Consider the following 40742-nt stretch of genomic DNA (forward strand, 5'->3'; position numbering starts at 1 on the left):
GTCAGGAGCAGATCTACCTGCACGCCCAGCGCGACTGGGACGAGAACATCGAGCACGACCAGAAAATCCGCGTCGGCAACGAACGCCACGACACCGTCGAAAAGAACAGCTACACGGAATTCAAAGCAGAAGAACACCACACGGTTTATGCCGATCGTAAAGTTGAGGCGCGGGCCAACGATCACCTGACGGTTGGGGTGAATCAGCACATCAAGATTGGGACTGGGCAGTTCATTGATGCCGGCCAGGAAATCCACCTGAGCAGCGGCATGAAAGTCGTGCTTGAGGCAGGTGCGGAACTGACGCTGGTCGGCGGTGGGAGTTTCATCAAGATCGACGCTGGCGGCGTGACCATGAGCGGGCCAGTGATCAACATGAACTCCGGCGGTGGACCGGGTAGCGGCACGGGCGCTGCGCCTTTGTTGCCGGGGCCGTTGAAGCAGGCGGATGCGGATAAGGCTGGGCAGGTCGTGAAACCCGCCCTCGGCGCCTTCAAGGTTCAGTCAAAAGCTGGTGTGTTGCTACCGACCCCGTCATGTCATCTGGATGCGACAGGTTGCTGCCCTATTCACCAACCGGGTGCGTCTGCATGATTGTCTCCATCGCGTCACCCTTCGAACAGTGTGCCGCATCCGGTGTTATGTGCCTGATTCTGGATCGCAGTTTTGATACGGATCTATTGAACCACCTGTTTCAAGATGAAGCATATTTCCGGCCCGACTGCATTCCACTGTTTACTAACACACCATATGCCGATCTGCAGCCCGCGGGCCCCTATGTGGTTGTGTACCCGGAAAAACAATCAGCAGCGACCTATGCCAGTAAGTTGCTGAAACAGTTCGACGCTGGATGTGTCGCTTGGTTAAAAAGTCCCTCCTTGCTTGATCAGGCTATTGAACACTGGCGCAGCCTGCTGACAGTGCGAACCGATGAACACCCGCTGCAAATGATGCGTTTTTTTGATCCGCGCTGGATGGAGCCATTGCTGCTTTCGCTCAGTGAACCCGAAAAGGCACAGTTCCTCGGGCCATTCAGCGGTCTCGCATGGAGAAACGAGATCGGCTGGCGGTATTACGCCACGTCGCCTCAAAGCCAGAATAATGTGCCTCAGCCTCCCGCTTGGTTGTACTTGAGCCCGGAGCGTCAGGCGTTGATCGAACAGAACCGGTTGAACGTCATAGCGACCCGCTTTGCTAACGACTACCACGAGGTTTTACCCGCAGAAGGCAGCGTCGAGTTCGTTTACCGCCAATTACTGGCCGGAAAAGACCAGGGCTATGACCAAATGGCTGATCAAGAGCGATGGCTCCGTTTAGCCATCCAACGCGGGGACAGCTTCTGGGATAACACCCCCGCCGCCGAATTGCTGGCACGTGACGACATCGCACTGGGCGATAAGCTGACTCAACTGGAAAGTCTGTAAATCACAAGGACGACGAGCAATGAGCAACACCTACACCGTTAAGAGCGGCGACACTCTTGGCAGCATTGCCGCCGCCAACAAATGCTCTGTGGCTGATCTGCGGGCCCTGAATCCGATCATTACCGACCCCAACCACATCAAGACCGGCTGGGCGTTGAAGTTGCCCGCGGCCAAGAGCCTGCCACCGCCCAAGCACGCCGATAACCAGAGCACGACGGCCGTCAAAGGTGCCATCGAGTGCAAGGACGAACTGGTCGATATCATCCATATCACTGGTGAAAAGCACTTCTACATATTGACGGAAAAAGAGTCGAATGCGCTCAAGCAGCAAAGCGACATCGTCAAAAAGCTAATGGACGAATTGCACCAGAATCTGGCCAAGGCGACCGAGGCAAGCCAATGCGCAAAGATTCAAGACCCCAAGGCCGGCTGCTCTTGTACGCGCTGCGTGAAAGACGTATGGAACGCCAAGGCTGAAGAAGCCGGCCTGCTGCAGCGCTCCCCTCCCGTGGCGGCAAAACCGAAACCTGTCATCGAGCGCAAGGAAGATCTGCAGGGCCAACTGGCAACCGTGCAACAGGCTCGTGACTGGTATAGCCGTTACACGCCCCAGCCGGCCTTTGAAGGCAACTATCTGGAAACCAACTGGGAAGGCTTGCGAGACAAAAAAGTCGCCGAACTGAATGCGGAGATTCAATCTCTGCGTACCCGGATAGCTGCACAAGGCAAGGCCGAAGCCGGCGACAGCTCCACCAGTGCCAACAGTGCCGCACCGGACGTCAAGCATGGCAAGGGACAGGAGAAGGGCAAGCAGGTAAAGATCGGCATTACCACAGTCGAATACATTTCCTTCCGCGACCCGACCCGTCGTCACTACATTTCGTCACTCTCTCGAGAGCAGTTCAGTTGGAGCGTCAAGGTTCCTACTGAAGTGATGCAAGGCAAGCCGTTCGATAAAAATCTTGCCAAAACTCTGATCAAGGATATCCGGACGGCTGTTTCCGATGGCCGCAAAACCAGCCCGCTCGGAAGTCTAGAAGCCAAGCTCACCTCATGGACAAGCAAAGAGGACAACCTGCTCAATGCGCTGCACAAAGAGTGCTCCTGGACGTCCAACGAGGCGGACTCGGCCATATATGCAGTCTCCGCTGAAGCTCACGCCTTTCGTTTTGCTGCCACAGCCAGTGCCGGGATCAACAGTTGGGAGCCAGGTAAGGGCAATATCGAGGTCGGCGTAAAAGGCAGCGCAGCGATCTCATTGGCGGAAGGCTCCGTAGCGATGAAGGGCTACTTTCCCGACCAGGGTGGATACGTGGTGCGCATGCCGTACCGCAATGCCGAAGGCAAGGAAGTCGTCAGCGATATCGGCATCTTCCGCCTCGAAGGCAAAGTGGAGTTGTCATGCTTCGTCGGCGCCACCGCGCAAGGTCAGGCAGGCGTCAAAGCACAGTACAAACCGAAAGAGGCTGAAGCGTCTGGTGCCACCGCGTTGCTAAGCACGCCTGACATTGCTGTCGACAAAAAACGCGGTGGCAGCCTTGGCCTTAAAGGTAATGCCTTCGCCGGCGTGCAAGGCGGCGGCACTGTTACCGGCACGTTGAAGTGGCTTGACTCAACTAAACAAGGGGTCGGAAAAATCGTCGCAGGACAGGCAAACGACAGCGGCAGTACGGATTGGTCGAGTCTGGTGGAGATCAAGGCAGAAGGTAATGCGGCACTGGGTATTGGGGCGGGTTTTGATTTTGGGATTGAAATTACCGATAACCGTTTGGCAATAAACTGCAAAGCCAGCTTGGTTTTCGGGCCTGGTGCAGGTGGTGGTTTTGGTACAACGGTTGATATCGAGAAGATCGGTGATTTGATCTATGTGTTCTGCAATGCTCTATCGAAAGCCGACTTTCATTACCAGTTAGCTGTAACTGAAGAAGCATTCAAATATATGGCGAGAGGCCTTTTTCAGATTATGAGCCAGCCCGGAGACACCATAGGTAAAGCATTTACGGACAATGCCAACGACATGAGGCTCTGGTGGAAAAAACGGATCGCAACTAAGCAAGAAGCTCAGAATATCGCTGCTTACCTACTCAAAAACAAAACCATCAAGGTAAATACCAAAAGTATCCCTATCAGCCTTTTACCTCCAGAAACAGTCGGACCGATAATCTACCTTCTGACTGAAAGCTTTGTAGAGAGCTGGGCAGAAGAGCAAGAAGAAGCAGTAGTATTTTTACTTTCTCACATTCGCACTTGGCGACATTTCATTCATGTATTAGAACACTGTTCCAGCGACGGAAAGAAAGTTGACGCAATGCGTAGCCTGAATCGCATCAACGCCCTGCTCGACGGGCATGAGCAATTGCAATTCAACAAATTCACTAAATCACTTGCCGTCAACAATGATACAGCAACTGAAAAAACAGCATTGATTGCCTGGCAACCAAGTCAGACATGGAGAAAAGAAAAGACATTACTGGCAGCCCAAAGAAGTGGGCTATTTGACAGAATAGCTTAAAAATGAAGGCGCCGAAGACGCCTTCATCCTGAACTATTAAAGCGGCTTGCTGGACTGAATTGCACACCTAAAACTTGTGTCGCTTGAATGATATTTTTGAACTAGCTCTTCTGGCCAGCGACGGACGAGAGGGGCTGCGGATAAAGGGGCTTCCAACGTTGTAGACCCTCTTCTGACCTTTTTTTGGCCAGTTACCGGCCCTTGGGGATCTTCTATGGGAGAAATTTTGTAATAGTCTTCCGAGTACCAGTCATTTACCCAATCAGTGGAATTACCAGCCATACCATATAACCCCAAAGGATTTGGTGCAAAGCGATTCACTGGAAAATTCCCCTCTTCATTTTCAAAAGGGAAATTCTTACCGAAATCAAGACTTCCAGTATCGGTAGGAAACAGGATGTGCTGGCCACGATTGCGGGCCGCGAACTCCCACTGCGCCTCTGTCGGCAAGTCCACTTCGTAACCGCTTAAAGATCCAATCCACGTGCAATAATCTTTTGCCTCCTGCCAGCTTTGAGTTGGCGCTGGAAGATTAGGCAAGTAAAGCTCTTTTAGATCTTCACGTTTTCGATCTTCTCCATCATAAAGAGGTTTACCGTTAGCCACGAAAAAAAGGTCGAAATCCGCCAACGTAGCCTGATACTTTGAGAGATAGTAACTGCTCAACTTCACCGGATGAACAAAATCATCATTGCCTTTGCTACTAATATTACAGAGCTGCTCCGGCTCCTGCCCACAAGGCCAGGTACAAACATCTTTTTCATCGTACTCACAAATCCAGCCAAAGTCGCCCATATCAAACTGGCCACCTTCGACAAACACCATGTTATCGATCGACTGTACAACCGTACTGAGCACCTTATAGCGCAACTCGCTGGAAATGCCCGGGTATTTTGTCTTGATAGTCGTCGCAATCGACGCAACTTTCTCCGGAGTCAGACTCTTGCTGCTCGGCAACGGGCCGGACTCGGCTTCACAACCTACCAGCAGCATGATGAAAGGAAGGACGAGTAAAGACTGACGTAACACGAGCAATATCCTTATAAGATGCGTCAAAGAGTAACCTTACCATCCCGTGCCAAGACTACAAAACCCTCGACCATTCACCGCAGCGACTTCCAACTGGCCGAAGGCAAAAGCGATCAACCGTTGCTGGTCAGCGGCCATTTCCTCGCCCTGACGCAACACCCGAAAGCCAAATGGAACGACCTCTGGTTGCTGACTGAAGTGCTGCACGAAGGTAAACAGCCGCAAGTGCTGGAAGAGTCGGTGACCAGCGACACCACCGCGCTCAAAGACGATTTCCACCAGGGCTACCGCAACCGCTTCCAGGCCACCCCGTGGGACGTGCCCAACCGCCCGCCGCTGCGCCATCCAAAACCGCGCATCCTCGGCAGCCAGAGCGCCGTGGTCACCGGCCCGAAAGGCGAAGAGATCCACTGCGACCAGTACGGACGCGTCAAAGTCCAGTTCCACTGGGACCGCGAAGGCCAGGCCGACGACAAAACCAGTTGCTGGCTGCGCGTCTCATCCGCCTGGGCCGGCGCCCAGTACGGCGGCATCGCCATCCCGCGCATCGGCATGGAAGTGCTGGTCACCTTCCTTGAAGGTGACCCCGATCAACCGCTGATCAGCGGCTGCCTGTACCACAAGGAAAACACCGCCCCCTACGAACTGCCGGCGAACAAAACCCGCAGCACCTTCAAGACCCTGAGCTCGATGGGTGGCGGCGGTTACAACGAACTGCGCATCGAAGACAAGAAAGGTCAGGAGCAGATTTACCTGCACGCCCAGCGCGACTGGGATGAAAATATCGAGCACGACCAGAAGATCCGCGTCGGCAACGAACGCCACGACACCGTTGAAAAGAACAGCTACACGGAATTCAAAGCCGAAGAACACCACACGGTTTATGCCGATCGCAAAGTCGAAGCGCGGGCGAATGATCACCTGACCGTGGGCGTGAATCAGCACATCAAGATTGGGACTGGGCAGTTCATTGATGCGGGGCAGGAAATCCACCTCAGCAGCGGCATGAAAGTGGTGATGGAAGCCGGCGCTGAACTGACGCTCATTGGCGGTGGTAGTTTTATCAAGATCGACGCCGGCGGCGTGACCATGAGCGGGCCAGTGATCAACATGAACTCCGGCGGTGGACCGGGTAGCGGCACGGGCGCTGCGCCTTTGTTGCCGGGGCCGTTGAAGCAGGCGGATGCGGATAAGGCCGGGCTGTTGCTGGTGCCGGCGCAGCGGCAGGCGTTGATGCAGAAGAAGCCGATTTGTGCGGTGTGTGAAGCCGCCAAACTGGCCGCGCAAAAGGAGGCACAGTAAATGATCGAACTACCGCCGCTCCCGAGTGATCTGCCATGGAAAACCCCAGCCTATCTGCTGCTGGATGGCGTCAGTGTTCCCAACCTCGCGCAGCAATTGTTTCAGTGGGACAACCAAGCCTACAGCCTGTACCAGTCCACTCGCTGGCAGGAGCTGGCAGATATCTCGCCCTATTTGATTGCTCTCAAAGGCGCCAACGATCCGCTATTGGCGTACTTCACAGAGCATGCATCCGAGGAGTGGGGTTATCTGCTTTTCAGCGACGTCGATGCGCATGCGTTATGGGACCATTGGCGCCACTTGCTAAGCGTGGAACATCCGAGCGGCGTGGAAGTCATGCCACGCATTGCGGATTCGGCGGTCATGCATCAGCTATTTGGGCTGGCCGAAAAAAACAGCAGCGCGCGCTGGTTCGGCCCGGTCAGCCATGTCTGCCTGCCGGACGGAGTAGCAATCAACTGGCAGCAACACACGCGCCCGCAACCCGCCATTGCTGAACCCGAGACCTACCGTTTAACGGATCAAGAACTCACCGCGCTGGGCGAAGTCGAGTTTCGTAATTTCGTCTCAGGTCTCGCTGAACACTTGCACACCTACTTTGCGGACTTCATGGCAACTTTTGCACCTGAAGATCGACGCCCGTATGCGCAAGCACTCGCGGATGATGCTTATCAAAAGGGTTTCGCCTCCGAACAGGAAATCACCCTCTACGCGAACGTTTACGGTTACCTGGCCGGTGAGCCACTCACTGATCATCCCGACATCGTTCAGCTACTGACGCAATCGTCACTTGAAGCACCATTGAAACGCGTGGAACGCGCTGCAGAACTGGCCGAACGCCGTGCCGCCGATCGACAAGGAAGCCTATCGTGACCACTCATCAAACACCAAAACCCAGTGCCAACACTGCCGCGATGGCCAAGCCGTCCAAGGACACTCGCGTGCCGATGGGCGTATGCCCGCTGATGAACAAGAAGGTGCAGCTGCTGCCACTGCGCTACGGCCTGGTTCAGTACCTTGACCCGGCTTCCGAGCTGTCGATGCCGTACAAAACCAAGAGCCAGCCGCTGGGCATTCGCTTGCTGCGCGACGGTTATCTGTACATCGTCAATGGCACCACCGGTTACCTGCACGAATACCGCATCGAGAAAGGCCAGATCGCCAAACTGCTGTGGAACAGTCAGGAAGTGTCGGGCGACACCCGAACCAGTTCTGTCGGTGAACCGCATCTGGTATTCACGCGCCAACACACCTTGTACGCCAGCTATTCCGAGATTCAGTGGACGGCCTTCAAATGCTCGCAAGTGCTCAAGTCCAAGGATGAACGCAAGCGCTTGATGCAGCAGCTCGAACTGGCAAGCGCCTGCCCGGAAAAGGGTGGCGAGCATTTGTTGAGCAAGCAGCAGGCGGAGAGTTGGCTGGCGGAGGTGAAGGAAGATCAATCTCGATCCGACGCCAAACCAGAGGGTTCGAATCCACAGGAAAGCGTGGCCTATCACTGGGAGGATCAACCACTATTCAAGCAAACCGCCATCGAAAGTCTGACCAGCAACCTGCAAGGCCCGTACAAGGATGATTACCTGTTTCTGGTGCTGCGTGACGACATTGGTGTGATGCGTGATCTGGCCAGTGCGCAGTTGAAAGTGGCGGACTGGATTGAGCAATGGAGCTCAGATGACCAGTGCCAGGCGCAGTACCTCACCGGTTCATATATCCAGTCCTTGTACGACGTCAACAGTTCGCGCCTTGAGGCGCTGAGTCAATCCGACCCAGCGATCAAGGCCTTAAAGGATGAGACCAACGAAGAACAACAATCGAAGATCTACGAGTTTCTGAAAGTACGTCGCGATCACAAGTATCCGGGCCCGTTCGGTACAGAAGAACATTGGCGAAGAGCCGCGAAAGTCAACGTCTACGCCCGCGCCTACGTGGATATGACGGACTCTCTTGGGCAAGAGCTTCATCGCAAGCATTACGAAACGATCAACAAACTCAGCTTGCAGAGTTGGCAGACACTGCACGGTAAAGAACTTGGCCAGCGTGGCATTGACGACCTGATCAACAGGCCTGAAATGGAAGCCTTTGTCATAAAGCAGCAAATGCTGCTCAGTCACTGGCACACCCGCCTGCAGAATATCCGTGACGACCGCCTCGCGATGTTTACCAGTGGCTACTTCCACGGCGCCGCCTGGTATTACGATTTCAAACTAGATGCGCAAATCAAGCATCGTCTGGAAACCGAATTCGTCTGTGTCGCTGCCATGTGTGCAGATCCTGCCGCAGTCGCAAAACTTGCGGCCTACATGGAAGCCAATCTGCTGACCGTAGTGCCCGGGCTCGACACCCTGACCCTGGCCGCACAAGTCGACGTAGCCAAAAAACTTGCGGACTTGAGCAGTTTCTCGATCAACGTGATCTCCGCCAAGGAGAACCTGGCCAACGTCAACGTGCTGACCAATCAGTTCCACAGCCTGATGACCGAGCGCCTGCCCAACTTCGCCAAATTGAACACTCAGTTCATGGGCATGCAAAGCATGCTGGACGAAGCCTACAACCCGGCTCGGCAGATGAGAATTGCCGACCAGCTGGACAAGGCTCACGACGCCTTCGCGCGCGCGCAGACCATCGACCCCAACAGCTACATCCGCAAGATCGGCGCGCCGGCGCGATTGCAGTTGTTGCGCGAATTCTCCCGCCAAGGGCTGACCTTACGTGGGGCATCCGCCGCTGAAATCAAAGCGTTCAACGTAGCCCGAGATCAGGCGCTGGAACTGCGCAGTCAGTTGAAGGAAAACTACAAGCTGCGCAATCGCGAATTGTCTCTGCAATCCAGCGGATCGGGCAATCCGGACAGACTAGTGCACTACAACCAACGAATAACCCAAATCAAAAGCTCGCTTCTGCCATTGGAAGAAAGGCTCAGCGACGCCTTGACGGTAGGCGCCGACGGTCCGGCAAAAATCGGTACGGTGATCGACGGACTGGACCCGCAGTTGCGCGCCGAGATGGGCAGGACGGTACGAGACTTCCGCGCTACGGGGACTTTTAACAAGCCGCTCGCGGGGGCCATGAAGTCGAAGGGGGATGGGATTGCGTTTGCGTTGTTTGTGATTCAGGGGCAGAAGTTTATTGAGGCAATTCGTGATTTTGGCAAAAAACCTAATCAATCTTTAGCAGACTGGTTAGCTGCAGGGGAATCCCTAGTCGGCATGTCCGCTGCCGGATTTGCAATGGTGCAAGGTCTATCGGTAACAATATTTCAGGCTCACATCGAGCAAATGGAGAGTGCCGCAGGAAAATTGAATACGATGAGCCGCTTAGGCCGCTGGAGTGGTCTTGCCGGATTTGGGGCCTTTTTGTTTGGAGGAATAGCGGCTGCATTTGACTTGGGTAAACACTCTCTGCAATGGGGTAAAGCTCTAGCTGAAGGCGACTACAAAGGTTTGGGCGCCACCACACTACAAATAACTGGTGATGCCGTTCTGGTCGGCACCAACACATGGGCTGCTAAACATACGGGCTCAGTCGTTAAGAACATTATGCACACACCGACGGAGCTGCGGGCGTTGGCATGGGCCGAAGCGAGTCCCAGACTCTTAGCCATAGGCGTGCGCGCCAATCTGATAGGATTGATCGCGACCGCCCTGCAACTAGTGGGTGAAGGTCTTTACAACTATTTCAACATTGACGATCTGCAAAAATGGATGGAAAGCAGTGTCTGGGGTAATAAGAGTAAGCATCGCAACGTACAGGACGAATGGAACGAACTCGCCAAAGTCGTGCAAAAACCGACCTGCGAGTTGATTCGTGATGACAAGCACACCTATGTGAAAGTAGTAATGCCTGGAGTTAAAACCCTGGAAATGGACAGCCGGAAATTGCAGCTGCAGGCTTACCAGCAGTGTCGCGACACTCCTAAATACAGAGGAGGCTACAGTCCCGGCCCATTCCCGCTACGCTGGCAGGAATGCACCGCAACCTGGGCCACTCGCTTCATCGTTGCCAGTACACCCAAAGAGGCACTAACACTCCACCTGCCAATCAGTGATTCGTTGCAAACCACGGATTTCGCACTGGCGTTCAACATTGCTTACCAATTGGAAGCTGAACGCGATGTCCTGCACCAAACCTGCTTTGTAATACGTGATCTCCACATCATCAATACGCACGGTGTACGAATTATGACCAAGGGAGCCTACAAGGTCGAGCCAGTAGAAAAACTACCGATTGGAACAGGCAACGCCCAGTTCAAGCTTTTCAAAAAAGAAGACTTGGCGACTATCGATGTTTAATAAATTATTCAAACGTAAAAACAAATTGGTATCCACTGAAACGGTACCAGACATCCGCAGCCAGCGTCCCCGGGTAGGAGAGATCCGAACCACGGGACTCAATGAAACCTTGTTTCTTTCGCCTCTACCGGTTTACACAGGGCAAACACAATCATCACGGCGCAATTTTTCCGAGATGAATGAAGCCTTCCTCGAACTAGGAGGAAGTAATTGGGGAACGGTTGAGCAGGGAAAAATATTAGCGGCTGGAATTTGGATGCTTTTGTTTCTCGCTTTCATTGCTCCAGCAATTATCGTTTTGTATGGGATGCTCTCCTTCCCTGAAAATTTTCCGAATCCGTTGAGGGATTTGGTAATGGGTGTGCAGGTATTCTCAGGCTTTGCGCTCTTGGGAGTTCTTCCATTAGGCGCGTATATCTACGGAATGTTCTCCGGCGTCTTCAAAGCAGCAAAAACCTACCCCGTCCGCTTCAACCGTCAACGCCGTGAAGTCTGCTACGTCGACAGCAAAACCCAGCGCGTCCTGATCGTGCCTTGGGAAAGCGTCGTCGCCTGGGTCTCCAACACCCAAGGCGTCACCAGTTACGGCGCCACTCGCCAATACACGTTCGGCATGGGTCTGGAGGATGATGAACAGGACAAAGTGCAGTTCCTCCTGCTGCCACAGCCCAGTGACGCACACGCTCTGGGAATGTGGACGTCGATTCGCAATTACATGGAAGACGGTCAATTGGTCGATGTTCCAAACCCGATGCTCAAAGCACTGGGTTTGATTCCCACCGGGAATCGGCTAAAGCCGTACGAAGGGCTGCACACCTTTGATATCGAACGCGAAGACGCACGCGCGATGGGTTCGCTGGACGAGGGCGGCGACGAACTGACGCCCGAGCAACGCGAGCACTACGGTTACTCGAAAAAATCCTATTGGCCACTGCGTCGCTGGTACATGTGGCGCGTACTGAGCTTCTGGAAAATGCCTTACATGCTCGCCGAATGGGCGCATCGCAAGGGCCGACCGCGCCTTCCGGAACAAGTGCAAACATGGTCTCAGCCGTTGCCACCGGAGCAATGGGCCAAGCCCAGCGCTGCATTGGTAAAAGCCAATCAAATGGTCAAGACCGCCATGGACAAGAAAGGCGCAACGTTTGTCGAAGCCTGTAAAGCGGCGGGTTTGCATTGATGAAGTGTGAGCAAACAGGTTCGTCTGCTGCCGATGTTTAGGAGACTGTTCAAACGGAAAGGCGAGCCTGCAGAGGTAGTAGCCGAACCGGACATTCGCAACCAACGCCCTCGCACTGGTGAGATTCGCACGCGTGGCATGGATGAAACCCTGTTTCTCTCGCCTCTACCGGTTTACACAGGCCAGCCCCAATCATCGCGGCGCAATTTCTCAGAAATGAACGATAGTTTTCTAGAGCTAGGGGGTAACAATTGGGGAATGGTCGAGCAAGGAAAAATCTTGGCGGCTGGAATATGGATGATGATAAGCACGGCGTTCATAGCACCTGTACTTATATCCATCTGGCTCTGTACCTTTCAGCCGCCCGGTATTGATCGAGATTTTCTCGAGACGGTTACAGGCTTTCTGCAGGTCTTTGCCACAGGATCACTCCTACTGCTTATTCCACTGGGCGCTTACGCTTACGGAATGCTCTCCGGCGTCTTCAAAGCAGCAAAAACTTACCCCGTCCGCTTTAACCGTCAACGCCGCGAAGTCTGCTACGTCGACAGCAAAACCCATCGTGTATTGATCACTCCTTGGGAACGCGTCGTCGCCTGGGTCTCCAACACGCAAGGCATCACCAGCTACGGAGCCACCCGGCAGTACACTTTTGGTATGGGTCTGGAAGATGACGAACAGGACAAAGTGCAATTTCTGCTGCTGCAACAGGCCAGTGATGCACACGCCTTGGGAATGTGGGCATCCATTCGCAATTACATGGAAGACGGTCAACTCGTTGATGTCCCGAATCCAATGCTAAAAGCGCTGGGGCTGGTGCCGACCGGGGATCGACTAAGGCCGTATGAAGGGCTGCACAGCTTTGAAATAGAGCGTGAAGATGCGCGTGCGATGGGGTCTCTGGACGATGGCGGGGACGACCTGACGCCTGAACAGCGCGAGCAATATGGATACTCCAAACGATCCCGTTGGCCGCTTCGCCGCTGGTACGTCTGGCGCGTACTGAGCTTCTGGAAAATGCCTTACATACTCGCCGAATGGGCGCATCGCAAGGGCCGGCCTACGCTTCCGGAACAAGTGCAAAAATGGTCTCAGCCTTTACCGCCAGAGCAATGGGCAAAGCCCAGCGCTGCATTGGTGAAAGCCAATCAAATGGTCAAGACCGCCATGGACAAGAAAGGCGCTACGTTCGTCGAAGCCTGCAAGGCCGCTGGATTGCACTGAGGCATCCGCGCCAGCAGCGCTCGCAGGCAACAACGGAAATCAGACTGTAGCCTGCCGCACCTGCTTCTCCAGCTCCACCTTCAACCCCGGCTCCAGCTTCAACTGCCGCGCCAGTTCATCCAGATAGCTTTTCTCCATGAAATTCTCCTCATCCACCAACATCACACTGGCGATGTACATTTCTGCCGCCATCTCCGGCGTACTCGCGGCGCGGGCGACGTCGGTCGGGTCGAGGGGCTTGTTGAGTTCGGCGTGCAGCCAGTGCTGCAGTTCCTGGTCGTTGTCGAGTTTGGTGAATTCGCCTTCGATCAGTTCGCGTTCGCGGTCATCGATGTGGCCGTCGGCCTTCGCGGCAGCGACCAGCGCCTTGAGAATGGCCTGGCTGTGTTGCTCGGCTTGTGCCGGTGGCAAACGGTCGAGGGTCTGCGGTTCGCGTTGTGGGGCGGTGCCCTTTTGCGCGTTGTAGTTGCCGTAAGCCTTGTACGCCAGTACACCAAGCGCCGCGAGGCCGCCATAAATCGCGACTTTACCGCCGACCTTGCGCACTTTCTTGTTACCAAGAAGCAAGCCCATCGCGCCAGCCGCCAATGCACCGCCACCTGCACCTGACAGCAGACTGCCGAGGCCACCGGAGCCTGTAGCGCCGCCGAGCAAACCGCCCAAGCTACCACCAGCCGTTTTGTTCTGCGCTCCGCCAGCCTTGTTCTGCAACAGATCCTGGCCAGACTTGAGCAGTTGATCGAGCAATCCACGGGTGTTCATGTTCCGCCTCCAAAACAGGGGTTATCCGGATCTATAAGGCCTCCAGCCTAGTTCGAAAGTGCCCCTGTCGGACCTGCGAGTGTGCTTCCAGATGTTGCTCAGGACGCGCAGGCCCTTCGCAAAAACGGCCTGACATCAAACATTTGCTGGTCAGCGGCGAGATCGATGTCGGCATGTCGATCCTCTCCAATCTCGAAGACCGCCACGTCTTACAGACCGAAGAGCTGAGCCACTCGCCCCACCGTTTATGGCTGTCGGCCCAGCATCCACTGCTTCAGTACGACAGCATCAATCTCGCCAGCATCGCCCGTGAACCGTTGACTCAGCTCAACGTCGATGAAATGGATCGCAACGCTCGGCGTCTGTGGCGCGGCGCCGCGCCGCAACCGAAGTCATCAACAGGGCCTGGCCACGTAGGTCGGATGCGGCGTGGTACGTGAACTATGCGATGGTGTTGAGCACGGCTCATCGTGATTGGTTTGGGGCTGGTTTATACGCGGATTGGCAAGTCTTATGACCATGGTAAGGGCCGGCTGGGGATGCGTGGAAGGTGAGTCGCCAAGAGCCTGTGATCCCGGCACTGACAGGTGCAGGGCTTTAGGAAAGCCAAGAAAACGTCAAAAAGAAAGCTCTGCCTGATCGTGCTTCAACAAGGAAATACGATCGAACAGTTTGATTTTTTCGTTGGCTTTTTGCCTGGCGTGATCGGACATGAATGCAATCAATTCTTCGAGCTGACTGACGTCTCCGACCACTTTGAATTCCTTTTCCTTGTTGACGAAAACAAGCGACTTCTTCTTTCTCGACAACAGTTCTATGACGTTGCTGAGCGTACCGGTGCTCTTTGCATCCCAGATCATCAAGCCGTAGTCAGCTGCTTCGGCCATGACGACGTCTTTCTCGGTGAAGAAAGCTCTCGACCCTTTGGAATGTTTGGATTCCACTGTTCTGGCGGGCCACTGCCCAAGGTTATTGCGCGGCGTTGAACCACTGCAGAACACCGTGGTTCTGGATCGTTCGAGGCTCAACAGGTACTCCTGAATGGAGGTGTCGGCGCCACCTGCATCACCCACTACCACCTCAAAATCAGACGCAACAATATTATTGATACGCTCTTTGACCTTCGGATCAAGGTTCTTGATGTTGATAGAGCCGGCAATAAATACAGTTGTCATTGAGTTCACTTCCAAGTCAGCGCTGCTACGTAAATCTTCCCCACCTTCGGATATTTACGCAAAACAGCGCAAGCCGCGTCCATCGACGCCCCACTATCAAACAAATCATCTACAACCAAAACATTCCAGCGACCATCCGTGGTGATTTCATCATTGACGCTGAAACTGTCTCCAATCGCGGCAACCTTATCTGCTTTGGAATGCAAATCCTTGAGCGACTTTCCTGTCGCCGCTTTCCGAAGCAAATCCGAGAAAACCGGCAGCCCAGTAATTTTCCCCAACGCCAAGGCCACCTCAGTTACCGGTTGTCGCTGACGAATACTTGAAGCAGGCATAGGCACTACAAAACCTACCTGATCCAATTTCGGGAACACATTTGTTGCTACCGCTTGGGCGAGTGGGCCGACCTGAGTCCAATCCTTCTGGTATTTGAGCTGGTAGGTCGCCTCGCCTATCTCAGTGCGCTGATTATCGAAGCATGGATGACCGCGATCATCGTTGCCAAGAAAGGTACTACTTACCATATGTTTGTCCAGCACCCAGCCTTGATCCCAAGGGCCGTTGATCTGCTTGAGTGACACCTTCATTGAATTCTCCTTTATTCATAACAATCCTTTGAACCCTGAAAACAAGGGCCGAGCATCTGCAGCGATGCGCAAGATTTAGATAAATAACGGAAAAAACACTGGTTAGGAGCGGACTCGCTGGCATCCATGCAAAAACAGGCATTTCCTACAGAAACGACCCTCAGAGATAAATCCTCTTTCCTACAGAAGGTGTCGATAGAGCCGACTTGGCGTCGTAGGTTGCTAGCCGATAGGCTTTCTCTCGGCGGCGAAATCAGCGGCCCGGTGTCGGAGCCGGAATAAATATCAACACGGCGTGACCGCACTCATTTGAGTGGCGGCTCTATTCTCAAAATTGGAGTCGACAAATGCCTAACCACGTACAAATTCCTTCTGAAAGCTCCGCTTTCTTCACCCCCACCGTCTTCACCCGCCACAACCGCTTCCTCCACGCCTTCATGCAAGACCACGAAGCCTGGTTCTGTGTTCAGGATATCGGTCGCTTGATGGGCTATCCGCTAAACGAACGCCTCACCCTGAAACTCGATCCCGACCAGCGTCGCCATGTCCTCCTGCGTCGGGACGGCGAAATCATCGATTGCGCGATGGTCAGCGAGTCCGGCCTGTTCGCCCTGCTCGTCCATCACTTCGTCCCGGAAAACCGGCACCTGCGCCAATGGCTGAGCCATGAAGTCATCCCGATGCTGCGCGAAACCCATTCAAGCCCAATGGAAAACCATCCGAGCCTGAGTTCGATGCATTGGGCAGGCGTCACCGTGCCGCTGCTGCACTGGCAACAGCAGGCGTGGGTCAAATGGCGGGATGTGCCGGAGTTGATGCACGGCCAGCGGCCGTATCCAGTACTGGGAACGTGTAGCTGATCCAAATAAAAAATGGGCGGACTTCTCAGTCCGCCCCTTTTTATCTTCTCTTAAAACCGCGAAACACTCCGCATCGCATCCACCAGATAGCGCATCGCGATCCGGTCACTTTCCGAAAGCTCGCGATAGCGCTCCACCAGTTTCAGTTCCTCCGAGTTCAGCCGACGCCTTCTGCGCCCGCTACCCAAGCAAGGAAAGATGCCCAACATGTCGGTGATGCCTTGTATTTTTGCCATGGACGATGTCCTTCTCTAGTACCGCAAAGAATTGCCTAAACACCACATCGCCCTGCCCCTTACAGCAGCGCCTTGTGCCCTGCCGGCCAAATGGGTCGCGCCGGTCATGCCCATAGAATAGAAATAAATTCGGCGCTGAAAAGCAGTTTTTAGAGTAATTAGTCGAGAAAAGCAGATATGCCATGTAAATCAGACGGGCCTGTCAGATTTTTAACCGACATGTCTTGTTTCATTGACACCCTGTCGCACTGAATCAACGAATTTTGCATTGCGAGCGAACGGTTTAAGCTAGCGGGCATCTGTTAATAGTCCGTAGCGTTTGGCCGAAGGCTTGTCCGAACCGTAATTTCTGATCCAGCACGTGCCAGGAACGGCGCGGGATTGTCCACGACAGGTTGTATTTATGCACCGCAGGAATTTGCTCAAAGCGTCCATGGCCATTGCGGCTTACACCGGTCTTTCGGCCACTGGCCTGCTGGCCAGCCGTGCCTGGGCGGCCAGTGGCGGCGCCGCTGATGGCGAGGCGCAGGCCTTCGATTTCGAGGCGCTGAAGCGTCAGGCCAAGCAATTGGCCGGTAGTGGCTATCAGGACACCAAACAGGTGCTGCCGCCGACACTGGCGACCATGACCCCGCAAAACTTCAACGCTATTCGCTATGACGGCGAGCATTCGTTGTGGAAAGAAAATAAGGGTCAATTGGATGTGCAGTTCTTCCACGTCGGCATGGGTTTCCGTCAGCCGGTGCGCATGTACAGCGTCGATGCCAAGACCCGTACCGCCCGTGAGGTGCATTTCCGCCCGGCGCTGTTCAACTATGAGAACACTTCGGTCGATACCCAACAGCTCAAGGGCGATCTGGGTTTTGCCGGGTTCAAGTTGTTCAAGGCCCCGGAACTGGATCGTCACGACGTTTTGTCGTTCCTCGGCGCCAGCTATTTCCGTGCGGTAGACGCCACTGGCCAATATGGCCTCTCGGCGCGCGGTCTGGCGATCGACACTTACGCGAAGAAACGTGAAGAGTTCCCTGACTTCACCAAGTTCTGGTTCGAGACGCCGGACAAGAACGCCACGCGGTTTGTGGTATACGCCCTGCTCGACTCGCCGAGTGCCACCGGCGCGTATCGCTTCGACATCGATTGCCAGGCCGAGCGCGTGGTGATGGAAGTCGATGCGCACATCAATGCGCGCACGGCCATCGAACAACTGGGCATCTCGCCGATGACCAGCATGTTCAGCTGCGGCACCCACGAGCGCCGCATGTGCGACACCATTCACCCGCAGATCCACGACTCGGACCGTCTGGCGATGTGGCGCGGCAATGGCGAGTGGATCTGCCGTCCGCTGAACAATCCGGCGACCCTGCAATTCAACGCCTTCGCCGATACCGATCCGAAAGGCTTTGGTCTGGTGCAGACCGACCACGAATTCGCCAACTATCAGGACACCGTCGACTGGTACAGCAAACGCCCGAGCCTGTGGGTAGAACCTACAACCACGTGGGGCGAAGGCTCTATCGATCTGCTGGAAATTCCTACAACCGGCGAGACCCTCGACAACATCGTGGCGTTCTGGACACCGAAAAAACCGGTGGCTGCCGGGGATTCGCTGAATTACGGCTACAAGCTTTACTGGAGCGCCTTGCCACCAGTCGGCACACCACTGGCGCGCGTGCATGCAACACGCTCCGGCATGGGCGGCTTCACCGAAGGCTGGGCGCCGGGCGAGCATTACCCGCCGGTGTGGGCACGTCGCTTTGCCGTGGACTTCACCGGCGGCGGCCTGGATCGCCTGCCGCAGGGAACCGGCATCGAACCGGTGGTGACCTGCTCGAACGGCAAAGTGCAGGACTTCAGCGTGCTGGTGCTGGATGACATCAAGGGTTACCGGATCCTGTTCGATTGGTATCCGACCAGTGATAGCGTCGAACCGGTGGAGTTGCGGTTGTTCATTCGCACCAATGACCGCACGTTGAGTGAGACCTGGTTGTACCAGTACTTCCCGCCGGCGCCGGACAAGCGTAAGTATCCTTGAGACTTCTCTAGCGTTTGGGCGGGCCTCTTCGCGAGCAGGCTCGCTCCCACAGTTGATCTAGGTCGACCGCAAAAGTCATGACCGGCATTGAACCAATGTGGGAGCGAGCCTGCTCGCGAAGGCGGGCCAGGCAAAACAATATTCAGCAGACAAAAAAACCAAGCCCCGACCATCACTGGCCGGGGCTTTTTGTTTTCTGGCAGTTCACTCAGTCACGCAGATCAGACTCATGAATCGGCTGATCACGATGGGTCGCGCGCTGATATTGCGCCGGCCATACGGCTTTGCGCCCACCCAGATCATCGTCGGCGTGCAGCGGCCAGTACGGATCACGCAGCAGTTCACGGGCGAGGAAGATGATGTCGGCCTGACAAGTGCGCAGGATGTGCTCGGCCTGCGCCGGCTCGGTAATCATTCCCACAGTGCCGGTGGCGATGCCTGACTCCTTGCGTACGCGTTCGGCGAAGCGTGTCTGATAGCCCGGCCCAACGGGAATCTCCGCGTTGGCCGCGGTGCCGCCCGAGGAGACGTCGATCAGGTCCGCACCGAGTGTGTGCAGACGACGCGCCAGTTCGACGGTTTCATCCGGGTTCCAGCCGTCCTCAACCCAGTCGGTAGCCGAAACACGGACAAACACCGGTAACTCCTCCGGCCAGACAGCGCGGACGGCCTCAGTGACTTGCAGCACCAGACGAATACGATTTTCAAACGAACCACCGTACTGATCCCGCCGTTGATTGCTCAGCGGCGAGAGAAACTGATGCAGCAGATAACCATGCGCCGCATGCACCTCAACCACACTGAAGCCCGCCGTCAGCGCACGTTTCGCGGCATCGACAAAGGCCTGTATGACGTCGGCAATCTGCCCCTCATCAAGCGGTTTCGGCTGTGTGTGTTGCGGGTCAAAGGCAATCGGTGACGGCCCGACCGGTGTCCAGCCGCCATCATCCGGTTTGACGCTGCCATGCTTGCCGATCCACGGCCGATGGGTACTGGCCTTGCGCCCGGCGTGCGCCAGTTGAATACCGGCGACTGCGCCTTGGGCGGTGATGAAACGGGTGATGCGTTGCAACGGTTCGATCTGTTCGTCGTTCCACAAACCAAGGTCTTCGGCGGTGATCCGCCCGTCGGCCGTAACGGCCGTGGCTTCGGTGAATATCAGCCCCGCACCGCCCACCGCACGACTGCCGAGGTGAACCAGATGCCAGTCGTTGGCCAGGCCGTCGACGCTGGAGTACTGGCACATGGGCGATACGGCAATGCGGTTGGGCAGGGTCAGTTGGCGCAGAGTAAAGGGTTCAAGCAGCAGACTCATGGGGCACCTCTCGAATCAGTGGGCAGGCTCCAGGGTTCTGTTTGAAAAGTCGACGAGTGACAGGAAAAGGTACGGCACCCGCCCCCGCGGGCAAAAAAATCGACAAGACGTCACAAGGCCAATCAAGCAGTGCTTAGAGCCTAGTCGACAACCGGGGATGAGGGAGGGTTCAGAGTAATTCTGTGTGTGAAAGTCCGCCTTCGCGAGCAGGCTCGCTCCCACAAGGACAACACCGTACCTGCGGGAGTGAGCCTGCTCGCGAAGGGGTCAGCGCGGTTCGATGTGGGCAATCATCAGTTGCACGGTCTCGTTGCCACGAAACTCGTTGACGTCGAGCTTGTAAGCCAGCTCGACCCACTTGATGGTCGGATTCGGCCAGATATCACGGTCGATACCGAACGCAATGCCATCGAGCTTCACCGAACCGCATTCGCTTTTCAGCACGACTTTGAGGTGACGTTCACCGACCACCCGCTGCTCGACCAACTGGAACACACCATGGAACAGCGGCTCCGGGAAGTGCTGCCCCCACGGCCCGGCGTGACGCAGGGCGCGGGCCAGTTCGAGATGGAACTCTTCCACGGCGAGGGTGCCGTCCGACAGCATGCGCCCGGTGAGGTCTTCTTCGCGAAGTTGCCTACGCACTTCAGCGTCGAATGCTTCAGCGAAAAGAGGAAAATTCTCCTGCCGCAAGGTCAAACCGGCCGCCATCGCGTGGCCGCCGTACTTGCTGATCAGCTCCGGATGCTGCGCCGCCACCACGCTCAAAGCATCGCGAATATGGAAACCCTGCACCGAGCGTCCCGAACCTTTGAGCAGACCGTCGCCAGCGTCGGCGAAGGCGATGGTCGGACGGAAATAACGCTCTTTCATCCGCGAGGCGAGGATGCCGATGACGCCCTGGTGCCACTCCGGATCGAACAGGCACAACCCAAACGGCATCGACTCGACCGGCAAGTCCTTGAGCTGCGCCAGCGCTTCACGCTGCATGCCTTGCTCGATGGATTTGCGATCCTGGTTCATGCCGTCCAGTTGCGCGGCCATTTCCCGAGCCAGGTTGGCGTCGGCGGTGAGCAGGCATTCGATGCCCAGGCTCATGTCATCCAGACGCCCGGCGGCGTTCAGGCGTGGGCCGACGATAAACCCCAGATCCGTTGAAGTGATGCGAGCAGCGTCCCGCTTGGCCACTTCGAGGATCGCCTTGATTCCCGGCCGCGCACGCCCGGCACGAATTCGCTCAAGGCCTTGGTGCACCAGAATCCGGTTGTTGGCGTCCAGCGGCACCACGTCCGCGACGCTGCCCAGCGCCACCAGATCGAGCAGTTCACCGATGTTCGGCTGTGGGCTGTTCTCGTACCAGCCAAGGCTGCGCAGGCGCGCGCGCAAGGCCATCAACACATAGAAAATCACCCCGACCCCGGCCAGCGCCTTGCTCGGAAACTCACAGCCCGGCTGATTCGGGTTGACCAATGCGTCGGCCTGCGGCAATTCATCGCCAGGCAAGTGGTGGTCAGTGATCAGGACTTTGAGTCCATGACGTTTGGCGGCGGCCACCCCTTCGACACTGGAAATGCCATTGTCGACGGTGATCAGCAACTGCGGCTCGCGGGTCATGGCGACTTCGACGATTTCCGGGGTCAGGCCGTAGCCGTATTCGAAACGGTTCGGCACCAGATAATCGACATGCGCCGCGCCCAACAAGCGCAGACCGAGCATGCCGACCGTACTGGCGGTGGCACCGTCCGCGTCGAAGTCACCGACGATGAGGATGCGCTGGCGTTGTTCCAGCGCCGTCACCAGCAGATCCACCGCCGCCTCTATGCCCTTGAGCTGCTGGAACGGAATCAACCGAGCCAGGCTCTTGTCCAGTTCTGCCTCCGACTGCACGCCCCGCGCCGCGTACAAGCGGGTCAGTAGCGGCGGCAGATCGCCGAGGAATGGCAGAGTGGCAGGCAGTTGGCGAGGTTCGATGCGCATGAGGTGACGGAGACTTCTCTTGAATACGTAGGATTAATCAGCGGTGGCGCGAGATCAGCCGCGCTCGCCTTGCAGCCATTGCAACTGGACTTCGTGCTGACCACGGTCGTCGGTGACGAAGATCGTCCCTTCGCTGATCATCACGTCCCACTTGATGACGCGGGGCATGTCCTTGGCCAGGGTTTCCAGCACTTCTTGCGGGACAGCGGCGATGTTGACGTTTTTCAGGTTCTTGATCGCCGGGATCACTTTGGTTTCCCAAACACGCAGGCTGCCGTAGGCCAGCAGGCTGGTGCGCTCGGTGCGGCGCGAGCACCAGGTCAGGCGATCGGCGTCCGGCTGGCCGACTTCGATCCAGTGCAGAACACGGTCGTCCAGGCTCTTTTCCCACAGCGCAGGTTCGTCCACGTCCGACAGACCACGGCCAAACGACAACTGCTCGTTGTACCAGAGTGCGTAGGCCAGCAGCCGCACGGTCATGCGCTCTTCGGTCTCCGAAGGGTGACGGGCGATGGTCTGCTTGACGCTCTCGTAGACGCTGCGGTCGAGGTCGGTGAGGTTCAGTTCGAATTTATAGGTAGTGGACGGCTGGGCCATGAACGGGCTTCTTGATACGAGGAAAGTCGGCAAGTCTAACCGATGCGGTAGGCAATCATCGAATTGATGGCGATCAACTTCGGGCGCCTGACAGCCGGCTATGTTAAAACGCTGTATCCGCTCAACCTTGTCCTACAGGATTCAGTATGCCGTTCGCCAACAAACCGCTCAGCGGCGTGAAAGTCATTGAATTGGGTACGTTGATTGCCGGGCCGTTTGCCTCGCGTATTTGCGGCGAGTTCGGCGCTGAAGTGATCAAGATCGAATCGCCGGACGGCGGCGATCCCCTGCGCAAATGGCGCAAGTTATACGAAGGCACCTCGTTGTGGTGGTTCGTTCAGGCGCGCAACAAGAAGTCGCTGACGCTGAACCTCAAACATCCCGATGGCCTGGCGATCCTGAAAAAGCTCCTTGCCGAAGCCGACATCCTGATCGAGAACTTCCGCCCTGGTGTTCTGGAAAAACTCGGCCTGAGCTGGGAAACCCTGCACGCCTTGAACCCGAAACTGGTGATGGTGCGCCTGTCCGGTTTCGGCCAGACCGGGCCGATGAAGGATCAGCCAGGTTTTGGCGCCGTCGGCGAATCCATGGGCGGCTTGCGCTACATCACCGGTTTCGAGGATCGGCCGCCGGTGCGCACCGGGATTTCCATCGGCGATTCGATTGCCGCGCTGTGGGGCGTGATCGGCGCGTTGATGGCGCTGCGGCACCGCGAGGTCAACGGCGGCTTGGGCCAAGTGGTCGATGTGGCGCTGTATGAAGCGATCTTCGCCATGATGGAAAGCATGGTGCCGGAGTTCGACGTGTTCGGGTTTATCCGCGAACGCACCGGCAACATCATGCCCGGCATCACGCCCTCCTCGATCCATACCAGCGCCGACGGCAAGCATGTGCAGATCGGCGCCAATGGCGATGCCATTTTCAAACGTTTCATGTTGGTGATCGGCCGCGAGGATCTGGCCAATGACCCGACGCTGGCCAGCAACGACGGGCGCGACAGTCGCCGTGACGAGTTGTATGGCGTGATCGATCGCTGGGTCAATTCGCTGCCGTTGCAAAGCGTGCTCGACCTGCTCAATCAGGCCGACGTCCCGGTCAGCCGGATCTTCAGCGCCGAGGACATGTTCAGCGACCCGCAATACCTGGCGCGCGAGATGTTCCTGCACGCCAAGCTGCCGGACGGCAAGCCCTTCAAGATGCCAGGCATCGTGCCGAAACTCTCTGAGACACCCGGCACATCCGAATGGGTCGGACCGCAGTTGGGTGAACACAATGCGCAGGTACTCCACGATCTTGGCTACGACGAACAGCAGATCGCCCGCCTGCGCGAAGACGGAGCCATTTGAACTGAAAAGCCAGCAGACTTCGGCCGCCAACCGCGCCCGGGGCACACAGATGCTTCACGAAGCTTCGTTCACCTGCGACCCGTCGTTAATCTGGAGCAAGGAACGGGCGCAATGGATCGCGTTCTCCATCCCCGCCTTCCGGGCTGTCAGCAATGGTCTGGTAGTGCGCCAGCAAGACCGTGAGGTGCTGGCGCCGTTTCTGGTGGACGGTGAAGTCGATCTGGCAGCGTTTTTAGCCGATGGCAAGGACAAGGTCGGCGTCATCGCGAAGCGCAGTTACGGTGAGCTGGTCGACAATCTGCTGCGCCAGGCACCACAAGACGCGCTGACAGCGCATTACGGCAATGACGCCCTTAACAGCCTTTTGTCGATGCAACGCCTGGGACGCTTACAGGTGGTTTTGGGCTATTGGCCGGAAATCCGCTATCAGGCCCAACTGGCGCAAATTGCCGAAGACGAGCTGCTGTTTTATCCGATTCGCGGCAACGGTAAATACTTGTCGGGCTACATCGGATGCTCCGATACCACCCAGGGTCGCCAGGCGATCACCGAGATCAATCAACTGCTGCGTACCCTGCCCCACGATGAATTAAACCGGCGCTATGCCGACTGGCTGGACCCCGACAGACGTGCCGATTACCTCGAACAGGCCCGGGCGTTCTTCGAACAGCAGGCGGCGCAATGAGTAAATTGCGGACAAAAGAAACCCCGAGAAGTGGGGAGACGACTCGGGGTTAAACGTGGCCCGTAAAAAAGACCAGTAGCAGCAAGCGACAAGCACCGGAGCACAATGCATGATCCTGCTGTTACGGGGTCTGACTGACAGGGATGCAGGAAGGTTCCCACAAAAAATATTTCATTTTCAGAGCGCCGGACGCTTGTCCAGTCCTGCATTGCGCAAGGCCGCGAGGACACACGGCTGCAGCCGCCCTTCGGCAATCAGGACGTCGCGGTGCAAGCCATCGACCACATCGGTCAACTGACGATTGTCGGTCAACTGTGCCTGGTTGAACTCGCGCTCCACTACAATCGCGCCGATGCTGTTCTTCAAGGTCACCAGGCATTCGCCGTGGGCACCGCTTGGAGACAACGAAACCTGATACGGGCTCAGAGCCTCACCGAGCAATAGACTGATACTTTCCATCTCGATCTCCACTCAATAGTGCGAAAACATTGTGCCTGGGCGTGTTCACAATAAATGACCACCGGCCCGAGAAGAAAGTTCTGTATACCGGCCGCAGGCACCGCAGTGTCACCGGTCTGTCAGATCATGCCGGGCGAAGATGACAGAAAAACAATCAGCCTTTCTCATACACGAACGGGCTGCTGGGTGGCCGTCAGGTAAGTGTCGAGCAGGCCCCTCAGCAATACCGCCGAGACAGGGGAGTGCAAGCGCCCCAAGAGCTTCAGCCCATGCTCATGCAACTGCTCATCCAGATCCGTCAGCAGGCTGTGGGCCACCGCGCCGAGCAGGATGACCGCGCGCGCCTCGCTTCGAGACGTCAGGTGCCGAATCAACGCCAGACCATCACCGCCCTTGAGCTGCGGATCGCAGATCGCAATATCAACCGTACCGCGATGTTCCAGCGAACACACCGCCGAGGCCAGGGATGGCGCAGTCAATACATCGTAGATACCGATGGCGTTGAGCATCTGGTGCAACGCCATCAACTGGAACGGATTATGCTCAAGGATCAGGACTTTTAGCGAGCGCATGGGCGACCTCTGCAACGACAATCGCGGCCTCTGACCGCAGTGACTGTCCACTCTAGGTCAGTGATCCTCAGCCTCCCATCGGAAAAGTAGCCGCGTCTTATAGGACATTTCCGATCCTCACTGCAGACATCGACACCCGCCCTCCGTCCGTCGCTGAGTGATGTCCGTCCAGCCGCCCAGCAAGCCGCGCAATTTGCCATCGGCACTGTAGAACGGCACGGTCCATTGATAAATGTCCCTGGGGCCGTTCTTGAACAGCAGTTGCCGCTTGCTGAAACGTGTCTTGCGGGTCTGCAACTGCGCCAGAAACTCATCGTGCAGCATCATTGCCGTCGCCTCGGGCAGCGCATCAACCTCAACAATGCGCCGCCCCTGCACCTGATCCAGGCGTACCGAAAGCGCTTCTTCGTAGCTACGGTTACACGTAATCAAACGGCCTTCGAGATCGCGCACAAACATCGGGTCGGGCATGGCGTCGATCAGCGCATGCTGAAAGGCCAACTCATCGCTCAAGGACTGTTCGGCCTCACGACGCTGCTTGATGACCACCGTCAGGCGGCGATTCCACACCAGCGAAAGCAGGCCGAACACGCCCACAATGCCCATCACCCAGCAACCAGGTTCGGTCAATCGCTGCCAGATCGATGGTTCTGGGGCCAGCGCGACGCCGTCCAGCCATTTCAGGCGGATGGCCCGCAGATCTGCCGGGGAAAACGCGCTCAGCGCCTTGTTCAGAATGCTCAGCAGCTCCGGCTGGCCTTTACGCACGGCCAGATGATCGGCTTCCCACTTGCCTTCCAGCACCTCGCCGACCTTGAGCAGACCCGACGGATACAACTGCGCGCCGATCTCGTTTTCAATGGTCGCGTGGGCCTCGCCGCTTTCGACCAGTGCCCGGGCCTCGGCATACGTCTTGACCAGACGCAATTGGATGGCCGGATGATCGCGGCGAATCACCTCCTCCAACGCATGCCTGGCGGGCAGCACCAACACCCGTTTGGCCAACTGATCCAGCGAGTTCAATGCCGGATCGCCCGCACGACCGACGAACACCCAGCCGGCGCCACCAAAGGCATGACTGAAATCGAGGAACGTTTTGCGTTTTTCGGTCATGGCCAGCGTCGTACTCAGATCCGCTGCGCCGCTTTCCAGGCGTTCCAGCATCTGGTCAGTGGAAAACGACTCTTCATGGACAAAACGCAGACCGGTCATGGCGCTGATGCGTTGCAGCACATCATTGTTCAAACCGTTCCAGCGGCCATGCTCGTCCTGGAACAGGTACAACGGGTATTGCACCGACGCGACGATGACTCGCGGGTTGTCGCGGATCCACTGTCGTTCCCGGGCATCCAGTGCAACCGGATCGATGTTCGCTGGCCTGACGCTGTCATGCCGCGCCAGCTGCGCGGCGCCGCTGCTGGATACGCCTGCCAGAAGACCTAAAAAAAACATCCAGTTCAAGACTGGTTTAAATCCTTTCTCAAACAGCATTGCCACTTCCTTCGTGATCGGTTCACCCGTCCTTCATGGGTGAAAACCCGAGCAGTGTGGCAGCACAAACAAAAAAGCCCGTCAGGAGACGGGCTTCAAAATGTGACAGCTTTTACAGGCTTAAAGCGGCTTGCCGCGGTTGCCATGCTGACTGACAAAGGCCTGCACGGCTTTCAGCTCGTTTGGCAGAACGGTGCAGCGCTCGTTTCGCTCAAACAAATCAGAAAGATGTGTAGGCAGTTCGAGAGCTTTTCCTACACCGGCTTTTTCCACCGCGTCGGGGAATTTGACCGGATGAGCAGTCCCCAGGATCACCATCGGGATGTCCAGGCTGCGACGGCATTCACGCGCGGCCTTAACACCGATAGCGGTGTGCGGATCCAGTAACTCGCCGCACTGCTCGTAAACTTCGGCGATGGTTTCGCAAGTTTGCGCATCATCCACGGCCAGCGAGTCGAACAGTTTGCGTGCTTCGGTCCAGCGCTCTTGCTCGACGCTGAAGCCGCCGCCCTGCTTGAACGAGTCCATCAAGCCGGCAATGGCGGCACCGTTGCGACCGTGCAGGTCGAACAGCAGTCGTTCGAAGTTCGACGAAACCATGATGTCCATCGACGGCGACAGCGTCGCGTGCAGGGTTTCCTTGACGTACTGATTGCCGCTCATGAAGCGGTGCAGGATGTCGTTGCGGTTGGTGGCGACGATCAACTGGTTGATCGGCAGGCCCATGTTGCGCGCCAGGTAACCGGCGAAGATGTCGCCGAAGTTGCCGGTCGGCACCGAGAACGACACCGAACGCGCCGGGCCGCCCAATTGCAGGGCTGCGTGGAAGTAGTAAACGATCTGGGCCATGATCCGCGCCCAGTTGATCGAGTTCACCGCCACCAGACGGGTGCCTTTGAGGAAACTCTGGTCGGCGAAGCTCGCCTTGACCATTTCCTGGCAGTCATCGAAGTTGCCTTCGATGGCAATGTTGTGGATGTTCTCGCCGACAATCGTGGTCATCTGGCGACGCTGCACTTCCGACACACGGTTGTGCGGGTGCAGGATGAAGATGTCGACGTTTTCGCAGTGCTTGCAGCCTTCGATGGCCGCCGAACCGGTATCACCGGAAGTTGCACCGACGATCACCACGCGCTCGCCGCGTTTTTCCAGCACGTAGTCGAGCAGACGACCGAGCAGTTGCAAGGCAAAGTCCTTGAACGCCAGCGTCGGGCCGTGGAACAGCTCCAACACCCACTCGTTGCCGTTCAACTGACGCAACGGCGCCACGGCGCTGTGCGAGAACACGCCGTAGGTTTCCTCAAGGATCTTTTTGAAATCGGCATCGGGAATGCTGCCGGTGACGAACGGACGCATCACGCGGAAAGCCAGCTCGTGATACGGCAGGCCGGCCCAGGAAGCGATCTCTTCCTGAGTGAAACGTGGCAACACTTCCGGGACGTACAGACCGCCGTCGGTGGCAAGACCGGCCAGCAGGACGTCTTCGAAATTCAGGGCCGGTGCCTGGCCGCGGGTACTGATGTAACGCATGACTGACTCCAATGGAGAGTGTTCGCAATGCCGGGCCCGCGCACGGGCCCGGTAAACGATTGCTGCTTAGTTCAGGTGCTCGACGCGGATGCGCACAACCGGACCGTTCACACCTGCCAGCGCTTCGAGGGCGGCGATTGCGTCGTTGATGCGCTGTTCCACCACGCGGTGGGTCAGCAGGATCATCGGCACCAGACCGTCGTGTTCCTCGACTTCCTTCTGCATGATCGACTCGATGTTGATACCGCGCTCCGAGAGGATGCTCGCCACCTGAGCGAGTACGCCCGGATGGTCCTTGGCCTGGATGCGCAGATAGTAGGCGCTTTCGCAGGCTTCGATCGGCAGGATCGGATGGGCCGACAGCGAGTCCGGCTGGAAGGCCAGATGCGGCACGCGGTTTTCCGGGTCGGAGGTCATGGCGCGAACCACGTCCACCAGATCGGCGATCACCGACGAGGCGGTCGGCTCCATGCCGGCGCCAGCGCCATAGAACAGGGTCGAACCGGCAGCGTCGCCGTTGACCATCACCGCGTTCATCACGCCGTTGACGTTGGCGATCAGGCGATCGGCCGGGATCAGCGTCGGGTGTACGCGCAACTCGATGCCGGCGGCAGTGCTGCGCGCCACGCCGAGGTGCTTGATGCGATAGCCCAGCGCTTCGGCATAATTGACGTCAGCGGTGGTCAGCTTGGTGATGCCTTCGGTGTAAGCCTTGTCGAATTGCAGCGGAATGCCGAACGCGATGGAGGCCAGAATCGTCAGCTTGTGCGCCGCGTCGATGCCTTCGACGTCGAAGGTCGGATCGGCTTCGGCGTAGCCCAACGCTTGCGCTTCGGCCAGCACGTCTTCGAAGGTGCGACCCTTCTCGCGCATTTCGGTGAGGATGAAGTTGCCGGTGCCGTTGATGATCCCGGCGACCCAGTTGATGCGGTTGGCGGACAGGCCTTCACGGATCGCCTTGATCACCGGAATGCCACCGGCAACAGCTGCTTCAAACGCCACGATCACGCCTTTCTCGCGTGCCTTGGCGAAGATTTCATTACCGTGAACGGCAATCAGAGCCTTGTTCGCGGTGACCACATGCTTGCCATTCTCGATGGCCTTGAGTACCAGCTCGCGGGCAACGGTGTAGCCGCCCATCAGCTCTATGACGATGTCGATCTCAGGGTTCGTGGCCACTTCGAAGACATCGTTGGTAATCGCAATACCGGTCGTCTGGAACTGAGGCTTTGGCGTGCGCATGGCAATTTGTGCCACTTCGATCCCACGCCCGGCACGACGAGCAATTTCCTCGGCGTTGCGCTGAAGTACGTTGAAGGTACCGCCACCGACGGTCCCTAACCCACAGATGCCTACTTTGACCGGATTCACTGTGAACTCCCCATAAAACGGCCGACTCAGGGTCGGCCGGAAAACAACCGCGTGCTCGCGGCTCTCTATTAATGGCCCGGCGATGCTGCTGCCGGACCATGATCGTCAAAGGCTGACCGTGACGATGCGAATTACTTGGCGCCCAGCGCCAGTTTGGCGACTTGTGGCGCAGGCTGGTAGCCCGGAATGACTTGTCCGTCAGCCAAAACGATGGCCGGTGTACCATTTACACCAATCGACTGACCGAGGGCGAATTGTTTCGAAACCGGGTTCGCGCACTTGGCGGCCTTGATTTCCTTGCCATCGACCATTTTGTCCATGGCTGCTTTCTTGTCTTTCGAGCACCACACGGCTTGAAGCTGCTCGTCGCCCGGCGAGCCGAGGCCCTGGCGCGGGAACGCAACGTAGCGCACTTCGATGCCGCGCTTGTTCAGCTCAGGCACTTCGGCGTGCAGCTTGTGGCAGTACGGGCAGGTGGTGTCGGTAAACACGGTGATGTGCGATTTGGTTTCGCCGATGGCCGGGTAAACCACGGTTTCTGCAACCGGAATGGCATTGATCAGTTTTGAGATGCCCACGCGCTCGGCTTTCTCGGTCAGGTTGACCGGTTTGCCGTCCTTGAGCTGGAACAGATAGCCCTGAACGATGTACTGGCCATCGGCGCTGGCGTACAGCACACGGCTGCCCTTGAGCTTGACTTCGTACATGCCTGGCAGCGGGCTGGCATTGATGCTTTCTACCGGAACCTCGAGTTCGAGTTTTTCCAGGCTTTGACGAATCGCTTTGTCGGCCGCGTCATCGGCGACGGCAAAGGTACTGACCAACGCAATGGCTGCGGCGGCGAAAATCTGGGTCAGACGCATGAGAACTCCTGAAGGCGGACAAATGGATCGATCAGAACGCCCGTGCCGGAACACCGGGTCATAACCGTCCATCGTGCAAACCGGCAAAGCCTAACACATAAGGCCACGGTGGCCGAATGCGCCTGTCGACACACTTTCAGGACTGCACAGATCCTTGTGGGAGCGCGCCTGCTCGCGAAAGTGGTGTGTCAGCTAAATGAACGCTGACTGACACTCCCTCTTCGCGAGCAGGCTCGCTCCCACAGGAATTTTTGTTCAACCTCTTGGGTGATGTTTGGCGTGCAGGTCCTGCAGTCGGGCGCGGGCAACGTGGGTATAGATCTGCGTGGTCGACAGGTCGCTGTGCCCGAGCAACATCTGCACCACGCGCAAATCCGCGCCATGGTTGAGCAAATGCGTGGCAAACGCATGACGCAAGGTGTGCGGTGACAGCGACTTGCCGATCCCCGCAACCTTGGCCTGATGCTTGATCCGGTGCCAGAAGGTCTGGCGGGTCATCTGCTCGCCGCGCTGGCTGGGGAACAGCACATCGCTGGGGCGGCCACCGAGCAACTCGCCACGACCATCGCGCATGTAGCGTTCGATCCAGACAATCGCCTCCTCCCCCATCGGCACCAGACGCTCCTTGCTGCCCTTGCCCATCACCCGCAAGACGCCCTGGCGCAGGTTGACCTGCTCCAGTGTCAGGCTGACCAGTTCTGTCACGCGCAAACCACAGGCATACAACACTTCCAGCATGGCGCGGTCTCGCTGACCGATGGCTTCGCTCAGGTCCGGCGCTTTGAGCAACGCCTCGACGTCGGCTTCCGACAGCGATTTGGGTAATGGCCTACCCAATTGCGGCATGTCAACGCGTAACGTCGGGTCAACGCTGATCAACTTTTCCCGCAGCAGATAGCGATAAAAGCCACGCACCCCGGAAAGAAATCTCGCGGTAGAACGTGGCTTGTAGTTCTGTTCCAGACGCCAGGCCAGGTGATCGAGAATCAGCTCACGACCGGCGTTGATCAGCTCGAGGTTCTTCTCCTGCAACCAGCCGTTGAACAGCGCCAGATCGCTGCGATAGGCATCACGGGTGTTATCGGACAGGCCCTTCTCCAGCCATAGCGCGTCGAGAAACTGGTCTATCAGTGGATGATCGATGGCAGGCATGGGCGCTCAAGACACGCAACCTCAAGGATTGCGCGCAAATGTGAAGTGAACTGTAGGAATGGCCGCTAGTCTTTCATAGCCCGCTATTTCAAGGAACAGGGAGCAGCAATGAACGAGCAGCAAATTTTATTGGCATTTGGCGGGATTGGTGTTGTGGCGCTGGGCTGCCAATGGCTGGCCTGGCGCCTGAAGCTGCCGGCGATTCTGTTCCTGTTGCTGACCGGGATTCTCGCGGGCCCGGTGCTGGGCTGGCTTGATCCGCAGGAAATGTTCGGGCCGTTGCTGATGCCGCTGGTGTCACTGGCGGTGGCATTGATTCTGTTTGAGGGCAGCCTGACCTTGCACTTGTCGGAGTGGAAGGAGATCGGCAGCGTCGTGCATCGACTGGTGACCATTGGCGCAATTTCAACTTGGGTCGTCATCGCGGTCGCCACGCATTTCCTGCTCGGTTTCGACTGGATGCTGGCGATTCTGTTTGGCAGCCTGACGCTGGTCACCGGGCCGACGGTGATTGTGCCGATGCTGCGCGTGGTACGGCCGAAAGCCTCGATTGCCAACATTCTGCGCTGGGAAGGCATCGTCATCGACCCGATTGGCGCCTTGCTCGCCGTGGTCGTCTACAGCTTTATCATCGCCAGCGGCGAAGGTCAGGGTCTCAAGCAGAGCCTGCTCACCTTCGGCGGAGTGATTGTGTGCGGTGCGGCGTTCGGGATCGTCGGTGGCTGGTTGCTCGGCACGGTTATCCGCCGACAATGGCTACCGGAGTATCTGCACAACCTCGCCTCACTGGCGGCGGTGCTGGGGATTTTCATTGCCTCCAACCAGGTGATGCACGAGTCCGGGCTGCTGGCGGTGACGTTGATGGGCATGTGGCTGGCCAACATGAAAGGCGTGGATGTGCGGCACATTCTGCACTTCAAGGAAAACCTCAGCGTGTTGCTGATTTCCGGGCTGTTTATTCTGTTGGCGGCGCGGCTGGACTTGAACGCTTTGATCGGTCTGGGGCCGCTGGTGCTGATTCTGCTGCTGGTGATTCAACTGATCGCCCGCCCACTGAACGTACTGCTGAGTACCGCCGGTTCCAGCCTGAGCTGGCGCGAACGTGCCCTGCTGTGCTGGATCGCACCACGCGGGATCGTCGCGGCGGCAGTGTCGGCGATTTTCGCCATTCGACTGGATGAAGCCGGGCATGAAGGCGCGCTGCTGCTGGTGCCGCTGACCTTTGCGGTGATCATCGGCACCGTGGTGCTGCAAAGCGCTACCGCACGACCGCTGGCACGCCTGCTCAACGTCGCGGAGCCAGCGCCGAGTGGCTTCCTGATCGTGGGAGCCAATGGTCCGGCGCGGGAGCTTGGCAAGTCGTTGCAGCAACTGGGCAGTCGGGTGCTGCTGACGGATTCAAGCTGGGAAAATATCCGTGCTTCGCGCATGGAAGGCTTGCCGACCTACTTTGGCAACCCGGCTTCACAGCATGCCGACGCCCATCTGGACCTGGTCGGGCTGGGGCACCTGCTGGCGCTGTCGCCGTCAGGCGAACTGAATACGTTGGCAGCCATGCGCTTTCGTCATGATTTCGGCCATCAACGCTTGTTCGGGCTGGCGAGTGGCCAGGAAAGCCGTCGCAGCGACAAACATCGTGCGAGCCTTGAGCATCGTGGCAATCAGTTGGGCAGTGAGGCTCTCACTTACGCGAAACTGGCCAGTCGGCTGAGTCAGGGTGCCGAGTTGTACAGCACGACACTGACGGATGGGTTTGGCTGGGATGATTACCGCGCGCTGCATGGTAATCGAGCAACGCTGCTGTTCATGCGCGATGACAGTGGCTGGGTGCATGTGGTGACGCCGGAGACTACGGTGAAGCCGGGATCCGGGTGGACAGTGCTGGCTCTGATTCAGCCTGAGATCAGCGGCGCCTGACCTGACGTCTTCGCGAGCAGGCTCGCTCCCACAGGTTGTGTGCCGGACATGAATTTTGTGTTTACCCTGATCACTGTGGGAGCGAGCCTGCTCGCGAATGACGCGACTCAGTTCTGGATCAGGCAGCAAACCCTGGCAGCACCGGCACCGGTCGCTTGTCATCGTCGATGGCGACAAAGCTGAACTGCCCATGTATCGCCTTCTCACGCCCATCGCAACTCATGCTTTCAACAAACACTTCCACCTCGACCTTGAGGCTGGTGTTGCCGACCTTGATCACTCGCCCGACCAGTTCGACGATGGAACCGGCCGGGATCGCGTGATTGAAGTCGATGCGGTCGGTGGACACGGTCACCAGCGGCAAACGGCAAAAACGTGTGGCGGTGATGAACGACACTTCGTCCATCCACGCCAGCGCAGTGCCGCCGAACAGGGTGTTGTGGTGGTTGGTGGTCGGCGGGAAGACGGCTTTGGTCACGCGGGTTACCGAGAGTTCGGTGCGGCGTTCGATTTCCTGATCGCGGATAGACATGTGAGATGACTCGTAAAAAGTAGACTGCAAATCGAAAACAAGATCAAAAGATCGCAGCCTTCGGCAGCTCCTACAGGATGGGGGCAGTTTATTGCGGACAACAAAAAAGCAGCCCGTAGGCTGCTTTTTTCTGCATCGGAAGCTGGACTTAAGCCAGTTTTTCCTTGATGCGAGCTGCTTTACCCGACAGGTCGCGCAGGTAGTACAGCTTGGCTTTACGTACGTCACCGCGACGTTTAACGGCCATGCTGTCGATTTGCGGGCTGTAGGTCTGGAAAGTACGCTCTACGCCAACACCGTTGGAGATTTTACGAACAGTGAAAGCACTGTTCACACCACGGTTACGCTTGGCAATTACCACGCCTTCGAACGCTTGCAGACGCGAACGGTCGCCTTCCTTCACTTTCACCTGAACGACAATGGTGTCGCCCGGGGCAAAGGTAGGGATCTCTTTGGTCATCTGCTCTGCTTCGAGTGCAAGGATGATTTTGTTGGTCATGCTGTGCTCCTAAGGTAAGTCGTCGGACCTACCATCGATACGTTGTTAACTATCGTCCCGCGCGAGGATGTATTCCTCGAGCAGCTTCTTCTCTTCTCCAGAAAGCGAGCGGCTTTCCAGAAGATCGGCGCGTCGTTCATAGGTCCGCCCGAGGGACTGCTGTAAACGCCAACGCCGGATGTGTGCGTGATTGCCACTTAGCAATACGTCGGGAACACGCTGATCCGCATACACCTCCGGTCGGGTGTAGTGCGGGCAATCCAGCAAACCATCCGTGAAGGAATCTTCCTCCGCGGAGTCCGCATGCCCTAAAGCTCCAGGCAGCAGTCGTGTAACCGCATCGATCAGGACCATCGCCGGCAGCTCGCCGCCAGACAGGACATAGTCCCCAATCGACCACTCTTCATCGACATGAGCATCAATAAACCGCTCGTCAATGCCTTCATAGCGACCGGCAATCAGGATCAATGCATCCGATTGTGCCAACTCGCGTACCGCCGACTGAGTCAGTTGACGGCCTTGGGGGGACAGGTAAATCACCTTCGCCGCCTCCCCGGCTGCTGCCTTGGCCTGAACCAGAGCATCTTCCAGGGGCTTGATCTTCATCACCATGCCCGGACCACCGCCAAACGGGCGATCGTCCACAGTGTGATGCCGATCCGTCGTGTAGTTCCGCGGATTCCAACAGGTCAGCTGCAAGAGCCCCTGTTTGACCGCACGACTGGTGATGCCGTAGTCGCCAATGGCGGAAAACATCTCGGGAAACAAACTGATCACTTCTACGCGCAAATTAGCCACGTTTAGAAGTCCGCGTCCCAATCCACCTTCATCTCGCCCGCTGCGAGGTCGACTGCCAACACGCATTGCTCCGTATAGGGCAACAGGCGTTCGCGATCATCCAGGCTGCCAGCGCAAGGCTTGACTACCATTACATCATTGGCGCCGGTTTCCAGAAGATGATCGATTTTCCCGAGCAATTGCCCCAGTTGATCGATGACCTTCAGACCTTCCAGCTGGTACCAGTAGTACTCGCCTTCGGTCAATTCAGCGAACAGGTTGCGTGGCACGCAGATCTCGTAACCGGCCAGAAGACGAGCTTCTTCACGATCATCAAGACCCTTGAGCTTTGCGACCAGGAACTTATCGCTCCCGCGTCCACTGACCAGCTCGACCTGTTTGACATTGCCTTCGCGCTTGAGCGTCCAGGTTTTGTACTGCAACAGGTTTTCAGTCGGATCAGTAAAGGAATAAACCTTCACTTCGCCGCGAACGCCGTGAACAGAATAAATTTTGCCAATAACGATCAAATCATCGGCAACAGCAGGCGTCGCGTTCATATTGCTCAGGCCGCAGCCTTGGCAGATTCCTTCAACAACTGAGCAACGCGCTCAGAAGGTTGTGCACCAACGCTCAGCCAGTAGGCAACGCGCTCTTGGTTCACGGACAGACGGGTTTCCTGACCACGGGCAACAGGGTTGAAGAAACCAACCTGTTCTTTGTGGGAACCGTCACGCGGGTTACGCGAGTCGGTTACGGTCAGGTGGTAAAACGGGCGCTTTTTGGAGCCGCCAAGGGCAAGACGGATTGTTAGCATGTGAACATCGTTCCTGTAGTCGGTGCTGCAAATCTAAATGCACAGCGGGCATGGGTGCCCGAAAGGCCGCATATTCTAAGGAATATCCGGACTTTTGCAAATGACTTTTTCCGGCGCCTATGGCATGCCGTGCAGATTTGCATATAGAGCCGTCGATGAAAACGGCCAGTCAGCTCCCGCCGAGTGCGGGTTTGCTGTTGATCCCGCATCCTTGCGGGGCTTGCGCCGGTGCGACGACCGGCGAGTTCTTGTGTCCCGCCTCACCCATTTCGCTCACTTTTGGCGAGTGGCTGATGCCCTCAAGCAAGGCGCCGCGACGAGTCATAGCCAGCTATGGCGAGGAGCGGCAACGCAGCATGAGGGCATCAGACGCCGCCATAAGTGAGCAGAATGGGTGAGACGGGACACCTTACATTTTCGGCATGCCGCCGCCGGGCAACATACCGCCCATGCCGCGCATCATTTTCGCCATTCCGCCTTTGGCGGTGAATTTCTTCATCATCTTCTGCATCTGCTTGTGCTGCTTGATCAAGCGACCAATGTCCTGCACCTGAGTGCCGGAACCCATGGCGATCCGGCGCTTGCGCGAACCGCTGATCAGCTCAGGGTCGCGGCGCTCGGCCGGGGTCATGGAGTTGATGATGGCTTCCATCTGCTTGAATTGCTTCTCTGCGGCGTTCTGGGCATTGCCCATTTGCGACAGGTTGACGCCGCCGATGCTCGGCAGTTTGTCCATGAGCCCGCCAAGGCCGCCCATGTTCTTCATCTGTTGCAGCTGATCGCGGAAGTCTTCGAGATCGAAGCCTTTGCCCTTCTTCAGCTTTTTGGCCAGTTTGTCGGCCTTGTCTTTGTCGAGCGTAGCTTCAGCCTGTTCGATCAGGCTGAGCACATCGCCCATGCCGAGAATCCGCGAAGCGATACGCTCAGGGTGGAACGGATCGAGCGCTTCGCTCTTCTCGCCCATACCGATGAACTTGATCGGCTTGCCAGTGATCGCGCGCACCGACAGCGCGGCACCGCCACGGGCATCGCCGTCGACCTTGGTCAGGATCACACCGGTCAACGGCAGTGCATCGCCGAACGCCTTGGCCGTGTTGGCGGCGTCCTGACCGGTCATGGCGTCGACCACGAACAGGGTTTCGACCGGGTTGATCGCGGCGTGCAGCGCCTTGATCTCGCCCATCATCTCTTCGTCGATGTGCAGACGACCGGCGGTATCGACGATGACCACGTCGATGAATTTCAGTTTGGCTTCTTTAATAGCCGCGGTGGCGATGTCGACCGGCTTCTGGCTCAGGTCGGACGGGAAGAACGTCACGCCGATGTCGTTGGCGAGGGTTTCCAGCTGTTTAATAGCAGCAGGACGATAGACGTCCGCCGACACAACCATGACCGACTTCTTCTTGCGCTCTTTAAGGAAGCGCGCGAGTTTGCCGGCAGTGGTGGTTTTACCCGCACCCTGCAGACCGGCCATCAGAATGACGGCGGGCGGCACAGCGCTCAGGTTCAAGTCTTCGTTGGCCGCGCCCATCAGGCTTTCGAGTTCGGCCTGGACGATTTTCACGAACGCCTGGCCCGGCGTCAGGCTGCGCGACACCTCGGTGCCGACAGCGCGCTCCTTGACCGAATTGACGAAGTCCTTGACCACCGGCAGGGCGACGTCGGCTTCGAGCAACGCCATGCGCACTTCGCGCAGGGTGTCTTTGATATTGTCTTCGGTCAGCTTCGCCTTGCCGGTGACATGGCGCAGCGTCTGCGAGAGACGGTCGGTTAAGTTTTCAAACATTGCGCGATCCTTTCAGGCCCTGTGTAGACCGGGATAATGGCGGCCCAGACCGGAATCAACATGTGCTCGGCGAGCCTGCGGCGTGGGCAGGTCGCGGATTATAGCGAAGACTGCGTCTGGCGGACACCTCGCTGTCAGCTTGACGAGTCTTTCGTGTCATGGCGGTTCTATGCCAAACTCAGCCCCTTTCGGGCTTGCCTAACAGGATTTATGCTCCCCTTGTCACCCAGTTTGCTGACCACCCTCGCCGCCGCCCTTCTATATGCCGCTGCGACCCTTTATCAGAGCACCCGTCTGGCCACCGGCGCCAAGGCGAACAAGCGCCTGCTGGTTACCCTCGGCATCTTCGCCGTGGTCGCCCACAGTGCCAGCCTGCTCACCCACTTGCTGACGCCGATCGGCCTGGGCCTGGATTTCTTCAGCGCCTCCAGCCTGATTGCCGCGGCGGTCATCGCGCTGACCCTGCTCGCCTGCTCGCGAATCCCGGTGGAGAACCTGCTGGTTCTGCTGTTCCCGCTGGGGGCGATCACCGTGCTGCTGGCGCAGTTCGCGCCGACCGGCACGGTGCAGATCATCGATGAAGAGCCCGGGATCCTCGCCCACATCCTGTTGTCGATCCTTGCCTACGGCATGTTCACCATCGCCGTATTCCAGGCTTTGTTGCTGCTGGTGCAAGACCACCAGCTCAAGCACAAGCACCCGTCCGGGCTGATCAAGAACTTCCCGCCGCTGCAAACCATGGAAAGCCTGCTGTTCGGGTTCCTCTGGGCCGGCTGGACGCTGTTGTCGCTGTCGTTGATCTCCGGCTGGCTGTTCGTCGAGAACCTGTTCGCCCAGCATCTGGTGCACAAGACCTTGCTGGCGTGTCTGGCCTGGATCGTCTTCAGCGTACTGCTGTGGGGCCGTAATCGCCTCGGCTGGCGCGGCCACAAGGCGATTCGCTGGACCCTCGCCGGCTTCTGCCTGCTGATGTTGGCGTATTTCGGCAGCAAACTGGTTCGTGAATACATTCTGCACATCTGACGGGCGGCATAAATGGACGGTTTGCCCATAGGGCCGATGCTCGCGGTTTTTGTCCTGCTGATTTTATGGTCGGGGCTGTTTACCGCCGTCGAAATCGCGCAGCAGCATCTGCTCGCGCAACGCACGGCCTCGCGCGCCAGCGACAAGCCGCTGGCGAAGCTGAGCTTCCCGCTCGACAGTCTGATTCTGTGCAATACCCTGTGCCGCGCGCTCGCGGTGGTGATTGCCACGCTGCTGGCGATTTTCCTCTGCGAAGAAAACGGCCCCTGGGCCGCATGCCTGGGGGCCGGCGCAATACTGCTGGTCTTCGCCGATTACTTTCCGCGCACCCTCGCCCAGCGTTATCCCGACGCCGTGCTGGTTTTCGGCAATACCCTGCTGGCCGTGCCGCTGAAAATCATTTATCCATTTGCCTGGTTGTTCAGTCGGCTCAGCGCTTTGCTGATGCGTCCGTTTGCGCGCAAAACCCAGGTGGTGCAGCAAAGCGAAGACGATGTGCCGGCCGATCGTCATGACGACCCCGAACACCCGGCTCGCCTGCACCCGGTGTCCGGCATTCACGCGCTGGACAACATCACCGTCAACGACATTCTGGTCCCGCGCAGTGACGTCGACGGCATCAACCTCGACGACCCGATCGAAGCAATCATCGAACAACTGCGCAACACCAAGCGCACGCGCCTGCCGGTGTTCCACAGCGACATCAATCAGGTCGAAGCGGTGCTCAATACCCGGCAGATCCGTCACCTGCTGAACAATGACAGCCTGACCCGCGTGGCCCTGATGGCGGCCAGTTACGAGCCGTACTTCGTTCCGGAAAGCACGCCACTGCAATTGCAACTGCTCAATTTCCACAAGCAGCAGCGACGCCTGGGCATGGTGGTGGACGAATACGGTGAAGTGCTGGGGATCGTCACCCTGGAAGACATCCTCGAAGAGATCGTCGGCGAATTTGAAAGCGAGCACAGCCTCGATAACCCGCACATCCATCCGCAGCCTGATGGTCGTATGGTGATTGATGGCGCAGCGTCGATTCGTGAATTGAATAAATGCCTGGGTTGGCATTTGCCCAGCGACGGCCCGAAAACCCTCAACGGGTTGGTGACCGAAGCGCTGGAGACCATTCCGGAGAGTGCGGTTTGCTTGAAGATTGGCCGATATCGCCTGGAGATTCTTGAGACTGAAGAGAACCGGGTTAGCAAAGTGCTGATTTGGCATACCTCTTCTGTGCCTGCTTTGGTGCCTGCCCGATAAAAATCAAGAGATCGTCCGAACGCGGCCCGAACCTTCGGCAGCTCTTATCAAACAAAAAATAACGCATTGTTTTTGCTCTAAATTCTATCCAGCCATCACCAACTGCATCCCCAGCTTGCGTGCCTTGCGTTCCAAGGCGCGCAGTTGCCGGCTGCGGCTTTTTTC

At 57.3% G+C, this 40742-nt stretch carries 35 protein-coding genes and 4 pseudogenes; 17 read left to right on the forward strand and 22 right to left on the reverse strand.

Translation table 11 applies throughout. The features are described 5' to 3' along the window. From CKW18_RS24575 to CKW18_RS24585, 3 genes and pseudogenes are all read left to right on the forward strand, one after another. A pseudogene (locus CKW18_RS24575) lies at window positions 1-593 on the forward strand (type VI secretion system tip protein VgrG); the annotation flags it as partial. Next, window positions 590-1423, forward strand: coding sequence for a DUF4123 domain-containing protein (locus CKW18_RS24580; RefSeq protein ID WP_170947312.1), 834 nt, complete (start codon window positions 590-592; stop codon window positions 1421-1423). The pseudogene CKW18_RS24575 and the gene CKW18_RS24580, both read left to right, overlap by 4 nt. A gap of 19 nt (window positions 1424-1442) precedes the next feature. Continuing rightward, a complete protein-coding gene (locus tag CKW18_RS24585; protein WP_095191167.1) occupies window positions 1443-3935 on the forward strand; it encodes a LysM domain-containing protein in 2493 nt (830 codons plus the stop codon). Between the two features lie 36 nt (window positions 3936-3971). Here the strand turns inward: CKW18_RS24585 and CKW18_RS24590 are convergent, their stop codons facing one another. Next, complete coding sequence (locus CKW18_RS24590; protein WP_238156171.1) at window positions 3972-4964, reverse strand: SUMF1/EgtB/PvdO family nonheme iron enzyme; 993 nt, start codon at window positions 4962-4964, stop codon at window positions 3972-3974. Between CKW18_RS24590 and tssI the strand changes: the two are divergent. The 5 genes and pseudogenes from tssI to CKW18_RS24615 form a co-directional block, all read left to right on the forward strand. Beyond that, window positions 4965-6266 (forward strand): annotated as a pseudogene (tssI, locus tag CKW18_RS24595) (type VI secretion system tip protein TssI/VgrG); the annotation flags it as partial. It abuts the gene before it with no gap. Further along, window positions 6267-7139 (forward strand): DUF4123 domain-containing protein, encoded by an 873-nt coding sequence (locus CKW18_RS24600; protein WP_095191168.1) that lies wholly within the window; start codon window positions 6267-6269, stop codon window positions 7137-7139. Then, the gene (locus tag CKW18_RS24605) at window positions 7136-10558 is read left to right on the forward strand and encodes a toxin VasX (RefSeq protein ID WP_095191169.1); all 3423 of its coding nucleotides are present in this window, start codon (window positions 7136-7138) and stop codon (window positions 10556-10558) included. Before CKW18_RS24600 ends, CKW18_RS24605 begins: the two co-directional genes overlap by 4 nt. Then, a complete protein-coding gene (locus CKW18_RS24610; protein WP_256587094.1) occupies window positions 10551-11738 on the forward strand; it encodes a DUF6708 domain-containing protein in 1188 nt (395 codons plus the stop codon). Before CKW18_RS24605 ends, CKW18_RS24610 begins: the two co-directional genes overlap by 8 nt. 6 nt (window positions 11739-11744) lie before the next feature. Continuing rightward, window positions 11745-12962: a DUF6708 domain-containing protein gene (locus CKW18_RS24615; protein WP_256587095.1), complete on the forward strand. Its 1218-nt coding sequence runs from the start codon at window positions 11745-11747 to the stop codon at window positions 12960-12962. A gap of 39 nt (window positions 12963-13001) precedes the next feature. Here the strand turns inward: CKW18_RS24615 and CKW18_RS24620 are convergent, their stop codons facing one another. Continuing rightward, window positions 13002-13724, reverse strand: coding sequence for a tellurite resistance TerB family protein (locus CKW18_RS24620; protein ID WP_095191171.1), 723 nt, complete (start codon window positions 13722-13724; stop codon window positions 13002-13004). 122 nt (window positions 13725-13846) lie between these two features. Here CKW18_RS24620 and CKW18_RS24625 point away from each other — a divergent pair. Both CKW18_RS24625 and CKW18_RS31175 read left to right on the forward strand, forming a co-directional pair. Further along, window positions 13847-14116 (forward strand): annotated as a pseudogene (locus tag CKW18_RS24625) (LysR substrate-binding domain-containing protein); the annotation flags it as partial. Then, window positions 14116-14325: pseudogene (locus CKW18_RS31175) on the forward strand (hypothetical protein); the annotation flags it as partial. The pseudogenes CKW18_RS24625 and CKW18_RS31175, both read left to right, overlap by 1 nt. 16 nt (window positions 14326-14341) lie before the next feature. On the opposite strand, the gene CKW18_RS24635 reads toward CKW18_RS31175, so the two are convergent. Together CKW18_RS24635 and CKW18_RS24640 are read right to left on the reverse strand one after the other, a co-directional pair. Further along, complete coding sequence (locus CKW18_RS24635; protein WP_095191172.1) at window positions 14342-14899, reverse strand: hypothetical protein; 558 nt, start codon at window positions 14897-14899, stop codon at window positions 14342-14344. Between the two features lie 5 nt (window positions 14900-14904). Continuing rightward, complete coding sequence (locus CKW18_RS24640) at window positions 14905-15486, reverse strand: ComF family protein (protein ID WP_095191173.1); 582 nt, start codon at window positions 15484-15486, stop codon at window positions 14905-14907. Between the two features lie 347 nt (window positions 15487-15833). Between CKW18_RS24640 and CKW18_RS24645 the strand changes: the two genes are divergently transcribed. Further along, complete coding sequence (locus CKW18_RS24645) at window positions 15834-16346, forward strand: Bro-N domain-containing protein (protein ID WP_095191174.1); 513 nt, start codon at window positions 15834-15836, stop codon at window positions 16344-16346. A gap of 50 nt (window positions 16347-16396) precedes the next feature. Here the strand turns inward: CKW18_RS24645 and CKW18_RS24650 are convergent, their stop codons facing one another. After that, entirely contained in the window at window positions 16397-16582 is a 186-nt protein-coding gene (locus tag CKW18_RS24650; RefSeq protein ID WP_053117475.1) for a hypothetical protein, read from the reverse strand. A 403-nt stretch (window positions 16583-16985) separates the two neighbouring features. Between CKW18_RS24650 and CKW18_RS24655 the strand changes: the two genes are divergently transcribed. Next, the gene (locus CKW18_RS24655; RefSeq protein WP_095191175.1) at window positions 16986-18614 is read left to right on the forward strand and encodes a glucan biosynthesis protein D; all 1629 of its coding nucleotides are present in this window, start codon (window positions 16986-16988) and stop codon (window positions 18612-18614) included. Window positions 18615-18822: 208 nt separating this feature from the next. Here the strand turns inward: CKW18_RS24655 and CKW18_RS24660 are convergent, their stop codons facing one another. The 3 genes from CKW18_RS24660 to CKW18_RS24670 form a co-directional block, all read right to left on the reverse strand. Next, entirely contained in the window at window positions 18823-19929 is a 1107-nt protein-coding gene (locus CKW18_RS24660; RefSeq protein ID WP_095191176.1) for an NADH:flavin oxidoreductase/NADH oxidase, read from the reverse strand. A 267-nt stretch (window positions 19930-20196) separates the two neighbouring features. Then, window positions 20197-21906, reverse strand: coding sequence for a single-stranded-DNA-specific exonuclease RecJ (gene recJ, locus CKW18_RS24665; RefSeq protein ID WP_095191177.1), 1710 nt, complete (start codon window positions 21904-21906; stop codon window positions 20197-20199). A 54-nt stretch (window positions 21907-21960) separates the two neighbouring features. Then, entirely contained in the window at window positions 21961-22503 is a 543-nt protein-coding gene (locus CKW18_RS24670; RefSeq protein WP_007908961.1) for a YaeQ family protein, read from the reverse strand. Between the two features lie 146 nt (window positions 22504-22649). Between CKW18_RS24670 and CKW18_RS24675 the strand changes: the two genes are divergently transcribed. Further along, the gene (locus tag CKW18_RS24675; protein WP_095191178.1) at window positions 22650-23849 is read left to right on the forward strand and encodes a CaiB/BaiF CoA-transferase family protein; all 1200 of its coding nucleotides are present in this window, start codon (window positions 22650-22652) and stop codon (window positions 23847-23849) included. Next, window positions 23797-24534, forward strand: a complete 738-nt coding sequence (locus tag CKW18_RS24680; RefSeq protein WP_256587096.1) for a TIGR02285 family protein — start codon at window positions 23797-23799, stop codon at window positions 24532-24534. The genes CKW18_RS24675 and CKW18_RS24680 overlap by 53 nt, the downstream gene beginning before the upstream one ends. Window positions 24535-24711: 177 nt before the next feature. Here CKW18_RS24680 and CKW18_RS24685 read toward each other — a convergent pair whose 3' ends face one another. From CKW18_RS24685 to xerD, 7 genes are all read right to left on the reverse strand, one after another. Next, window positions 24712-24993: a DUF3509 domain-containing protein gene (locus CKW18_RS24685; protein WP_095191180.1), complete on the reverse strand. Its 282-nt coding sequence runs from the start codon at window positions 24991-24993 to the stop codon at window positions 24712-24714. Window positions 24994-25157: 164 nt separating this feature from the next. Continuing rightward, complete coding sequence (locus CKW18_RS24690) at window positions 25158-25565, reverse strand: response regulator (RefSeq protein ID WP_095191181.1); 408 nt, start codon at window positions 25563-25565, stop codon at window positions 25158-25160. Between the two features lie 117 nt (window positions 25566-25682). Beyond that, window positions 25683-27056, reverse strand: coding sequence for a transporter substrate-binding domain-containing protein (locus CKW18_RS24695; protein WP_095191182.1), 1374 nt, complete (start codon window positions 27054-27056; stop codon window positions 25683-25685). Window positions 27057-27176: 120 nt separating this feature from the next. Next, window positions 27177-28586 (reverse strand): threonine synthase, encoded by a 1410-nt coding sequence (gene thrC / locus CKW18_RS24700; RefSeq protein WP_095191183.1) that lies wholly within the window; start codon window positions 28584-28586, stop codon window positions 27177-27179. Between the two features lie 66 nt (window positions 28587-28652). Beyond that, window positions 28653-29957 carry a homoserine dehydrogenase gene (locus tag CKW18_RS24705; protein ID WP_007908972.1) on the reverse strand — a complete coding sequence of 435 codons (1305 nt, stop codon included), beginning with the start codon at window positions 29955-29957 and terminating at the stop codon, window positions 28653-28655. A 131-nt stretch (window positions 29958-30088) separates the two neighbouring features. Next, on the reverse strand, window positions 30089-30820 hold the full coding sequence (dsbC, locus tag CKW18_RS24710; protein WP_095191184.1) for a bifunctional protein-disulfide isomerase/oxidoreductase DsbC: 732 nt from the start codon (window positions 30818-30820) through the stop codon (window positions 30089-30091). A gap of 255 nt (window positions 30821-31075) precedes the next feature. Continuing rightward, entirely contained in the window at window positions 31076-31972 is an 897-nt protein-coding gene (gene xerD, locus CKW18_RS24715; RefSeq protein ID WP_095191185.1) for a site-specific tyrosine recombinase XerD, read from the reverse strand. 108 nt (window positions 31973-32080) lie between these two features. On the opposite strand from xerD, the gene CKW18_RS24720 reads away from it, so the two are divergent. Next, window positions 32081-33889 (forward strand): sodium:proton antiporter, encoded by a 1809-nt coding sequence (locus tag CKW18_RS24720; RefSeq protein WP_095191186.1) that lies wholly within the window; start codon window positions 32081-32083, stop codon window positions 33887-33889. A 118-nt stretch (window positions 33890-34007) separates the two neighbouring features. Here the strand turns inward: CKW18_RS24720 and CKW18_RS24725 are convergent, their stop codons facing one another. The 6 genes from CKW18_RS24725 to ffh all read right to left on the reverse strand — a co-directional run bounded on the left by CKW18_RS24725 (window position 34008) and on the right by ffh (window position 38300). Then, a complete protein-coding gene (locus CKW18_RS24725) occupies window positions 34008-34421 on the reverse strand; it encodes an acyl-CoA thioesterase (RefSeq protein WP_025112190.1) in 414 nt (137 codons plus the stop codon). Between the two features lie 148 nt (window positions 34422-34569). Continuing rightward, window positions 34570-34920, reverse strand: a complete 351-nt coding sequence (gene rplS / locus CKW18_RS24730; RefSeq protein ID WP_003175895.1) for a 50S ribosomal protein L19 — start codon at window positions 34918-34920, stop codon at window positions 34570-34572. 45 nt (window positions 34921-34965) lie between these two features. Next, a complete protein-coding gene (gene trmD / locus CKW18_RS24735) occupies window positions 34966-35718 on the reverse strand; it encodes a tRNA (guanosine(37)-N1)-methyltransferase TrmD (protein ID WP_095191187.1) in 753 nt (250 codons plus the stop codon). A 2-nt stretch (window positions 35719-35720) separates the two neighbouring features. Continuing rightward, window positions 35721-36257 carry a ribosome maturation factor RimM gene (gene rimM, locus CKW18_RS24740; RefSeq protein ID WP_095191188.1) on the reverse strand — a complete coding sequence of 179 codons (537 nt, stop codon included), beginning with the start codon at window positions 36255-36257 and terminating at the stop codon, window positions 35721-35723. Between the two features lie 5 nt (window positions 36258-36262). Continuing rightward, on the reverse strand, window positions 36263-36514 hold the full coding sequence (rpsP, locus tag CKW18_RS24745) for a 30S ribosomal protein S16 (RefSeq protein ID WP_016986371.1): 252 nt from the start codon (window positions 36512-36514) through the stop codon (window positions 36263-36265). A gap of 409 nt (window positions 36515-36923) precedes the next feature. After that, on the reverse strand, window positions 36924-38300 hold the full coding sequence (gene ffh, locus CKW18_RS24755) for a signal recognition particle protein (RefSeq protein ID WP_008081630.1): 1377 nt from the start codon (window positions 38298-38300) through the stop codon (window positions 36924-36926). A 210-nt stretch (window positions 38301-38510) separates the two neighbouring features. On the opposite strand from ffh, the gene CKW18_RS24760 reads away from it, so the two are divergent. After that, window positions 38511-39323, forward strand: coding sequence for an inner membrane protein YpjD (locus CKW18_RS24760; RefSeq protein ID WP_095191190.1), 813 nt, complete (start codon window positions 38511-38513; stop codon window positions 39321-39323). 12 nt (window positions 39324-39335) lie between these two features. Continuing rightward, window positions 39336-40577 (forward strand): transporter associated domain-containing protein, encoded by a 1242-nt coding sequence (locus CKW18_RS24765; protein WP_095191191.1) that lies wholly within the window; start codon window positions 39336-39338, stop codon window positions 40575-40577. Here CKW18_RS24765 and CKW18_RS30815 read toward each other — a convergent pair. After that, on the reverse strand, window positions 40519-40742 hold a 224-nt coding region (locus CKW18_RS30815), incomplete at its 5' end, for a hypothetical protein (RefSeq protein ID WP_218274355.1). The genes CKW18_RS24765 and CKW18_RS30815 overlap by 59 nt on opposite strands.

It is taken from the genome of Pseudomonas sp. Irchel 3E19, assembly GCF_900187585.1.
Taxonomy (GTDB): domain Bacteria; phylum Pseudomonadota; class Gammaproteobacteria; order Pseudomonadales; family Pseudomonadaceae; genus Aquipseudomonas; species Aquipseudomonas baetica.

Excerpts from the sequence above, each read along its gene's own strand:
- CKW18_RS24580 (WP_170947312.1), top strand. The coding sequence starts at position 590 with ATGATTGTCTCCATCGCGTCACCCTTCGAACAGTGTGCCGCATCCGGT.
- CKW18_RS24620 (WP_095191171.1), bottom strand. The coding sequence starts at position 13,724 with ATGAACACCCGTGGATTGCTCGATCAACTGCTCAAGTCTGGCCAGGAT.
- CKW18_RS24645 (WP_095191174.1), top strand. The coding sequence starts at position 15,834 with ATGCCTAACCACGTACAAATTCCTTCTGAAAGCTCCGCTTTCTTCACC.
- xerD (WP_095191185.1), bottom strand. The coding sequence starts at position 31,972 with ATGCCTGCCATCGATCATCCACTGATAGACCAGTTTCTCGACGCGCTA.
- CKW18_RS24650 (WP_053117475.1), bottom strand. The coding sequence starts at position 16,582 with ATGGCAAAAATACAAGGCATCACCGACATGTTGGGCATCTTTCCTTGC.
- CKW18_RS24640 (WP_095191173.1), bottom strand. The coding sequence starts at position 15,486 with ATGAAGGTGTCACTCAAGCAGATCAACGGCCCTTGGGATCAAGGCTGG.
- CKW18_RS24585 (WP_095191167.1), top strand. The coding sequence starts at position 1,443 with ATGAGCAACACCTACACCGTTAAGAGCGGCGACACTCTTGGCAGCATT.
- CKW18_RS24610 (WP_256587094.1), top strand. The coding sequence starts at position 10,551 with ATGTTTAATAAATTATTCAAACGTAAAAACAAATTGGTATCCACTGAA.
- thrC (WP_095191183.1), bottom strand. The coding sequence starts at position 28,586 with ATGCGTTACATCAGTACCCGCGGCCAGGCACCGGCCCTGAATTTCGAA.
- dsbC (WP_095191184.1), bottom strand. The coding sequence starts at position 30,820 with ATGCGTCTGACCCAGATTTTCGCCGCCGCAGCCATTGCGTTGGTCAGT.
- rimM (WP_095191188.1), bottom strand. The coding sequence starts at position 36,257 with ATGAACGCGACGCCTGCTGTTGCCGATGATTTGATCGTTATTGGCAAA.
- CKW18_RS24760 (WP_095191190.1), top strand. The coding sequence starts at position 38,511 with ATGCTCCCCTTGTCACCCAGTTTGCTGACCACCCTCGCCGCCGCCCTT.
- CKW18_RS24675 (WP_095191178.1), top strand. The coding sequence starts at position 22,650 with ATGCCGTTCGCCAACAAACCGCTCAGCGGCGTGAAAGTCATTGAATTG.
- rpsP (WP_016986371.1), bottom strand. The coding sequence starts at position 36,514 with ATGCTAACAATCCGTCTTGCCCTTGGCGGCTCCAAAAAGCGCCCGTTT.
- CKW18_RS24685 (WP_095191180.1), bottom strand. The coding sequence starts at position 24,993 with ATGGAAAGTATCAGTCTATTGCTCGGTGAGGCTCTGAGCCCGTATCAG.
- CKW18_RS24655 (WP_095191175.1), top strand. The coding sequence starts at position 16,986 with ATGCACCGCAGGAATTTGCTCAAAGCGTCCATGGCCATTGCGGCTTAC.
- CKW18_RS24670 (WP_007908961.1), bottom strand. The coding sequence starts at position 22,503 with ATGGCCCAGCCGTCCACTACCTATAAATTCGAACTGAACCTCACCGAC.
- CKW18_RS24635 (WP_095191172.1), bottom strand. The coding sequence starts at position 14,899 with ATGACAACTGTATTTATTGCCGGCTCTATCAACATCAAGAACCTTGAT.
- ffh (WP_008081630.1), bottom strand. The coding sequence starts at position 38,300 with ATGTTTGAAAACTTAACCGACCGTCTCTCGCAGACGCTGCGCCATGTC.
- CKW18_RS24690 (WP_095191181.1), bottom strand. The coding sequence starts at position 25,565 with ATGCGCTCGCTAAAAGTCCTGATCCTTGAGCATAATCCGTTCCAGTTG.
- recJ (WP_095191177.1), bottom strand. The coding sequence starts at position 21,906 with ATGCGCATCGAACCTCGCCAACTGCCTGCCACTCTGCCATTCCTCGGC.
- rplS (WP_003175895.1), bottom strand. The coding sequence starts at position 34,920 with ATGACCAACAAAATCATCCTTGCACTCGAAGCAGAGCAGATGACCAAA.
- CKW18_RS24725 (WP_025112190.1), bottom strand. The coding sequence starts at position 34,421 with ATGTCTATCCGCGATCAGGAAATCGAACGCCGCACCGAACTCTCGGTA.
- CKW18_RS24695 (WP_095191182.1), bottom strand. The coding sequence starts at position 27,056 with ATGCTGTTTGAGAAAGGATTTAAACCAGTCTTGAACTGGATGTTTTTT.
- CKW18_RS24765 (WP_095191191.1), top strand. The coding sequence starts at position 39,336 with ATGGACGGTTTGCCCATAGGGCCGATGCTCGCGGTTTTTGTCCTGCTG.
- CKW18_RS24720 (WP_095191186.1), top strand. The coding sequence starts at position 32,081 with ATGAACGAGCAGCAAATTTTATTGGCATTTGGCGGGATTGGTGTTGTG.
- CKW18_RS24660 (WP_095191176.1), bottom strand. The coding sequence starts at position 19,929 with ATGAGTCTGCTGCTTGAACCCTTTACTCTGCGCCAACTGACCCTGCCC.
- CKW18_RS24600 (WP_095191168.1), top strand. The coding sequence starts at position 6,267 with ATGATCGAACTACCGCCGCTCCCGAGTGATCTGCCATGGAAAACCCCA.